Origin of the sequence: Bradyrhizobium sp. CCBAU 51765 (assembly GCF_015291725.1) — a bacterium.
GTDB classification, from domain to species: Bacteria; Pseudomonadota; Alphaproteobacteria; order Rhizobiales; family Xanthobacteraceae; genus Bradyrhizobium; species Bradyrhizobium liaoningense.
The window spans coordinates 506,654-564,324 of sequence record NZ_CP030038.1; the positions used below are offsets into that span (position 1 = coordinate 506,654).

The 57,671-nt window shown below is 64.8% G+C and carries 50 protein-coding genes and 1 tRNA gene (2 of these 51 running past the window's edge); 29 read left to right on the forward strand and 22 right to left on the reverse strand.

Going from position 1 to position 57,671, the window contains the following annotated elements:
* Positions 1-1,800 carry the 5' portion of an adenylate/guanylate cyclase domain-containing protein gene (locus tag XH96_RS02380; RefSeq protein WP_194390889.1) on the reverse strand. 648 nt of this gene lie to the left of the window's left edge, so the window shows 1,800 of its 2,448 coding nt (coding positions 1-1,800); the start codon lies at positions 1,798-1,800; the stop codon falls past the left edge of the window.
* Positions 1,801-2,030: 230 nt separating this feature from the next.
* Positions 2,031-4,097 (reverse strand): AsmA family protein, encoded by a 2,067-nt coding sequence (locus tag XH96_RS02385; RefSeq protein ID WP_194390890.1) that lies wholly within the window; start codon positions 4,095-4,097, stop codon positions 2,031-2,033.
* A gap of 236 nt (positions 4,098-4,333) precedes the next feature.
* On the opposite strand from XH96_RS02385, the gene XH96_RS02390 reads away from it, so the two are divergent.
* Positions 4,334-5,008, forward strand: a complete 675-nt coding sequence (locus XH96_RS02390) for a Crp/Fnr family transcriptional regulator (protein ID WP_061880322.1) — start codon at positions 4,334-4,336, stop codon at positions 5,006-5,008.
* 3 nt (positions 5,009-5,011) lie between these two features.
* On the opposite strand, the gene XH96_RS02395 is transcribed toward XH96_RS02390, so the two are convergent.
* The 6 genes from XH96_RS02395 to XH96_RS02420 all read right to left on the reverse strand — a co-directional run bounded on the left by XH96_RS02395 (position 5,012) and on the right by XH96_RS02420 (position 12,259).
* A complete protein-coding gene (locus XH96_RS02395; RefSeq protein ID WP_194390891.1) occupies positions 5,012-5,377 on the reverse strand; it encodes a DUF5615 family PIN-like protein in 366 nt (121 codons plus the stop codon).
* Entirely contained in the window at positions 5,374-5,613 is a 240-nt protein-coding gene (locus tag XH96_RS02400; RefSeq protein WP_194390892.1) for a DUF433 domain-containing protein, read from the reverse strand. The genes XH96_RS02395 and XH96_RS02400 overlap by 4 nt, the downstream gene beginning before the upstream one ends.
* 60 nt (positions 5,614-5,673) lie before the next feature.
* The gene (locus tag XH96_RS02405) at positions 5,674-8,823 is read right to left on the reverse strand and encodes an efflux RND transporter permease subunit (protein WP_194390893.1); all 3,150 of its coding nucleotides are present in this window, start codon (positions 8,821-8,823) and stop codon (positions 5,674-5,676) included.
* Positions 8,823-9,752: an efflux RND transporter periplasmic adaptor subunit gene (locus tag XH96_RS02410; protein ID WP_194390894.1), complete on the reverse strand. Its 930-nt coding sequence runs from the start codon at positions 9,750-9,752 to the stop codon at positions 8,823-8,825. Before XH96_RS02410 ends, XH96_RS02405 begins: the two co-directional genes overlap by 1 nt.
* A gap of 155 nt (positions 9,753-9,907) precedes the next feature.
* On the reverse strand, positions 9,908-10,573 hold the full coding sequence (locus tag XH96_RS02415) for an OmpA family protein (protein WP_194390895.1): 666 nt from the start codon (positions 10,571-10,573) through the stop codon (positions 9,908-9,910).
* Between the two features lie 144 nt (positions 10,574-10,717).
* Positions 10,718-12,259: a caspase family protein gene (locus XH96_RS02420; protein WP_194390896.1), complete on the reverse strand. Its 1,542-nt coding sequence runs from the start codon at positions 12,257-12,259 to the stop codon at positions 10,718-10,720.
* A gap of 366 nt (positions 12,260-12,625) precedes the next feature.
* Here XH96_RS02420 and XH96_RS02425 point away from each other — a divergent pair, with 366 nt between their 5' ends.
* Positions 12,626-13,432 (forward strand): N-acyl homoserine lactonase family protein, encoded by an 807-nt coding sequence (locus XH96_RS02425; RefSeq protein ID WP_194390897.1) that lies wholly within the window; start codon positions 12,626-12,628, stop codon positions 13,430-13,432.
* A gap of 120 nt (positions 13,433-13,552) precedes the next feature.
* Here XH96_RS02425 and XH96_RS02430 read toward each other — a convergent pair whose 3' ends face one another.
* Entirely contained in the window at positions 13,553-14,095 is a 543-nt protein-coding gene (locus XH96_RS02430) for a MarR family winged helix-turn-helix transcriptional regulator (RefSeq protein WP_194390898.1), read from the reverse strand.
* Positions 14,096-14,204: 109 nt separating this feature from the next.
* On the opposite strand from XH96_RS02430, the gene XH96_RS02435 reads away from it, so the two are divergent.
* The 5 genes from XH96_RS02435 (at position 14,205) to fahA (ending at position 19,852) form a co-directional block, all read left to right on the forward strand.
* Positions 14,205-15,818, forward strand: a complete 1,614-nt coding sequence (locus XH96_RS02435; protein WP_194390899.1) for an FAD-dependent oxidoreductase — start codon at positions 14,205-14,207, stop codon at positions 15,816-15,818.
* Between the two features lie 7 nt (positions 15,819-15,825).
* Positions 15,826-16,050, forward strand: a complete 225-nt coding sequence (locus XH96_RS02440) for a DUF2783 domain-containing protein (RefSeq protein ID WP_025032749.1) — start codon at positions 15,826-15,828, stop codon at positions 16,048-16,050.
* Positions 16,051-16,068: 18 nt separating this feature from the next.
* Entirely contained in the window at positions 16,069-17,025 is a 957-nt protein-coding gene (locus XH96_RS02445; RefSeq protein WP_194390900.1) for an MBL fold metallo-hydrolase, read from the forward strand.
* A 2-nt stretch (positions 17,026-17,027) separates the two neighbouring features.
* Entirely contained in the window at positions 17,028-18,374 is a 1,347-nt protein-coding gene (gene hmgA / locus XH96_RS02450) for a homogentisate 1,2-dioxygenase (RefSeq protein WP_194390901.1), read from the forward strand.
* A 209-nt stretch (positions 18,375-18,583) separates the two neighbouring features.
* Complete coding sequence (gene fahA / locus XH96_RS02455; RefSeq protein WP_194390902.1) at positions 18,584-19,852, forward strand: fumarylacetoacetase; 1,269 nt, start codon at positions 18,584-18,586, stop codon at positions 19,850-19,852.
* A gap of 130 nt (positions 19,853-19,982) precedes the next feature.
* Here the strand turns inward: fahA and XH96_RS02460 are convergent, their stop codons facing one another.
* On the reverse strand, positions 19,983-20,294 hold the full coding sequence (locus tag XH96_RS02460; RefSeq protein WP_194390903.1) for a DUF1272 domain-containing protein: 312 nt from the start codon (positions 20,292-20,294) through the stop codon (positions 19,983-19,985).
* Positions 20,295-20,367: 73 nt separating this feature from the next.
* Entirely contained in the window at positions 20,368-20,847 is a 480-nt protein-coding gene (locus XH96_RS02465) for an Lrp/AsnC family transcriptional regulator (RefSeq protein WP_028178776.1), read from the reverse strand.
* 120 nt (positions 20,848-20,967) lie between these two features.
* On the opposite strand from XH96_RS02465, the gene hppD reads away from it, so the two are divergent.
* Positions 20,968-22,086 (forward strand): 4-hydroxyphenylpyruvate dioxygenase, encoded by a 1,119-nt coding sequence (gene hppD / locus XH96_RS02470; RefSeq protein ID WP_194390904.1) that lies wholly within the window; start codon positions 20,968-20,970, stop codon positions 22,084-22,086.
* Between the two features lie 134 nt (positions 22,087-22,220).
* On the opposite strand, the gene XH96_RS02475 is transcribed toward hppD, so the two are convergent.
* From XH96_RS02475 to XH96_RS02490, 4 genes are all read right to left on the reverse strand, one after another.
* Positions 22,221-23,327, reverse strand: coding sequence for a CaiB/BaiF CoA-transferase family protein (locus XH96_RS02475; protein WP_194390905.1), 1,107 nt, complete (start codon positions 23,325-23,327; stop codon positions 22,221-22,223).
* Between the two features lie 196 nt (positions 23,328-23,523).
* On the reverse strand, positions 23,524-24,324 hold the full coding sequence (locus XH96_RS02480) for a xanthine dehydrogenase family protein subunit M (protein WP_194390906.1): 801 nt from the start codon (positions 24,322-24,324) through the stop codon (positions 23,524-23,526).
* A 15-nt stretch (positions 24,325-24,339) separates the two neighbouring features.
* The gene (locus XH96_RS02485; RefSeq protein WP_194390907.1) at positions 24,340-26,682 is read right to left on the reverse strand and encodes a xanthine dehydrogenase family protein molybdopterin-binding subunit; all 2,343 of its coding nucleotides are present in this window, start codon (positions 26,680-26,682) and stop codon (positions 24,340-24,342) included.
* An 86-nt stretch (positions 26,683-26,768) separates the two neighbouring features.
* Positions 26,769-27,254 (reverse strand): (2Fe-2S)-binding protein, encoded by a 486-nt coding sequence (locus tag XH96_RS02490; protein ID WP_131874463.1) that lies wholly within the window; start codon positions 27,252-27,254, stop codon positions 26,769-26,771.
* Between the two features lie 324 nt (positions 27,255-27,578).
* Here XH96_RS02490 and XH96_RS02495 point away from each other — a divergent pair, with 324 nt between their 5' ends.
* Together XH96_RS02495 and XH96_RS02500 are read left to right on the forward strand one after the other, a co-directional pair.
* The gene (locus tag XH96_RS02495) at positions 27,579-29,618 is read left to right on the forward strand and encodes a methyl-accepting chemotaxis protein (protein WP_194390908.1); all 2,040 of its coding nucleotides are present in this window, start codon (positions 27,579-27,581) and stop codon (positions 29,616-29,618) included.
* Positions 29,619-29,903: 285 nt separating this feature from the next.
* Positions 29,904-31,937, forward strand: a complete 2,034-nt coding sequence (locus tag XH96_RS02500; protein WP_194390909.1) for a methyl-accepting chemotaxis protein — start codon at positions 29,904-29,906, stop codon at positions 31,935-31,937.
* 242 nt (positions 31,938-32,179) lie between these two features.
* On the opposite strand, the gene XH96_RS02505 is transcribed toward XH96_RS02500, so the two are convergent.
* Positions 32,180-32,554, reverse strand: a complete 375-nt coding sequence (locus XH96_RS02505; RefSeq protein WP_194390910.1) for a DUF3175 domain-containing protein — start codon at positions 32,552-32,554, stop codon at positions 32,180-32,182.
* Positions 32,555-32,734: 180 nt separating this feature from the next.
* Here XH96_RS02505 and XH96_RS02510 point away from each other — a divergent pair, with 180 nt between their 5' ends.
* From XH96_RS02510 to XH96_RS02525, 4 genes are all read left to right on the forward strand, one after another.
* Positions 32,735-34,222, forward strand: coding sequence for an MFS transporter (locus XH96_RS02510; protein WP_194394003.1), 1,488 nt, complete (start codon positions 32,735-32,737; stop codon positions 34,220-34,222).
* 4 nt (positions 34,223-34,226) lie between these two features.
* Complete coding sequence (gene otsB, locus XH96_RS02515; protein ID WP_194390911.1) at positions 34,227-35,045, forward strand: trehalose-phosphatase; 819 nt, start codon at positions 34,227-34,229, stop codon at positions 35,043-35,045.
* Between the two features lie 65 nt (positions 35,046-35,110).
* Positions 35,111-35,269 (forward strand): hypothetical protein, encoded by a 159-nt coding sequence (locus XH96_RS02520; RefSeq protein ID WP_194390912.1) that lies wholly within the window; start codon positions 35,111-35,113, stop codon positions 35,267-35,269.
* A gap of 17 nt (positions 35,270-35,286) precedes the next feature.
* Positions 35,287-36,750: a trehalose-6-phosphate synthase gene (locus tag XH96_RS02525; protein ID WP_194390913.1), complete on the forward strand. Its 1,464-nt coding sequence runs from the start codon at positions 35,287-35,289 to the stop codon at positions 36,748-36,750.
* Between the two features lie 54 nt (positions 36,751-36,804).
* Here XH96_RS02525 and XH96_RS02530 read toward each other — a convergent pair whose 3' ends face one another.
* Positions 36,805-37,146, reverse strand: coding sequence for a hypothetical protein (locus tag XH96_RS02530; protein ID WP_124162135.1), 342 nt, complete (start codon positions 37,144-37,146; stop codon positions 36,805-36,807).
* Between the two features lie 194 nt (positions 37,147-37,340).
* Here XH96_RS02530 and XH96_RS02535 point away from each other — a divergent pair.
* A tRNA-Ser gene (locus XH96_RS02535) sits at positions 37,341-37,430 on the forward strand.
* 55 nt (positions 37,431-37,485) lie between these two features.
* Here XH96_RS02535 and XH96_RS02540 read toward each other — a convergent pair.
* Positions 37,486-38,430, reverse strand: a complete 945-nt coding sequence (locus XH96_RS02540) for a LysR family transcriptional regulator (RefSeq protein ID WP_194390914.1) — start codon at positions 38,428-38,430, stop codon at positions 37,486-37,488.
* 95 nt (positions 38,431-38,525) lie between these two features.
* Here XH96_RS02540 and XH96_RS02545 point away from each other — a divergent pair, with 95 nt between their 5' ends.
* Positions 38,526-40,100 (forward strand): bifunctional 3-(3-hydroxy-phenyl)propionate/3-hydroxycinnamic acid hydroxylase, encoded by a 1,575-nt coding sequence (locus XH96_RS02545; protein WP_194390915.1) that lies wholly within the window; start codon positions 38,526-38,528, stop codon positions 40,098-40,100.
* A gap of 2 nt (positions 40,101-40,102) precedes the next feature.
* The gene (locus XH96_RS02550) at positions 40,103-41,179 is read left to right on the forward strand and encodes a S9 family peptidase (RefSeq protein ID WP_194390916.1); all 1,077 of its coding nucleotides are present in this window, start codon (positions 40,103-40,105) and stop codon (positions 41,177-41,179) included.
* Positions 41,180-41,203: 24 nt separating this feature from the next.
* Here XH96_RS02550 and XH96_RS02555 read toward each other — a convergent pair whose 3' ends face one another.
* Complete coding sequence (locus tag XH96_RS02555) at positions 41,204-42,157, reverse strand: LysR family transcriptional regulator (protein WP_194390917.1); 954 nt, start codon at positions 42,155-42,157, stop codon at positions 41,204-41,206.
* A gap of 99 nt (positions 42,158-42,256) precedes the next feature.
* Between XH96_RS02555 and XH96_RS02560 the strand changes: the two genes are divergently transcribed.
* The 9 genes from XH96_RS02560 to recQ all read left to right on the forward strand — a co-directional run bounded on the left by XH96_RS02560 (position 42,257) and on the right by recQ (position 52,976).
* On the forward strand, positions 42,257-43,438 hold the full coding sequence (locus XH96_RS02560; RefSeq protein ID WP_194390918.1) for an MFS transporter: 1,182 nt from the start codon (positions 42,257-42,259) through the stop codon (positions 43,436-43,438).
* A 15-nt stretch (positions 43,439-43,453) separates the two neighbouring features.
* Complete coding sequence (locus XH96_RS02565) at positions 43,454-44,488, forward strand: aldo/keto reductase (protein ID WP_194390919.1); 1,035 nt, start codon at positions 43,454-43,456, stop codon at positions 44,486-44,488.
* Positions 44,489-44,609: 121 nt separating this feature from the next.
* Positions 44,610-46,211: an amidase family protein gene (locus XH96_RS02570; RefSeq protein WP_194390920.1), complete on the forward strand. Its 1,602-nt coding sequence runs from the start codon at positions 44,610-44,612 to the stop codon at positions 46,209-46,211.
* 334 nt (positions 46,212-46,545) lie between these two features.
* Complete coding sequence (locus XH96_RS02575) at positions 46,546-46,971, forward strand: hypothetical protein (RefSeq protein ID WP_194390921.1); 426 nt, start codon at positions 46,546-46,548, stop codon at positions 46,969-46,971.
* A 59-nt stretch (positions 46,972-47,030) separates the two neighbouring features.
* The gene (locus XH96_RS02580) at positions 47,031-47,489 is read left to right on the forward strand and encodes a hypothetical protein (protein ID WP_194390922.1); all 459 of its coding nucleotides are present in this window, start codon (positions 47,031-47,033) and stop codon (positions 47,487-47,489) included.
* 215 nt (positions 47,490-47,704) lie between these two features.
* On the forward strand, positions 47,705-49,006 hold the full coding sequence (locus XH96_RS02585) for an O-acetylhomoserine aminocarboxypropyltransferase/cysteine synthase family protein (RefSeq protein ID WP_194390923.1): 1,302 nt from the start codon (positions 47,705-47,707) through the stop codon (positions 49,004-49,006).
* Positions 49,007-49,018: 12 nt separating this feature from the next.
* Complete coding sequence (locus XH96_RS02590; RefSeq protein ID WP_194390924.1) at positions 49,019-50,020, forward strand: homoserine O-succinyltransferase; 1,002 nt, start codon at positions 49,019-49,021, stop codon at positions 50,018-50,020.
* 104 nt (positions 50,021-50,124) lie between these two features.
* On the forward strand, positions 50,125-50,868 hold the full coding sequence (locus tag XH96_RS02595; RefSeq protein ID WP_194390925.1) for a polysaccharide deacetylase family protein: 744 nt from the start codon (positions 50,125-50,127) through the stop codon (positions 50,866-50,868).
* 242 nt (positions 50,869-51,110) lie between these two features.
* Positions 51,111-52,976, forward strand: coding sequence for a DNA helicase RecQ (gene recQ / locus XH96_RS02600; protein ID WP_194390926.1), 1,866 nt, complete (start codon positions 51,111-51,113; stop codon positions 52,974-52,976).
* Between the two features lie 190 nt (positions 52,977-53,166).
* Here recQ and XH96_RS02605 read toward each other — a convergent pair whose 3' ends face one another.
* Positions 53,167-54,180: a 1-aminocyclopropane-1-carboxylate deaminase gene (locus tag XH96_RS02605; protein ID WP_194394004.1), complete on the reverse strand. Its 1,014-nt coding sequence runs from the start codon at positions 54,178-54,180 to the stop codon at positions 53,167-53,169.
* A 164-nt stretch (positions 54,181-54,344) separates the two neighbouring features.
* Here XH96_RS02605 and XH96_RS02610 point away from each other — a divergent pair, with 164 nt between their 5' ends.
* Together XH96_RS02610 and XH96_RS02615 are read left to right on the forward strand one after the other, a co-directional pair.
* Entirely contained in the window at positions 54,345-54,809 is a 465-nt protein-coding gene (locus tag XH96_RS02610; protein WP_194394005.1) for an Lrp/AsnC family transcriptional regulator, read from the forward strand.
* A gap of 388 nt (positions 54,810-55,197) precedes the next feature.
* Complete coding sequence (locus XH96_RS02615; RefSeq protein WP_194390927.1) at positions 55,198-55,758, forward strand: carboxymuconolactone decarboxylase family protein; 561 nt, start codon at positions 55,198-55,200, stop codon at positions 55,756-55,758.
* A gap of 46 nt (positions 55,759-55,804) precedes the next feature.
* On the opposite strand, the gene XH96_RS02620 is transcribed toward XH96_RS02615, so the two are convergent.
* Positions 55,805-56,677, reverse strand: coding sequence for a hypothetical protein (locus XH96_RS02620; protein WP_194394006.1), 873 nt, complete (start codon positions 56,675-56,677; stop codon positions 55,805-55,807).
* Between the two features lie 215 nt (positions 56,678-56,892).
* Between XH96_RS02620 and XH96_RS02625 the strand changes: the two genes are divergently transcribed.
* Entirely contained in the window at positions 56,893-57,138 is a 246-nt protein-coding gene (locus XH96_RS02625) for a hypothetical protein (RefSeq protein WP_194390928.1), read from the forward strand.
* 13 nt (positions 57,139-57,151) lie between these two features.
* On the opposite strand, the gene XH96_RS02630 is transcribed toward XH96_RS02625, so the two are convergent.
* A protein-coding gene (locus tag XH96_RS02630; protein WP_194390929.1) for an alpha/beta hydrolase crosses the window boundary here: on the reverse strand, positions 57,152-57,671 show its 3' portion. 416 nt of this gene lie beyond the right edge of the window; 520 of the gene's 936 nt are visible here — the last part of the coding sequence; its start codon lies beyond the right edge, outside the window; it ends in the stop codon at positions 57,152-57,154.

Consider the following 57,671-nt stretch of genomic DNA (forward strand, 5'->3'; position numbering starts at 1 on the left):
CTGCGCCACCTGCGGCGCCAGGAAACGCTCGAGCTTGCGGATGCGCTCGATCTCGCCGAGCTGGGTCCTGACGCGCGCCTCCAGCGACTTGTTCCAGTCCTTGAGCTGCTCGGTCTGCTGCTTGAGCTTGTCCGCCTGGGCGCGCACGGTCGTGTTCGCCGCCTCCAGCGCGTGGCTCTTGTGGTCGACCTCGCTGAACAGCCGCGCATTGCGCATCGCCAGCACGGCCTGGTTGGCAAAGGTGCGCATCAATCCGATGACGCTGCCGGCGAACTCGCCGCCGGCGCGGCGCAGCACCACCAGCGAGCCCAGCGTGCCCTGCTGGTCGATCAGCGGCACCACCAGCACCGAGTTGAAGCCGGCCGCGAGCGCGACCTCGCGCAGCGGCTGCTCGGCGGCCTCGCCGAGCTCGGCCAGCGCGATCGGCTCGCCGCTGGCGGCGGCATCGCTCAGGATGTTCTCGCCTTCCTCGATGGTGACATGCGCGCCGTCGGCGGATGTGTCGATGCCGTTGGCCTCGACCAGGTTGAAGCGGCCCGCCTCGGCGTCGAAGCCGTAGATCAGCACCGCGTCGGCATGGGTGATCTCGATCGCACGGGCGGCGATGGTCGCAAGCACGGCGTTGAGATCGAGCGAGGAGGCCACAGCGCGGCCGACCTCCTCCAGCACCTTGAGCTCGTGGATCGACTGCGCGAGATCGCGGGTGCGTTCCTCGACCTTGGTCTCCAGGTTCGAATAGGTCTCCTGGATCTGGTCGGCCATGCGGTTGAACTGGCCGGCGAGGTCTTCCAGCTCGTCGGAGGTGTGCACGTCGATGCGGTGGCTGAAATCGCCTTCGCCGAGCCTGTAGGCGCCGTCGCGCAGCGCCGTGATCGGGATGATCATGCGGCGCGCCAGCAGCGTACCGGCGAGGATCGCGACCATCAGGCCCATGCCGATCAGCAGCGCGATGCGCACCAGCTGGTCGCGGATCGGCATCAGGGCCTGCGTGGTCGGCTGCTCGAACAGCACGCTCCAGCCGAGCTTCGGCACGATGCTCGCGGCGCTCATCACCGCATGGCCGTTGAAGTCGGTGCCGGACGTGTCGGGCTCGTGTCCGGGCGCGATCGCGGCGGCGACCTGCGGCAGCCTGGAGAGGTCCTTGCCGATTTCGGGCCCTTTCGAGGACGTCGCCAGCACACGCCCGCGCGGATCGACGACATAGGCAAAGGCCGCCTTGCCGACCTGGGCGTCCGACAGGAAGTCGGAGAGGAAGCTGAGGTCGATCTCGGCCACGGTGACGCCGGCGTTGAAGCCGGAATGCGCCACCGAGATCGACATCATCGGGGTGCGGTCGGCGAACCAGGCCGATGCATAGCTGACGCCGCGGGCGACGGCGTCGGTGAAGCGCATGTCGCGAGAGAGGTCGGCATTGCCGCCGGTCGTGGTCGACTGCCTGGAGACGCGCAACACCTCGCGGCCGTCGCCATTGAGCTGGAACAGCTGGTTGACGTCGGAGACCTGGTGCAGCAGCGACGCATAGTCGGCGCGGCGCTTCTCCAGCGTGTCCTGGCTCGCCCGCGTCACCCAGCTGATCTGGCGGTCGAGCTCGGAGATCGACTGCTCGATCCGCCGGGCGGTTCCTTGCGCCTTCTCCTCCAGCCCGTCGGTCAGCGACGTCCTTGTGGCGCGGTAGGAGATCCAGGTCTCCATCGCCCCGTTGACGGCGAGGACGAACACGACGAGACCGACGAGGGAGACGACGTATTTGGCGAACAGGCCCCCGCGCAGAGATCGTGTCTTGTCGTTCGCTCCTGCCATCCCGATCCTCTCGCGCCGCCATCGACGCCGGCGCTGTGGGCCGTTCTACCACAATTTGGGCCATGGGGCCGTGGCGGGTCCGTCGGACCGGCCGGTGTGGTTACCCCCTTGCGGACTTCCGGGCCGATGGAAGGGGGAAATTGCCGCAGCCTCATCCGGCTCGGAGGAAGCCGCAGGGTCGAAGCCGATGCAGGGATCTGCCCGTGACGTCCAGCACGCCAGTCCTTCGGTCAGCGATTGAAGAGCTGCCGCAGCACGTCGTTCATTGGCTGACTGTCCTGCTGCGCCAGCGGCGGGTCCTCCAGAGCGGGGGCGGCAGGCGAGGCCTGCGGGGCCGGCGTGGAGGGCGTTGCCGGCACGCTGCGGCTGCGGCCGGAGCCGGTGCCGGTCGCTGCGCCGCTGGAAAGCCCCTGCTGGATCAGATTGCCGATCGCCTCCCCCAGCGGGCCGCCGAGCAGATTGTTCTGCCCCGGCTGCTGGGCTTGCGGACTGGCATTGCCGGGCGCATTGCCGCCGCCGGGCGCGGTGGTGCCACCCAGGCCAAGGTTGCTGCCGAGGCTGCCCAGGATGTTGCCGAGCCCGGCGCCGTCGGGGCCGAACAGGCCCTTGCCCATCTCGCGCAGCTTGGCATAGGCGGCGTCCGGATTGTCCAGCATGCCGGCCATATCAGGATAGATCCGCGGCTGCGACCAGCTGCCCTGGATCATCACGGGGATACCGAAGCCGACCGGCTCGGAGGTGCGGCCCTGGCCTTCAGTCGTCATCACGAGCTTCGGCTCGACGCGAAAGCCCATCATCTTGGTGTCGAGCGCGATGGTGCCGGCGCCGGTCACGCGCACCAGCGGCCCGATCAGATTGAGATCGGTCGTCACCGCCTGACCCTTGTCGATGCGGAAGGAGGCCGAGAGCTGCGACAGGTCCGTGCTCTGTTCCTGGCCGGGGTCCTGATTTGCCTGCCAGCCGGACAGCGTGCTTGTCGTCAGCGAGCGGATCATCTGCGCGACGTTGATGCCGCGAATGGCGCCGTCCTGGAAGTTGACGAACGCCGTGCCCTGCATGTTCGCCATCAACGCGCGCTGGCTGGTGCCGGCGCTGCGCAAAGCCAGCTTGGCCTGCAGCTTGCCGTCGATGCGGTCGAAATCGGCAAGACCCTGAAGCAGCGGCAGCGCGCGCACGCCGACGAGGTCGGAATGCATGGCAAAGCTCGGCGCACCCGTGGTCGCATCCAGGATCACCTCGCCCGAGACCTGGCCGCCATAGGCGCCGAGATTGGAGGTGCCGGCCTTCAGCACGCCGCCGGCGAGCTTGGCGTCGAGCGCCAGCGGCGCGATGCGCGCATCGCCGATCAAGGCTTCGTTCGCGGAGATCCGCAACTGCGCGTCGACATAGTTGAGCCCGGACACGTTGATCGGCGCATCGCTCCAGGGCTGCCCGGCCGTGCCCTGCGGCGATTTCGCCAGCGGCATCGCGAGCCGCTGGAAATCGAGGTCGACCTTGACCAGAGGCTTGCTCGCGATATCGACCGAAGCCCAGCCGTTGAATGCGCCGTCGCCGAGCCTGCCGTTCACGCCGTTGATCATCACCACATCGCGGCTGAGCCGCATCTCGGCGTGGCCGGTGAGCTGGGACTTCAGCACGTCGGGCATGTCGATGGCGAAATCCACGGGAACCGTCGGCCGTTCGGCCGGCGATGCCGGCGCGATTGCCTTGATGTCGAACTTGGTCGGATGATCGCCGACGCGCGCGGTGCCGGTAATATTGACCTTGCGGTCGCGGTCGACGGTCGCGTCGGCATTGATGGCGCTGATGCGGCCCTCGACACGATCGCGCAAGCGCGAGAATGCAACTTCGCCGTCGATCACCTTGATGCGGTCGATGGTGGCGCCATTGGTATCGAGCGCGAGCGGCTTCGACGGGGCGCCGGCACTCGGCAGGCGCTCACGCAGCAGCGGCTGGTAGAGCAGGGGATGGGTGACGACGAGCTCGCCGATCTCAGGGCGGCCGGACCATATGCTTGCGAGCGACATGTCGGCCTGCACGCTGTCGACCGTCAGGCGCGTGATGCCGCTGCGATCCCTGGGGTCGGCAAGCGTGAGGTCGTTCAGGGTGACGTTCAGCGTCGGCCACAGGCTGATCTTCGTGGTGCCGTCGATCGACAGGCGATAGCCGGTCGCGCTCTCGACGCGCGAGGCGATCATGGAGGTCAGGAAGCCCGAGGGGATTCCCACCATCAGCAGGAGCGCGATCACGATGATGACGGCGGCCAAAGCTCCGCCGGCGAATTTCAATGCTCTCATGTCGACTTTCCAACGACGGATGATCGGCGTCGAACCCGGCAGATGACCCGTCCTTTGCGCCTTTAGTTTATCCCCTGACGGGAAGCGGCTCCAAGCGCGTAAAAATAGTCAGGGGGTGCTGCAAAGTTATGTGACTTATGACACACTTCTCCGGCGCGGTTTTACGCGATCCTGAAGTTGATGGTTTCAAGCGATTTGACAGGAATAGTGACCAGGACGTTCACAAGGACATTGAAATGAGCAAGCAGGCCGAATTTGCGGTCATCCTGAAGATGAACCCGATGTTCGCCGATCTCGGCGCAGACGAGCTCCAGCGGCTGTCCAATCTCTGTCACACCCAGCATTTGGGGAATGGCGAGGTGCTGTTCCAGAAAGGCGATCCCGGGGACGCGCTGTTCGGCGTGCGCCGCGGCCAGGTCCGCATCGAGACCGGCGCCTCCGACGGCAGCCGGCTGACGCTGAATTTCATGGGGCCGGGCGACCTGTTCGGCGAGGTCGCGGTGCTGGACGGCCAAAGCCGCACGGCGGACGCCACTGCGGGCGAGACCAGTGAATTGTTCGTGCTGCGGCGCGAAGATTTCCTCGGCTTCCTCGAGCGCGAGCCAAAGGTCGCGATCAAGATCATCGCTCTGCTGTGCCAGCGCATCCGCTGGCAGAGCGAGCGCATGGAGGAATCCATGCTGCAGCCGCTGCCGGTTCGCCTGGCGCGGCGGCTCTGCGCGCTCGCCGCCGATTTCGGCTCCGAGGTCCACATCTCGCAGGAGCAGCTCGGCGTCTTCGTCGGCGCCGCCCGCGAGAGCGTCAATCGCCAGCTTCAGGCCTGGCGCAAGGACGCCATCCTCGATCTCCAGCGCGGCCGGATCCTGCTGCGGAACATGACCAAGCTGACCGCGATCGCGCGGAACGAGTAGGAATCAGCCGATCGGGAGCCTGCGCCGGCGAACGCGATCCCGGTCAATGGTAATGATGCTGCCCTGAACCTCGTCCTCGGTCAGCGCGGAAAGAACTTCCGCGAGCCGGGTTCGGACACCTGCCTCTGTCCAGTCGCCGCCTCGGAAGAGAACGAGGCTTGGGCTGTCGCTGCCCGCGGTTGCAATGAGGCGAGGATAGTCGAGGTCGGCCGTGACGACCGTGCGCGCCTCCCGCCTGGCAAGATCGATGATTTCAACATCGCTCGCAGCATGAAGTCCTATCGCCGAGGCGTGGACGGCGTCGTGCCCCATCTCTGTGAGCCAGCGCGCCAGCATCGGCGACAGAGGCATGTCGACGAGGAACTTCACTTAGCAGAGACTGTGGGGCGCAGCTCGACGGTCTCATCCTCAGCGAGGAAGGCCGCATAACGCAACGCTTCGTCAATGTCTTCACGTTCGAGATAGGGATAATCATTCAGAACGGATTCGCGGGTCTCGCCGGCGGCCAGCAGTCCGAGCAGCCGCGCCACCGGAAATCGCAGCCCGCGGATACAGGGCTTGCCGGTGCAGACCGCGGGATCGATCGTAATGCGCGTAAAGGTCATGGGCACAACATAGCGTTAGCGCTCGCCTTTCGCCAGTGCACGACCGCGGCCTTTGGAATCTTACTCCGCCGCGGGGTGCACGAGGCTCTTCGGCGCTGGCCCCGCTTGCGCCGGCGCCGCTTCGTGATGATCGTCCGTCTCGGCATCCTCGCTGTGCACGATCAGCCGCTTGGCGAAGCGCCAGATCAGGGCGCCGAAATCGTCCATCACCATGAACATCGCGGGCACGAACACCAGCGACAGGATGGTCGAGAAGATCAGGCCGCCGATCACCGCGAGCGCCATCGGCGAGCGGAATTCGCCGCCGGCGCCGACCGCGAGAGCGCTCGGTATCATGCCGGCGGCCATCGCGATCGTGGTCATCACGATCGGCCGTGCGCGCTTCATGCCGGCGTCGATCATGGCTTCCTCGCGCGGCTTCCCGGCGCGAATGGCTTCGATGGCGAATTCCACCAGCATGATCGCGTTCTTGGTGACGATGCCCATCAGCATGAGGATGCCGATCCACACCGGCGTGGTGAGCTGCTTGCCGGTGACGAGCAGGGCGGCGATGGCGCCGCCGATCGAGAGCGGCAGGGAGAACAGGATGGTGATCGGCTGCAGGAAGGTGCCGAACAGCAGCACCAGCACGGCGTAGACCATCATCAGTCCCGCCGTGATCGCGGTCGCGAAGCCGTCGGACAGTTCGTTCAGGCTTTCCGCGTCGCCGGAGGGCGAGACCTTCACGCCCTTCGGCAGGGTCTTCATGACCGGCAGGTCGTAGATCTTCTTGGTGGCATCGCCGAGCGCGGCAGAGCCGACGAGGTCGGCCGCGACGGTCGCCTGCCGTTCACGGTCGTAGCGGTTGATGCTGGTCGGACCCTGGTCGAGCTTGACATCGGCGATGACCGAGAGCGGCACGCCGCCCTTCTCGCCGCGCTCGCCGAGCGGCACGCGGAGCTGCTCGAGCGTCTTCAGATTGCCGCGGGCGGCATCCTCGAGCTGCACCCGGATCGGTACCAGGCGGTCGCCGACGTCGAATTTGGCGAGCGCAGGGCCGACGTCGCCGATGGTGGCGACACGGATGGTCTGCGACAGGCTTTCGGTGGACACCCCGAGCCGTGCGGCGAGATCTGCGCGCGGTTCGATGCGCAGCTCGGGACGCTCCAGCGAAGTCTCCGAGATCACGTTGGCGATGGTGGGAATGCGTTTCATTTGCGTCGCAAGCTCGCTCGCGACGTTGTTGACGATGTTGGGATCGACACCGGTCACCACCAGCGAGATCGCACGCAGGCCGTTCTCGTCCAGGAACCAGAAGCGGATATCGGGAACGTTCTCCAGCTCCTGGCTGATCGAGAATTCAAGCTCGCGCTGGGTGATGTCGCGGCTGTTCTTGGGCGTGTAATTGATGATCAGGGCGGCGCGCCGCACTTCCTGGGTCCCCGGCGGGACGCGCCCGCCGTCGACGAAGATGCTCTTGACCTCCGGCCGCTTGCGCAGGCGCGCGACGATGTCCTCGGTGACCTTTTCGGTGTAGGCGAGCTGGGTGCCCGGTGGCAGCTCGAGGGCAAGCAGCGAGCGGGCGCTGTCCTGCGCCGGCAGAAAGCCCTGCGGCAGCAGCGTGATGCTCCAGATCGAGGCGGCGAAGACGCCGAGGCCGATCAGCACCGTGATGAAATAGTGCTTCACCGACCAGGCCACGATCCGATGATAGGACCGCAAGATGCGGCCGGGCGGCGGTTCCACATGCGTATGGTGCTTGAGGAAGTAGGCTGCCAGAACCGGGGTGACGAAGCGGGCCGCGAGCAGCGAGAAGAACACCTGCACCGAGACGGTGATGCCGAACTGCTTGAAGAACTGTCCGGCAATGCCCGACATGAAGCTCGCCGGTGCGAAGATCGCGATGATGGTCAGCGAGATCGCGATGACCGCGAGGCCGATCTCGTCGGCGGCCTCCAGCGCGGCACGGTAGGGCGACTTGCCCATGTTCATGTGCCGGACGATGTTCTCGATCTCGACGATGGCATCGTCGACGAGAATGCCGGTCGACAGCGTGATGGCGAGAAAGCTGACGAGGTTCAGCGAAAAGCCGAGCAGGTCCATCGCCCAGAACGCCGGGAAGATCGACAGCGGCAGCGAGATCGCGGCGATGATGGTCGCGCGCAGGTCGCGCAGGAACAGCAGCACGATGACGACGGCGAGGATGGCGCCTTCGAACAGGGTCGAGATCGCCGCATGGTAATTGCCGTTGGTGTATTCGACCGAGGTGTCGATCACCTTCAGATCGACGTCGGGATAGGCCGCCTTGAGCGCGTCGATGCGCTTCTGCACGGCTTCGGCGACCTTCACGTCGCTGGCGCCCTTGGAACGCTTGATGCCGAGCGCGACCACCGGCTCGCCATTGAAGCGGGCGAAGGTGCGGCGGTCGGCGATGGTGTCGGTGACGGTGCCGAGATCGTCGAGCCGGACCTCGCCGCCGCCGAACAGCGGGATCATGGTGCCGGCGAGATCGCCCAGCGTCTTGGCGCCCGCGAGCGTGCGGATCGCCTGGTCGTTCTTGCCGATCTCGGCGCGGCCGCCGGCGACGTCGACATTGGTGCCGCGCAGGCTCTGGCTGACATTGACGGCAGTCAGGCCCATGGCCTGCAAGCGATCTGGATCGAGCGAGACCAGGATCTCGCGCTCGACACCGCCGATGCGCTCGACCTGCGCGACGCCGCGTACGCCCTGAAGCGCGCGCTTGACCACGTCGTCGACGAAATAGGAGAGCTGCTCCGGCGTCTTGCCGGGCGAAATCGCGGCATAGGTGACGATCGGCAGGCCGATGACGTCGACGCGTTGGATCAGCGGCTCGGTGACGTTCTGCGGCAGGTTGGAGCGCACGCGCGTCACCGCGTCCTTGACGTCGTTGAGCGCGCGGTCGGTGTTGGTCTCGAGCGCGAACTGGATCGTGGTGACCGACAGGCCGTCGGTGATCGAGGAGGTGATGTGCCTGACGCCCTCGACGCCGGAGACCGCGTCTTCAACCGTCTTGGTGACCTGGGATTCGAGCTCGGCTGGCGCTGCGCCAAACTGCGAGACCGCAACCGAGATCACGGGGATGTCGGCCGAGGGCAGCCGCGTCACCGCAAGCTTGGTGAAGGAGGTCCAGCCGAGAACCAGGAGGATGATTGAAAAGACGACAGACGGCAGCGGATGACGAATCGACCATGCCGAGATATTGAGAGCCATCAGCGTACCCGCGTGCGATCGAGTTCATCGGCGAACATGGTCTTGATCTGGTCGCCATCATGGAGCGAGGAGCCGGCGTCGGCCACGACGATTTCGCCGACCTCGAGGCCTTCCAGGATTTCCGTCGATGTGTCGGACGACAGTCCGACCCGCACCTTGCGCGTCTCGACGACATTGCCTTTGACGACCTGCACCATCAGATGGTCGATCGCGGTCTTGGGGATCGAGACGCCGCAGCTGCGCTTGGCGTCGATCGAGGCGCGGGCGAACACGCCGACCTTGAGCGACGGATTGTTGGTGACGCTGATGCGGACGCGCCCGAGCTGGGTCGTGCGGTCGATTTCGGGCGCGACCAGCCGGACGCGTCCGATCAGATCGGGCGCGTCGTCGCGGCTGATGCGCACGGTCGCGCCGGAACTGAGCTTGGACATGTGCACCGCTGGCACCTGGGCGTCGAGCTCGATCTCGTTGTTGACGGCGATGCGGAACATCGGGCCGGCCTGCGGCGAGGCCGGCGCGCCGACGATGGTGCGGACCTCGGTGATGAGCCCCGGCGCAGGTGCTCTCAACGAGATCGGGCCTTGTGGGCCGGGTCGCTGCGGCTGCCCCGGAATCTGCGGCGGCGCAGTCAGGCGCGCCAGCTCCTGGTTGTCGGTGACAATGGCGCCTTCGGTGACCAGGAGGTCGGTGACTCTTGAGCCTTCCTGGTCGGCAACGACCACCGCCTCGCGGCGCGGCACGAAGAAGCCGGTCACTCGGACCAGGTCGGAGAAGCAGCCGTTGGTCGACTTCGTCACGATGACGAGCGCCTCGCCCGGCGTCTCCTTCGCTTCAGGGCGATGCCGATGCTCGAACAGATAATAGCCGACGCCGAGCACGGCGACGAACAGCACAGTTCCGGCCGGCTTGAGATATTGAGTCAGATTCATCGCCGGATCATCCTGGCCTGGCTCACGGCCGTCCGTGCGAGGCCCAGACAGAGCGTTTCCCTGAAACAAAGCGTCCCGCAAGGTTGCGGGACGCGCTTTGGAAGCGAGACCTTACACCACATCACGACTGTTCACTGTAAAGAATTACGTCGAGCTCACTTCGACGCGGTAGTCTTGTTTTCCATGTTGACGACCTGCACGCGTCGGTTGACCTCTGCCAGCGGCTGGCTCGGATTCTTGAGCTTGCTCTTGCCATAGCCGACGGTGACGAGATCGGTCGCGGAGATGCTGTATTTCTCGACGAGGTAGCGCTTGATCGAATCGGCGCGACGCTCCGACAGGTCCTGGTTGTAGGCTTCGCCGCCGGCGGCATCGGTGTGGCCGGCGACCACGAAGGTCGAGCCCTTCAGGTCGGGACTGGTCAGCGCCCGGCCGAGCGCCTGCACCGACGGCATCGACTTGGCGCTGATATTGGCGGAGTTGTAGTCGAACGTGATTTCGAGATCGATGTTCGGCTTGTCCTTGACGACTGAAGCGATTTCCTCGCGCTCGGTCGACGACAGCGAGCGCGTCGAGCGGCCGCGCACGGACTGAATCAGCTTGGTCTCCGCCGCGTTCGGCGCGGATTCGGTCTGCGGGCCGATCGAGAGGCCGCGGGTCAGGGGCTTCTTGGCTGGCGGCGCGAGTGCGCGAACGATCTCGTCCTCGGTGACATTCTTGCTGTTGCCGTCATCGCCTGCGTATGCGCGCGGCAATGACAGAGCGGCGCCGACGATGATGATGGACAGGATCGCGGTAAGTCCTTTTGCAGCCAATCTCATAGCCAGTCCCTCCTGCTCAGCCAGCTTGCGTGCTTCCAAATTCCAGCAATAAGCCTCGGAAAAGGCCTCTTGCGGCATCCGCCCATTAGTCTTTCTTGGCCCGTTCAAGGTTCGAGGCTTCGACTGCCTCAACTCGAAAAAATATCAACGCACTCCGTAGCTTGCGAATTCCTGAACGATGTTCGGATCCATCGCCTTGGCATTGGCGATGTCCAGCGCTCCTTCCTGGGCGGAGCCGTTGCGCTGCTTGGCAAGGCCCCGTCCGTAGAGCGAAGAGGTCAGGCGCGGGTTAATCTTCAGGGCCGCATCAAAATCGGCGATGGCGTTCTTCACAGCGCCCGACTTGAGGTTGACGAGTCCCCGGCTGTCCAGTGCATCGACGAAGTTCGGCCGAAGCCGCAGTGCCTCGTTGCAATCCTTCAGCGCGCCCTGGAGGTCACCGACCACGGTACGAGTCCAGCAGCGGTTGTTCAGCGCCTCGACGTCCTTCGAATTGATCCGGAGCGTGTCGTCGAAATCCTTGATCGCGAGGTTGTAGGCGCCCTTGCTGGCATAGACCTGGCCGCGCCGGTACAGCGCGTTCACGTCGTCCGGATTGGCGGCGATCTTGGCGGTCAGGCCCTTGATCGTGGGATCGTCAGCCAGCGCGGCGGCGCTGGGTCCGCTGTCGGTGCTCGGCGCGAGGCCGGGATCGATCGGTTTTACCGGCGGTGGCGGCGGAGGCAGGGCAGCCTCGATCTGTGGCTTCGGCGCGGGGGGCGGCGCGGGTGCCGGGGCGGGGGCAGCTGGAGCGGGTGCCGCAGCAGTGTCGGCCGGCTTCGGCGGCGGAGGCGGTGCCGGCGGGGCGGGTGGTGCCGGCGGCGGGTTGTTGGCGACGACGGCCGGCGCAGCGGGAGGCGCAGGCGGCGGCATCGTTGCGGGACGTGATCCGCCGGCGCCCGGAATGAACGAGAAATCTTCGGCCAATGACGAGGAAATCCACGGCACCTGCTCGCCGCGAGAGGCACGGGTGACGCCCATCTTGGTACGGTTCAGCGTCTCTTCGGCCATCAGGTCGGGAACGCGGATCTCCTTCAACAACTCCTGGACGAACAGGCTGTGGTCACCACCGGCGTCCGAGACCACCGAGGCCAGCGCCGCCGAATACATCACCAGCGTGCCGTTGGGCGCGATGACCGGGGTCAGGCCGGCCGAGAAGCTGCGGAACCGGCGCTCGAACGGATTGCGCCTGGACGCATCGATCAGCGCGATCTTGACGCCGGCGCCGCGGCTGTTGAGCTCGCCGAGCACGGTCTCGAGGCTGAAACCATCGCGGCGTACGTCGGACTCCGTCCAGATCTGCGCATCGACCGGCAGCAAGTAGCTCTGGCGCGCCGACTGGATGCCGAAACCGCTGAAGAACACCAGCGCCACCGATCCCGGCTTGATCTTGCCGTAGAGCTTGTCGAAGGCGCGGCGCATCGCGTCGCCGGTCAGGTTCTCGCCGATCTCGACCGAGAAGCCGTCCCGCTTGAGCTCATCGGCGACGTCGCGCGCATCGTTGATCGGTTCCTTCAGCGGAGCATCCGCGTCCGGATATTTGGCGTTGCCGATGACCAGCGCAAAACGGTCGCCGGCCGCAAGCGATGGGGCAGTCGGGACAAGCAAGACGAGCAAGGGCAGAAGAAAAAAGAAGCGAATTTTCATATTCAGCGCGGTCCAGCCAAAAAGGCGCCGTTCCAGCTTGCGCCGCGGCGACCTTAACTTACGCTTCCTGCATTATCAAACCGGGGACGGGGGGCGTCAACCGCTTGGAGATTCGGCATTATCGTAGCGATTGACCGCAATGTATGGGCATGCCGCGAGGGGGATAGACGGGCTGTCATGATGGTACTCGGCGCGGCCTGGTTCGATCCTATCGGCAGCATGTTAGGGCAACCGTTGCGAAGAAAAATGTGATTGGTCTCACATTGCGGGCCGGCTCTCGGCGCAATGCCCCGTTTGACCTTTCCTGCCGACGATGGCTTGGTGTGCTCGATCGTCCCAGAAGATCCAACGCAGAAAAGAAAGACCATGGGAAACGTCTACGAAATCTACGCTCTTCGCTACGCGACGATGTCGCCGCGCACCCCCAGCATGAACTTCCTGGCGCCCGATCCACATGACAGTGCGGCGCAGGACCTCGACTATTTCGTCTGGCTGATCCGTGGCGGTGACCGCGACATTCTGGTCGACACCGGCTTCAATGCCGAGGAGGCGAGCGCGCGGGCGCGCAAGCTGACGCTCAACCCGGTCGATGCGCTGGAGCGCTTCGGGGTCGCCGCATCTGCGATTCGCGACGTCATCGTGACGCATCTGCATTACGACCATGCCGGCAATCTCGACCGCTTCCCGAATGCGCGCTTCCATCTCCAGGAGCGCGAGATGGCTTACGCGACCGGCCGCTGCATGTGCAACGGACTGTTGCGACATCCGTTCTCGGTCGAGCACGTCACGCAGATGGTGCGAAACGTCTATCGCGAGCGCGTCAGCTTCTATTCGGGTGAAGGCGAGGTTGCTCCAGGCGTCACCGTGCATCGCGTCGGCGGACATTCCGACGGCTTGCAGGTGGTCAGGGTCGAGACCGCGCGCGGCCTGGTGGTACTGGCATCCGATGCCGCGCATTACTACGCCAATCTGCAGCGCAGGAGCCCGTTCCCGATCGTCTACAATGTCGGCGACATGGCGCAGGGGTGGGAGACGATCGAGCGTCTTGCCGGCCATCCGGATCGCTTCATTCCCGGACATGATCCGATCGTCACGGAGATCTATCCGCGCGCCAGCGAGAAGGTCGATGCCTGGGCGCTGCATATGCCGCCGACGCGGTCGTTTGCCAAATGACGGCGTAGCGTCATTCCGGGGCGCCGCATCGCGGCGAACCCGGAATCCATCGCGCCACCGGTTACGTAGATCAATGGATTCCGGGTTCGCGCTACGCGCGCCCCGGAATGACAGCATCGGCTAATACGCCTGTTTTGCGTCGGCCTCTTCGCTGGTCTGGATCAGGTCGAGGCTCTGCTCGATCTTGCCGAGCAGGGCCGAGAGTTGCCTGCGCTCCTGCGCGGAAAGGCAGGCGAGGATCTCGTCTTCCCGCCGCAGCAATTGCGGGAACAGCTCTTCGTAGAGCGCACGGCCCTTCTTCGTCAGTTGCAGCCGGAATTCGCGGCGGTCGGCCTCGTTCTCGACTCGTTCAATCAGATTGCCGTTGAGCAGCGCGGTCACCGCGCGGCTGATGGTGGATTTGTGCGTTCGGGTGCATTGCGCGATGAACTGTGCGCTGCAGGCATCGTTGCGGAAGCCGAGGGTGGCGATCACGCGCCACGCCGGAATGTCGAGGCCATGCCGTTCCTGATATTCGACCGAAAGCGCGGAACTGACCTCCGCTGCGAGCCGGTTGAGGCGGAACGGCACGAACTTGAAGAGGTCGAGCCGTGGCTTTGGCCGCGCTGAAGCCTCGCCGGCCTCGCGCGCTTTCAGCGCGATGTCGCTGGATGTCCTCGCCAAGGAAGCGCTCCGAATTCCAGTTGACGGCCGGCCGGCTCCGGTCCAAAATAGTTGCACGTGAGACTATCTAGCAGATCAGTCCTCTCCTGACCAGAGCCGAGGTTAGTGTATGGCGCAGGCCAAGTCCCAGTTCGGCTATCGACGCCACCCCGATCAGGATCGTTCCGGCCAGAGCCCGGCCGAGCACGTGGTCGTGGTCGTCGGTGCGGGCCCGGTCGGGCTGTCGCTGGCGATTGATCTTGCTCAGCGCGGTCAGCGCGTCGTCCTTCTGGATGATGCCGATCGTATCGGCGAGGGCTCCCGCGCGATCTGCTTCTCGAAGCGCTCGCTGGAATATTGGGACCGGCTCGGCGTCGGCGACCGCATGGTCGACAAGGGGGTGGTGTGGAGCGTCGGCCGCATCTTCCACGGCGAATCCCAACTCTACCAGTTCAATCTCCTGCCGGAGAACGGCCACAAGCGGCCGGCCTTCATCAATCTCCAGCAATATTACGCCGAGGCCTATCTGGTCGATCGCATCGACGATCTGCCCGAGATCGACCTGCGCTGGCGCAACAAGGTGACGGCGCTCGAGCAACGCAACGGTTCCGTCGCGTTGACGATCGAGACGCCCGAGGGCGCGTACCGCGTGCTCGCCCAATACGTCATCGCCTGCGACGGCGCGCGATCCTCGCTGCGGCAGATGGTCGGCGCCGAATTCGCAGGCCAGGTGTTCGAGGACCAGTTCCTCATTGCCGACGTCAAGATGACTGCGGAATTCCCGACCGAGCGCTGGTTCTGGTTCGATCCGCCGTTCCATGCCGGGCGTTCGGCGCTGCTGCACCGGCAGCCCGATGATGTCTGGCGCATCGACCTCCAGCTCAACCGCTACGCTGATCCCGTCGTCGAGAAGAAGCCCGAGAACGTGCGGCCGCGGATCGCGCGCATGCTCGGCCACGACAAGTTCGCGTTCGAGTGGATCTCGCTCTACAAATTCCAGTGCCGCCGGATGGACCGCTTCATCCATGGCCGTGTGGTCTTTGCCGGCGATTCCGCGCATCAGGTCTCGCCCTTCGGCGCGCGCGGCGCCAATTCCGGGCTCGAAGACGCGGAGAATCTGTCCTGGAAGCTCGACCGCGTGCTGCGCGGCAGATCGCCCGTGAGCCTGCTGGAGAGCTATCATCTCGAGCGCAGCATGGCGGCCGACGAAAACATTCGCGAATCCACCCGCTCGACCGACTTCATGGCGCCGAACTCGCACCAGGAGGCGCGGCTGCGCAAGGCGGTGCTGTCGCTGGCGAAGGAGACCGAGTTCGGCAAGCGCATGGTCAATGGCGGACGGCTTTCGGTGCCATGCAGCTATGATTCCCCCTTGTCCTCGCTCGACGCGGATACGTGGCACGGCGGACCGTCGCCCGGCTGTTCCATGCTCGACGCTCCCGTCACGACGCCGACCGGCGAGCAGATCTATCTGACGGATGCCTTCCGCAAGGGTGGAACGGACTTCACCCTGCTGTCGTTCAGCAATGGTGCGGCCATCGATGCGCCCGATGGCGTCAAGGGCATCCGCATCGGCGGTGAGGGCGGGTTTGCCGATCCCTCGGGCTTGGTCGCGAGCCGCTACGGCGCTGAACCGGGCGCCGCCTATCTGCTGAGGCCGGATGGTTATGTCGCGGCGCGTTTCCGCCATCCGACGCGTGCGACGATCGCGGCAGCGCTGGCGCGTGCCGAAGGCTTGTATTGAGGTTCGCATGCCGCTTTCCACCAGCTCCAACTTCGCACGTCCCGACGACGCCTTCCGCGCCATCGTCGAGGCGCATCGCGGTCTCACCGAGGAGCAGAGCGCCGATTTCGACGCGGCGCTGGTGCTGATCCTCGCCAACCATATCGGCGATATCGACGTGCTGCGCGAGGCGATCGGGCTGGCGAAGCGCCGCATGATCGACGGTCAGCAGCAACAACAGCAACAGCAATAAACCTGTAAGGACGAATTGATGGCGAAGAACTTCGCATCCACTGGCGATCTCTCTGAGAAGAAGATCACCTTCTCCGAGATTGGTACGGACCTCTATGCCTTCACCGCCGAGGGCGATCCCAACACCGCCGTCATCGTTGGCGACGACGGCTGCCTCGTATTCGACGCGCAGGCGACGCCCGCGATGGCGAACAAGGTGATCGAGCGCGTGCGTGCTGTCACCGACAAGCCGATCAAATATGTCGTGCTGTCGCACTATCACGCCGTGCGCGTGCTTGGCGCCTCCGCCTACAAGGCGCAGGGCATCGTCGCCTCGCAGGAGACCTATCGGCTGATCGCGGAGCGTGGCAGGCAGGATTGGGATTCCGAATACGGCCGCTTCCCGCGGCTGTTCCAGGATGCGCAGAGCATTCCCGGCCTGACCTGGCCGACGCTGACCTTCGAAGGCGAGATGACGATCTACCTCGGCAAGCGCGAGGTTCGCCTGATGCAGCTGGGCGCCGGCCACACCTCCGGCGACATCGTCGCCTGGGTGCCGGACGCGGAGGTGATGTTCTCCGGCGACCTGATCGAATATCACTCGGCCTGCTATTGCGGCGATGCGCATTTGCGCGAATGGCCGATGACGTTGAACGAGATCCGCAACTTCAATCCCAAGGCGATCGCGCCGGGCCGCGGCGATGCGCTGAAGGGCACAGCCACGGTGCGCGAGGCCATCGCGATGACGCGCGACTTCGTCACCTCGCTCTATGGCGCGGCCGAAATCTCCGTTGCTCGTGGCCGCACGCTGAAGGAATCGATGGCGGCGACCCGCGAGGTGATGGATCCGAAATTCCACAGCTTCGCCATCTACGAGCACTGCCTGCCGTTCAACGTCTCGCGCGCCTACGACGAGGCGTCGGGGATCGACGACCCCGTGATCTGGACCGACAAGCGCGACCAGGAAATGTGGGCTGCCTTGCAAGGAGGAGGATAGTCATGAACATCAACACCTCGCCTGACCAGATCATCCGCAGCTCGGCCCAGGTGACGCCGGGCTACATGTCCGGCTTCGGCAACAGCTTCGAGACCGAGGCACTGCCGGGCGCGCTTCCGATCGGCCGCAACTCGCCACAGCGCTGCGCCTACGGGCTCTATGCCGAGCAGCTCTCCGGCTCGCCTTTCACCGCGCCGCGCGGCGCCAATGAACGCTCCTGGCTCTATCGCATCCGCCCGTCGGTGAAGCATTCCGGCCGGTTCGAGAAGGTCGACGCCGGCCTGTGGCGCTCGGCGCCGTGCCATGAATACGATCTGCCGATCGCGCAGCTGCGCTGGGACCCGACGCCGCTTCCGAAGGACGAGGTCACCTTCGTTCAGGGTGTGCAGACCATGACGACGGCCGGTGACGTGAACACCCAGGCCGGCATGGCCGCGCATGTCTACCTCATCACCAAATCGATGGTCGACCAGCATTTCTACAATGCCGACGGCGAGCTGATGTTCGTGCTTCAGCAGGGTAATCTTCGCCTCGTCACCGAGTTCGGCCGCATCGATGCCGAGCCCGGCGAGATCGTGGTGATCCCGCGCGGCGTCAAGTTCCGCGTCGAGATTCCGAATGGCCCGGCGCGCGGCTATCTCTGCGAGAATTACGGCGGTGCCTTCACCCTGCCGGAGCGCGGCCCGATCGGTGCCAACTGTCTCGCCAACGCCCGCGACTTCCTGACGCCGGTCGCAAGCTACGAGGACAAGGACACGCCGACCGAGCTCTACGTGAAATGGGGCGGCTCGCTGTTCAAGACGACCTTGCCGCATTCGCCGATCGATGTCGTCGCCTGGCACGGCAATTACGCGCCCTACAAGTATGATCTGCGCACCTTCTCGCCTGTCGGCGCGATCGGCTTCGATCATCCCGATCCATCGATCTTCACGGTGCTGACCTCTCCGTCTGAGACTGCGGGCACCGCGAATATCGACTTCGTGATCTTCCCCGAGCGCTGGATGGTCGCGGACAACACCTTCCGTCCGCCCTGGTACCACATGAACATCATGAGCGAGTTCATGGGCCTGATCTACGGCGTCTATGATGCCAAGCCGCAGGGCTTCGTCCCCGGCGGCATGAGCCTGCACAATTGCATGCTGCCGCACGGCCCCGACCGCGACGCCTTCGAGCACGCCAGCAACGGCGAGCTGAAGCCGGTGAAGCTGACCGGCACCATGGCCTTCATGTTCGAGACCCGCTACCCGCAGCGCGTCACCGCACATGCGGCGAAGGCTTCGACGCTGCAGGACGATTACGCCGATTGCTGGAAAGGCCTGGAGAAGAAGTTCGATCCGAGCAGGCCGTGATGTCTCTTACCCTCCCCTGGAGGGGGAGGGTCGCTACGCATGCAGCGAAGCGGAACGCGTAGCGGGGTGGGGTGACGGTCTCTCCGCAAGGAGCGCTGCCTGTGTTGAGAGATCACCCCACCCCGTCTCATATTTCGCTGCGCTCAATATGAGCCGACCCTCCCCCTCCAGGGGAGGGTGACACCACCACCGCTGCGCACGGGAAACCAATGCCCCACCCCAACGATCCCAGCCTCCGCTCCTTCATCGACGTCGATCCTTCTTCCGACTTCCCGATTCAGAACCTGCCCTATGGCGTGTTCTCGACAAACGACGAGCGCGCACCGCGTCTCGGAGTGGCGATTGGCGACTACGTGCTCGATCTCTGGGAGCTTGAGCAAGATGGCCTGATCAGTGCGGGCGATCCCGGCACATTTGCTGCAGGACTAAACGCCCTGATGCATCTGGGTCCAAAGGTTTGGTCTAAAACCCGCGCGCGCATCAGCGAGCTCTTGCGGCACGACAATCCGGAGCTTCGCGATAACGAGCAGTTGCGCTCGCGCGCTTTCGTTTCCATGCGCGATGCCAAACTGCACATGCCCTTCGCGGTCTCCGGCTACACCGACTTCTATTCCTCGAAAGAGCACGCCACCAATGTCGGCGTGATGTTCCGCGGCAAGGACAATGCCCTGCAGCCGAACTGGCTGCATATGCCCATCGCCTATAACGGCCGCGCATCGACCGTCGTGGTCTCCGGCACGAAGGTGAAGCGGCCTCGCGGGCAGCTGAAGCCACCGAATGTGGATGTGCCGAGCTTCGGGCCGTGCAAGCGACTCGATTTCGAGCTGGAGATGGGCGTCGTCATCGGCCAGCCCTCTCCGATGGGCGGCATGCTCACGGAGCAACAGGCCGAGGAGATGATCTTCGGCTTCGTGCTGCTCAACGACTGGAGCGCGCGCGACATCCAGCAATGGGAATATGTGCCGCTCGGGCCGTTTCTCGCCAAGGCGTTTGCGACCTCGATCAGCCCCTGGGTGGTGACGCGCGAGGCGCTGGAGCCGTTCCGGCTGAAGGGGCCGGAGCAGGAGCCGGTGCCGCTCGACTATCTCAAGCAGACGAAGCCGCAGAACTACGACATCGCGCTCGACGTGTCCCTGCGCGCCGCCGGCGCCAATGCACCCGCCGGCATCAGCCGCACCAATTTCAAGTACATGTACTGGTCCTCGGTGCAGCAGCTCATGCACCACGCTTCCAGCGGCTGCGCCATGAATGTCGGCGATCTCTTAGGGTCCGGCACCATCTCCGGCCCGGAGAAGAACCAGCGCGGCAGCCTACTCGAGATTTCGTGGAATGGTACTGAGCCCGTGGAATTGCCCGGCGGCGCCAGACGCTCATTCCTGGAAGACGGCGACAGCCTCGTGATGCGCGGCTGGTGCCAGGGCAATGGTTATCGTGTCGGCTTCGGCGAGGTCGAGGGGACGATTCTGCCGGCGGAGTAGGAGCGTCGCATCCTCGATCTATGTTGGGTGGGCAAAGGCGCAAAGCGCCGTGCCCACCACTCTTTCCGGCGGCTCGAAAGTTGGTGGGCACGCTTCGCTTTGCCCACCCCGCAGCTTCAGTGGAGAGCGCCTACCGCATCTCCGGCGGCACATCCTTGATCCGGGCGCAATGCGCCGCGACATCCTCCGCGCTGTACTTCAGATGCACCCGCTTGTCGGACGGCGCCTGCTTGCTCGTGCACACGCCGGGGCGCCATTCCTGCGCCGGCCTGATCGGGCGCGGGGCAAAGCCGCCGCCGCAATTCGGGCAGACGTTGAACAGCTTGGTCTCGACGCAATCCGCGCAGAACGTGCATTCATAGGAGCAGATCCGCGCGTCCGTTGCGCTCGGCGGCAGGTCGCGGTCGCAAAATTCGCAGTTCGGCCGAAGCTGGAGGGCCATGTCGAATCTCCGCACGTGGAGCCGAATCATCGCAGATCGCGCGCGCCGCGCGAATGCCGTAGTTCCCTCGATTTCAGCCGGCCCTGATCTCCTTGAGCGGCAGCCGTGAGCTTTCCTTGAGCCTGTCGAGCACGATCGAGGAGCGCACATGCGCCACGCTCTGGTGCGGCATCAAGACGTCGTTGACGAGGTTGGAGAGGCCCTTGAGGTCGCGCAGCACGGCTTTCAGCACATAGTCGGCATCGCCCGTGAGCGAATACGCCTCCTGGATCTCGTCGATCCGGTTCACCAGCGCGCGAAAACGCTTGGAATTGTCCGGGGAGTGGGTCGCGAGCCCCACCTGGATGAAGGCGATCACGCCGAAGCCGAGCGCCTCGCTGGAGAGGTCGGCATGATAGCCCGCGATCACCTTCTCCTCCTCCAGCCGCATCCGCCGGCGTGAGCATTGCGAGGCGGAGAGGCCAGCGAGATCGGCGAGCTCCTGGTTGGTGAGGCGGCCGTCGTCCTGGAGTGCGCCCAGGATCTTGAGGTCAAAGGCGTCCACAGGAATCATGCGTCAATCGTCCGTTTCTTGCACAAAGCGTGCATAGAGTAGCGAAATTGCGTCCCGTTTGCACGCCTCTTGCGCGCCCTATGAAGGATAGTTCCTCCCGGCAGCAAATTGGAGAACAGCATGGGTCCGTTTCCGCACGATGCACCGCCGGCCACGATCAGCGCCGACAATCCGATGGGCACCGACGGGTTCGAGTTCGTCGAATATGCGCATCCCAATCCGGAACAGTTGCACGCGCTGTTCAAGCTGATGGGCTATGCGCCCGTCGCGCGCCACAAGACCAAGAAGATCACGGTCTACCGCCAGGGCGACATCAACTATCTCGTCAACGAGCAGCCCGGCACCCACGGCTACGAGTTCGTCGCCGCGCACGGTCCCTGCGCGCCGTCGATGGCCTTTCGTGTCGTCGACGCGAAGGCGGCCTATGACCGCGCGATTTCGCTCGGCGCCGAACCTGCAGATGTGTCATCCGCGCAGAAGACTCTCGACGTTCCCGCGATCAAGGGAATCGGCGGCAGCCTGCTTTATCTCGTCGACCGCTACGGTGCCAACGGCTCGGCCTATGATGCCGAGTTCGAATGGCTTGGCGCACGCGATTCCAAGCCGGTTGGCGCCGGCCTGTTCTATCTCGACCATCTCACCCACAACGTCCATCGCGGCCGCATGAATGTCTGGGCCGGCTTCTACGAGAAGCTGTTCAACTTCCGCCAGATCCGCTTCTTCGACATCGAGGGCCGCGCCTCCGGCCTGTTCTCGCGCGCGCTGACCAGCCCCGACGGCAAGATCCGCATTCCGATCAACGAGGACGCCGGCGAGTCCGGCCAGATCGAGGAATATCTCAAGACCTATCGTGGCGAAGGCATCCAGCACATCGCCTGCGGTTGCCGCGACATCTACCGCACCATCGAAGGCCTGCGCGAGGCCGGCCTGCCCTTCATGCCGTCGCCGCCCGACACCTATTTCGAGAAGATCGATGCGCGCCTGCCCAAGCATGGCGAGGATCTGGCGCGACTGAAGAAGAACGGCATCCTGATCGACGGCGAGGGCGTGGTCGAGGGCGGCCAGACCAAGGTGCTGCTGCAGATCTTCTCGGCCAATGCGATCGGCCCGATCTTCTTCGAGTTCATCCAGCGCAAGGGCGACGACGGCTTCGGCGAGGGCAATTTCAAGGCCCTGTTCGAATCGATCGAGGAGGATCAGATCCGGCGCGGGGTGCTGAAGGTGGGGAACGCGGCGTAGGCTGCCGCCGTCACGCATCCTGCTGTAGGGTGGGCAAAGCGAAGCGTGCCCACGCGCTGCCTAATTGATGCGAAGACGTGGGCACGGCGCTTCGCGCCTTTGCCCACCCTACGCGACCTTTGCCGACGCCAGATCTATCGCTGCCACGCCTGCATCACCGCCCCAATCTCCGCCGGCTCCGGCTCGCGCACCGTCGAGGGCGTGCGCGAGAAGCGAGGTGCCGGCCCCGGCTGCTTGATGCCGTGACGCTCCACGAAGACCTTTCGCGCGACCATGTGCGGGTGCTGCGTGGCCTCCGACATGGTCAGCACCGGCGCAAAGCAGATGTCGGTGCCTTCCATGATCTTGCACCAGTCGTCACGCGTCCTGCTCTTGAATACCGTCTTGAGCTTTTCCTTCAGCGCGGGCCAGGCCTTGGGATCCATCTGCGCGTCGAAATCGGCGTCGGTGAGGCCGGCGTGCTCGCGCAGCAGCGCGTAGAATTGCGGCTCGATCGAGCCGATCGAGACGAAATGGCCACAGGCGCATTCATAGACGCCGTAGAAATGCGCGCCGCCATCGAGGAAGTTCTGGTTGCGCCCCTCGGTCCAACGTCCCATCGCGGTCATGTCGAAGAAGAACGACATCAGCGATGCCGCGCCGTCACACATGGCGGCATCGACGACCTGACCCTTGCCGGACTTCTGCGCCTCCAGGAGCGCTGCGAGCACGCCGACGACGAGATAAAGTGCGCCGCCGCCGAAATCGCCGACCAGATTGAGCGGCGGCACCGGTGCTTCCTTCGGTCCGATCGCGGCGAGCGCGCCGGTGATGGAGATGTAGTTGATGTCGTGGCCGGCAGCATTGGCGAGCGGGCCTTCCTGGCCCCAGCCGGTCATGCGGCCATAGACCAGCTTTGGATTGCGCGCGAGCACCACGTCGGGCCCGAGCCCGAGCCGCTCCATCACGCCGGGACGGAAGCCCTCGACCAGGGCATCGGCGCTGGCAAGCAGGTCGAGCACCTGTGCAATCGCGGCCTTGTCCTTGAGGTCGAGCTCGATCACCTTGCGGCCGCGGCCCGCCACCGACTTCGTGCTCTTCTTTGCGCCGACGCGATCGAGCGTGACGACGTCGGCGCCCATGTCGGCCAGCATCATGCAGGCGAACGGACCAGGTCCGATGCCGGCGAATTCGACGATGCGAAAGCCCGAGAGCGGGCCGGAGGTGCGGACGGATGAGGTGGGGGCTGATTTGTCGAGCACGTTGTTGTTTCCTCGGGTCGCGGGCAGGTGCCGGTGATCCGGCAAACGCCTCACGTTGCTCTTGGGGGCGAGTTAATCGGCTGATTAACTTTTCTCGCCTTCCCGCCAGCGAGGCAAGCGGTTTTCATGCCGCATGGTCAAAATAAAACGGCGCGCACCGAAGTGCGCGCCGCGGAAAATTTGCGTGGAGGCGCTATCAGCGCGCAGCGGCGACCGCGCGCTGGGCCATCACCTTGACGAGATTGGCGCGGTACTCCGCCGTGCCGTGAATATCGGCCAGCAATCCGCTCGCCGAAATCGTCACGTTGTCGATCGCCGATGGTGACCAGTTCGCCTTCAGCGCGGCCTCGATCGCAGGCACCCGCATCACGCCGCTCTGTGAGGCGCCGGTCGCGGCAACCCGAACCTCACCCGACTTGGTCTGCGCCACGAACACGCCGGTCAGCGCAAAGCGCGAGGCCGGGTGCCGCATCTTTTCGTAGCCTGCCTTCGCCGGCACCGGGAATGACACGGCGGTGATGATCTCGCCGTCCTCGAGCGCCGTGGTGAACAGGCCCTTGAAGAAGTCATCCGCCGAGATCGACCGCTTGTTGGTCTTCACGGTGGCGCCGAGCGCGAGCAGCGCGGCCGGGAAATCCGCGGCAGGATCGTTGTTCGCGATCGAGCCGCCGATCGTGCCGCGGTAGCGCACGGCGGGGTCGCCCAGCACCGAGGTGAGATAGGCGATCGCGGGAATCGCCTTCTTCACGTCGGCATTCGTCATGATGTCGTAATAGGTCGTGGCGGCCTTGATGGTCAGCACGTCGCCCGACAGTTCGACGCCCTGCAATTCCTTGATCTTGCCGAGGTCGATGACGTCCGACGGTGCGGCGAGCCGCTGCTTCATGACCGGCAGCAACGTCTGGCCGCCGGCAAGGAACTTCGCCTCGCTGCTCTTGCCGAACAGGCTGACGGCTTCGTCGACCGAGGAGGCGCGATGATAGGTGGTCTGGTACATCTTCGTTCCTCCCTCTTAAGCCGCGTGGATCGTGCGCCACACCCGGTCCGGGGTTGCGGGCATTTCCAGAGTGTTCTTGCCGATCGCATCCGTGATCGCGTTGATCACGGCCGCTGACGCACCGATCGCGCCGGCCTCACCGCAACCCTTGATGCCGAGCGGATTGCCGGGACACAGCGTCGTGGTGTGGGACAGGTTGAACGACGGCACGTCGTCGGCGCGCGGCATGGCGTAGTCCATGAACGAGGCCGTGACCGGCTGGCCGTTGGCATCGTAGATCGCATGCTCGAGCAACGCCTGCCCGATGCCCTGCACGAGGCCGCCATGGACCTGGCCCTCGACGATCATCGGGTTGATCAGCCGGCCGAAATCGTCGGCCGCGACGAAGTTGACGAAGGAGGTCTTGCCGGTGCCGGGATCGACCTCGAGCTCGCAGATATAGGTGCCGGCCGGGAAGGTGAAGTTGGTCGGGTCGTAGAAGGCGCTTTCCTTCAGCCCCGGCTCCATCCCGTCAGGCAGATTGTGTGCGGTGTAGGCCGCGAGCGCGACCATCGGCAGAGCGATCGCCTTGTCGGTGCCTGTTACCTTGAACTCGCCGTTCTCGATGACGATGTCGGCTTCCGACGCTTCCAGCGCATGCGCCGCGATCTTCTTGGCCTTGGACTCCATCTTCTCCATGGCCTTCAGGATGGCGGTGAGGCCGACGGCCGCCGAGCGCGAGCCGTAGGTGCCCATGCCGAACTGCACCTTGTCGGTGTCGCCATGGACGATCGAGACTTGGCTGATCGGTATCCCCAGCCGTTCCGCGACGAGCTGGCAGAAGGTGGTCTCGTGACCCTGGCCGTGGCTGTGCGATCCCGTGAGGATCTCGATGGTGCCGACCGGGTTGACGCGCACCTCGGCCGATTCCCACAGGCCGACGCCGGCGCCCAGGCTGCCGACCGCCTTCGACGGCGCGATGCCGCAGGCCTCGATGTAGCAGGACACGCCGATGCCGCGCAGCTTGCCGTCGGCTTTCGCCTTGGCCTTGCGGGCGGGGAAGCCGGCATAGTCGATCGCCTTCATCGCGGCATCGAGCGAGGCGTTGAAGTCGCCGGTGTCGTAAGCCATGATCACCGGCGTCTGGTGAGGGAACTGGGTGATGAAGTTGCTCCGGCGCAGCTCCGCCGGGTCCACCTTCAACTGCCGCGCCGCCGTTTCCATCAGCCGCTCGATCAGATAGCTCGCCTCAGGGCGGCCCGCGCCGCGATAGGCGTCGACCGGCGTGGTGTTGGTGTAGACGCCGACCACCTCGGCATGGATCGCCGGGATGTTGTACTGGCCCGACAGCAGGGTCGCGTAGAGGTAGGTCGGCACCGAGGACGAGAACAGCGACATGTAGGCGCCGAAATTGGCGTAGGTCTTCACCTTCAAGCCGATGATCTTGTTGTTGGCATCGAAGGCCATCTCGGCATGGGTGATGTGGTCGCGGCCATGCGCGTCGGTAAGGAAAGCCTCGGTGCGGTCGCCGGTCCATTTCACGGGCCGGCCGACCTTCTTCGAGGCCCACAGCGCCACCATCTCCTCGGGATAGATGAAGATCTTGGAGCCGAAGCCGCCGCCGACATCGGGGGCGATCACGCGCAGCTTGTGCTCGGGCGCGATGTTGTAGAACGCCGACAGCACGAGGCGGGCGACGTGCGGGTTCTGCGAGGTCGTATATAGAGTGAAGTGCTCCTCCGCCGCGTCGTAGTCGGCGATCGCCGCGCGCGGCTCCATCGCGTTCGGGGCGAGACGGTTGTTGGTGACGTCGAGCTTCACCACATTGGCAGCCTTGGCAAAGGCAGCATCGGTGGCCCCCTCGTCGCCGATGACCCAGTCATAGACCTGGTTGCCGGGCGCTTCGGGATGAAGCTGGGGCGCGCCGGCCTTGATGGCGGCTTGCATGTCGGCGACCGCGGGAAGCTCCTCGTAATCGACGACGACGGCTTCGGCCGCGTCGCGTGCGAGGTTCTTGCTCTCGGCGATCACGACGGCAACGGCCTGGCCGACGAAGCGCACCGTCTCGGGCGCCATTGCCGGCCACGCACCCATCTTCATCGGGCTGCCGTCCTTGGAGGTGATGGCCCAGCCGCAGATGAGGTTGCCGACCTTGTCGTCGACGAGCTGCTTGCCGGTGAGCACCGCGACCACGCCCGGCATCTTCAGCGCGGCGGAGGAGTCGATCCCCTTCACCTTGGCGTGCGCGTGCGGGCTGCGGATGAAATGCGCATGGGTCATGCCCGTCAGCTTGATGTCGTCGACGTAGCGGCCCTTGCCGGTAATGAAGCGCTTGTCTTCCTTGCGCACGACGCGTGCGCCGATGCCTTCAACACCCATGTCTGGTCCTCCCGACCGGAATTTTTGTTGACCCGCGCTTTCCCTCGAAAGCGGGAGTGGTGATGTCCTGCTTCGCGACGGTCGCTCTACTCGGCCGCCTGCGCGACCTTCATGCGTCCGGCCGCATCCAGCACGGCTTTCACGATGTTGTGGTAGCCGGTGCAGCGGCAGATATTGCCCTCGAGCTCGTGGCGGACGGTCGCCTCGTCGAGCTGGCCACCATGGCGTTGCACGATGTCGATCGCGGACATGATCATGCCCGGCGTGCAGTAGCCGCATTGGAGGCCGTGATTGTCGCGGAAGGCGGCCTGCATCGGGTGCAGCTCGTCGCCCTTGGCGATGCCCTCGATCGTGGTGATGCTGGCGCCATCGGCCTGCCCTGCCAGCATGGTGCAGGATTTCACGGCACGGCCATCCATGTGCACGACGCAGGCGCCGCACTGGCTGGTGTCGCAGCCGACATGGGTTCCGGTGAGGTTGAGGTGATCGCGCAGGAGCTGGACCAGCAGCGTGCGGTCCTCGACGTCGACAGCAACGGCCTTGCCGTTCACTGTCAGGTTGACTTTAGACACGGTGTAGTCCTCCCGGGATTGATTTTGATTGCTTCTAATTAGAGACAGCGGCCCGGAACTTTGCAACTAGGATTTTGGTCGCCGGCGTCATTGAAAAGTCATTGATCCGGTTCGACGCGCGAGGATTTGGGCGGCGGAGCAGCCGGGCTGGGGCGTGGGATGCCAGCAATCATCTCGATCCAGATCGGCCTTTGGCCGATGCGGCGATTATCGTGCGGGCCTGCCAAATTTACCGCCCCTTATCGATTCTGCCTTAGTTTTGCGCATCCAGGTCGGGGGGCGGGGCGCCTCCGGATCGCGGCTGAATTACAAATGGGGGTGGGAATGTCCGGGCGTATCGCGTCGCCGTCTAAGCGTGCACTGTTTCCGGCCCTCAGGTTCCGCGCAAAGATCATTCTCGGCTTTGCCGCCGTGCTGGTCATTTCCGCCGGCAGCATGGCTTTCTCCTATTTCGGCTTCGAGCGGGTCGCCTCCGGGGTCGGGTCGTACCGCAGCAGCGTTTCCGAGGCCGATCTCGCCCGCAACATCGATCGCGAACTGCTCGCCTATCGTTCGGCCGCTCGTTATTTCGTGGTGACCGGCAAGGAAGACGACGCCAAGGCGGCGCTGGATGCTGAAGGCAGTCTGAAGAACGCCATCGACCAGGCCGTGAAGGGCGCCAAGACGCCGGCGCGGCAGGAGAGCCTCGACAAGCTCGCCAAGGAGTTCTCCAACTTCTCCGCGACCTTCGCAAAGGTGCTCAAGGCCAAGCGCGACAGTGCGCTGCTGGTGCAGAACCAGCTCAGCCGCAACGCCAATCTCTTGAAATACAAGCTGGACGATATCGGCAACAACGCCTCCGATTCTGAAGCGCAGGCGATCGAGTTCGGCACGAAGCAGGTCAACGCCCAGTTCCAGACGGCGAGTGCGGCGGCGACCAATTTCGTTCTGACCTCCGACCAGTCGATCGCCACTAGCGCGCTGGCGCGGCTGAAATTCGTCGAGAATTCGCTCGGTGCGATCTATTCCATGGACGACAAGGTCGTCGCCGGCCTGAAGGATGCCAAGGCTCTGCTCGGCGCCTATCGCGAAGCGCTGGAGAAGCTGATCGCCAATGCCAAGCTGGTCGATGATCTCGTCACCGAGATGAACGGCTCCGCCGGTGCGATCCTGCAAGGAGCGACCACCATGAAGGCCGACCTCCTCGCCGAGCAGCAGCGCCTGGATTCGGAGTCGGAGGCGACCATCGGGCGGACCGAGCAGCTGGTGCTGATGTTGGCCGTTGGCGGCACGCTGCTCGGCGCGGTCCTTGCTTTTCTGCTTGGCACCGGCATCTCGCGGCCGATGATCGCGATGTGCAAGGCGATGCGCGAGCTTGCCTCGGGCAATTTCGACGTGGTGCTGCCGGGTCTCGGCCGCAAGGACGAGATCGGCGAGATGGCCGGCGCGGTCGAGGAGTTCAAGGTTCAGGCGGTCGCCAAGGCCGAGCGCGACGCCGCCGCCAGCGAGGTCCAGAACCGGGAGCAGGCCGCAAGCCGCCGCGCCGAGCTGATCCGCTTTGCCGACGATTTCGAGAGCGCGGTCGGCGCCATCGTCTCCAACGTCTCGGCCTCGGCCGTGCAGCTGGAATCGGCGGCCTCGACGCTGACCCGCACCGCCGAGACCACGCAGAGCCTGTCGAGCCAGGTCGCCGGCGTCTCCGAGCAGGCCTCCTCCAACATGCAGTCGGTCGCGACCGCGACGGAAGAGCTCTCGGCCTCGGTCGAGGAGATCGGCCGCCAGGTCCGCGATTCCAGCCGCATCGCGGAGGCTGCCGTGGTGCAGGCCAAGGAGACCGACGGCCGCATCGGCAAGCTGTCGCATGCTGCCCAGCAGATCGGCGAGGTGGTCAAGCTGATCACGGCGATCGCCGAGCAGACCAACCTTCTCGCGCTCAACGCCACCATCGAGGCCGCGCGTGCCGGCGAGGCCGGCCGCGGCTTCGCGGTGGTTGCGAGCGAAGTGAAATCACTGGCGAGCCAGACCGCGAAGGCGACGGACGAGATCTCCTCGCACATCGCCGGCATGCAGGGGGCCACCGCCGAATCGGTTGCCGCGATCAAGGAGATCGGCGCGACCATCGGCCAGATCTCGTCGATCTCGACGTCGATCGCGAGCGCGGTCGAGCAGCAGGGCGCCGCCACCCAGGAGATCGCCCGCAGCGTCCAGACGGTCGCGCAGGGCACGCAGACGGCCGCCACCGACATCGGCGAGGTCAACCGCGGCGCCGCCGAGACCGGCTCGGCCTCGGAAGAGGTGCTGAATTCGGCCAAAACGCTGTCGAGCGAGAGCACCCGCCTCCGCGCCGAGCTCGACCGCTTCATGGCGAACATCCGGGCGGCGTAGGTTCACGGCGCGTGAACCCGACCCTATTGCCTCACACTCGCTGTCGTCCCGGACAAGCGCGCTTTGGGCGCGCTTGTCCGGGATGACGGCGGAGATTGGCGCGGCAATCGATTTGTAACGGCGCCAGAAAGCGCGCCTTAACAATTCCTTGGGTCACCTAACCGCCAGTTGCGGCGCCACAAATTTACCACAGCTTATCCTTTGCCCCGTAACGTGCAGAAGAGCCGGGAAGCGGGCTGCTTCCGGGACGCGCCTGGTTTTCCGCGAATGGAATGGGGTGGGGGAATGTCGGTCAAGTCGAAGTCGAGCAAATCGAAGCTGCCAACGCTGCGCTTTCGCGCAAAAATCATCCTCGGCTTTGTGGCGGTGCTAGCCATCCTCGCCGCCAGCATGGCGTTCGCCTATTTCGGCTTCGAGCGAATCGCAGGCGCCGTGGCGTCCTACCGCACCAGCGTATCGGAAGCCGACCTGGCGCGGACGGTCGATCGCGAGCTGGTCGCCTATCAGGGGCTGGCGCGGGCCTATACCCTGACCGGCGCGGCCGATGATGAAACCGCAGCCAAGGCCGCTGAAGGCAACCTGAAGAGCGCGATTGCCAAGTCGATGGCGGCGACGACCGGCGCCGCCCGCCGTGAGCAGGTCGGCAAGCTCGAGGCCGAGTTCCAGAACTTTACGAAAGTCTTCGGCGAGATCATCACGCTGACGCGCGAGAACAACAAGATCGTTGCCGACGAGCTCAACAGCGTCGGCAACAAGATCCGCTTCAAATTCGACGATCTCGCCGACACCGCAGCTCTGGCGGGCCTGAACTCGGTCCAGACCACGGCCAAGGACGTCACCTCGCAATATCTGGCGGTCTCCACCTCGGTCGGCGCCTTCGTGGCCAAGCCGGAGCCGAAGACCGCCGACGGCGTGATCGCCCGCATCAAGTTCCTCGAGACGCTGCTGGTCTCCATCTACGCGAATGACCAGAAGATCACGGACCGCGTCAAGGAGATCGGCGATCTCCTGAAGCAGTACCGCACCTCGTTCGCAAAGCTGAATGACAACGTGAAGGTCATCGTCAAGCTGAACGGCGAGATGACCAAGACGGCCGCGACCATCCTCAAGCTCTCGGCCGAGCTGCGTTCGGATCTGACCGCCGACCAGCAACGCATCGAGGCGAGCGCCAATTCCACCATCGTGGAAACCGAGCAGCTGATGCTGATGCTGGCGCTGGGCGGGCTGGCCGTCGGCACCGTGCTGGCCTTGTGGCTCGGCAACGGCATCTCGCGTCCGATGATCGCGATGTGCAAGGCGATGCGCGAGCTTGCCTCGGGCAATTTCGACGTCGTGCTGCCGGGTCTCGGCCGCAAGGACGAGATCGGCGAGATGGCCGGCGCGGTCGAGGAGTTCAAGGTTCAGGCGGTGGCCAAGGCCGAGCGCGACGCCGCCGCCAGCGAAATCCAGAACCGGGAGCAGGCCGCAAGCCGCCGCGCCGAGCTGATCCGCTTCGCCGACGATTTCGAGAGCGCGGTCGGCGCCATCGTCTCCAACGTGTCGGCCTCGGCCGTGCAGCTGGAATCGGCGGCCTCGACGCTGACCCGCACCGCCGAGACCACGCAGAGCCTGTCGAGCCAGGTCGCCGGCGTCTCCGAGCAGGCCTCCTCCAACATGCAGTCGGTCGCGACCGCGACGGAAGAGCTCTCGGCCTCGGTCGAGGAGATCGGCCGCCAGGTCCGCGATTCCAGCCGCATTGCGGAGGCTGCCGTGGTGCAGGCCAAGGAGACCGACGGCCGCATCGGCAAGCTGTCGCATGCCGCCCAGCAGATCGGCGAGGTGGTCAAGCTGATCACGGCGATCGCCGAGCAGACCAACCTTCTCGCGCTCAACGCCACCATCGAGGCCGCGCGTGCCGGCGAGGCCGGCCGCGGCTTCGCGGTGGTTGCGAGCGAAGTGAAATCGCTGGCGAGCCAGACCGCGAAGGCGACGGACGAGATCTCCTCGCACATCGCCGGCATGCAGGGGGCCACCGCCGAATCGGTTGCCGCGATCAAGGAGATCGGTGCGACCATCGGCCAGATCTCGTCGATCTCGACCTCGATCGCGAGCGCGGTCGAGCAGCAGGGCGCTGCCACCCAGGAGATCGCCCGCAGCGTCCAGACGGTCGCGCAGGGCACCCAGACGGCCGCCACCGATATCGGCGAGGTCAACCGCGGCGCCGCCGAGACCGGCTCGGCCTCGGAAGAGGTGCTGAATTCGGCCAAGACGCTGTCGAGCGAGAGCACCCGCCTTCGCGCCGAGCTCGACCGCTTCATGGCGAATATAAGGGCGGCGTAGGTTCGCGGCGCGTGAACCCGACCCTATCGCCTCACACTCGCTGTCGTCCCGGACAAGCGCGCCTCAAGCGCGCGTAGATCCGGACCCATACTCCCCGGGCGTCGTTGGGACGGACGGTGGCAACCCCGAGTCTTCGCCAAACCACTCCCTGTGGCTATGGATCTCGGATCGGCGCGCGCTTTGGGCGCGCTTGTCCGGGATGACGGCGGAGTAAAGAGCGAGAATCTTATTCTCTCCTTCTCTCATTCTCTCCCGAACGCCCGCTTCAGCTCCACCTTCGCGCGCTCCAGCCGCGTGCGCTGTGTCTTCGGTAGCGTCTTGCCGGCGCGGTTGATGTAGAAGGTCAGCATCGACAGCGCCGAGCGATAGGCGCCGGTCTTGCGACGCGAGCTCTGCTCCGCCGAGCGCTTCAGGGAGGCTGCGATCTTCCTGGGGTCCGTGAGCTTGAACACTCCGCGCTTGAGATCGAGCGCGTCGCTCTCCCGCGTCACCCGTTGCGACCAGCGCTTCGGTGTCGCACGGCGATTTGACCTCTTGTGCGTCGTGCTCGCCTTGCGACGCGCGGTGCTGCGCGCGCCTGTCTTCCTTGAATGTGTCGTCTTTCTGACGTGAGCCATGCGTCAACTCCTTGCGGCTCCATCGGAAACGAGCGGCGCCAACGGGCGTTCCCATGGGAACCGGGCCCCGCCGCAGGCGTTGTCGCAGGTGGCAGGCGAATTGCCGCACCCCGATGATCGGATCGACCCGTCCACATCACGTGAGAGGGGTCCTTTCCATTGATCAGACGCAACAACCCGATGGAATTGCAGCAAAGCCCAGCGCTGAACTATGCACCCGTAGTCCCGGCGGCGACCGCGACCGACCGTATCGTCGAGACCAGCATTCCCTCGCGGCTGGACGCGCTGCCGTGGAGCGGCTTCCACACCCGTGTCGTGCTCGCGCTGGGCATCACCTGGATTCTCGACGGGCTCGAGGTGACTCTGGCCGGTGCGCTCTCGGGGGCGCTGAAGCAGAGTCCCTCGCTGCAGTTCTCCAATCTCGATCTCGGCATCGCCAACTCCGCCTATCTGACGGGCGCCGTGCTCGGCGCGCTCGGCTTCGGTTGGCTCACCGACCGCATCGGCCGCAAGAAGCTGTTCTTCATCACGCTTGCGCTCTATCTCTCGGCAACGGCGGCGACCGCGCTGTCATGGGATGTCGCGAGCTACGCATTGTTTCGTTTCCTCACCGGCGCCGGGATCGGTGGCGAGTACACCGCGATCAATTCGACCATCCAGGAACTGGTGCCGGCGCGCTATCGTGGCTGGACCGATCTCGTCATCAACGGCAGTTTCTGGATCGGCGCCGCGATGGGCGCGGTGGCGGCCATCGTGCTGCTTGATCCGGCGGTGATCGATCCCGATCTCGGCTGGCGCCTGGCTTTTCTCATCGGCGCGACCCTCGGCCTCGTCGTGCTGTTGATGCGAATGTGGATCCCGGAAAGTCCGCGCTGGCTGATGATCCATGGCCGTCCCGACGAGGCCCATGCCATCGTCGACGCGATCGAGCGCTCGGTGATCGGGCATGATCAGGACCTGACGGACGGGCGCTTCACGAAGATACGCCTGAGGATGCGCGATCACACGCCGATCAGCGAGGTCGTGCATACGTTGTTCTCGGCCTATCGCCAGCGCGCGGTGGTCGGCCTCGTGTTGATGAGCGCGCAGGCGTTCTTCTACAACGCCATCTTCTTCACCTTCGCGCTGGTGCTGACCGATTTCTACGGCATCAGTGCCGATCACGTCGGCTGGTACCTGCTGCCCTTCGCTGCCGGCAATTTCCTCGGCCCCCTGCTGCTCGGCCGTCTGTTCGATACGCTCGGCCGCCGCGCCATGATCATGTTCACCTACGGCGCATCGGGCGTGCTGCTGGCGCTATCGGGCTATCTGTTCTCGATCGGCGTGCTGAGCGCGCAAGGGCAGACCGTGGCCTGGATGGTGATCTTCTTCTTTGCCTCGCCCGCTGCGAGCGCGGCCTATCTTACCGTCAGCGAGACGTTCCCCCTGGAGGTTCGCGCGCTGGCGATCGCGGTGTTCTATGCGATCGGCACCGGCATCGGCGGCGTGATCGGGCCGGCGCTGTTCGGCGCGCTGATCGACACGGGATCGCGCAACAGCGTGTTCGCCGGCTATTTGCTGGGGGCAGCCCTGATGATCGCGGCTGCGATCGTAGCGTGGCGCTACGCCGTCTCCGCGGAGCGCAAATCGCTCGAACAAATCGCGCGGCCGCTCGCCTTTATGGAGTAGACTGATGAAATCGGAACTTGCGGAGATGGCTTTGGACCAGAAGCGCACCATGCTGGATGACGATGCGCCCGACGCGGTGCCGGTGCCGCATGCGCTGGTGCCGCATCTCGACGAGATCGCGATCCTGCTAGACATCGACGGGACGCTGCTCGACCTGATGCCGACACCGCGCGAGGTGTGGGTGCCGCCGGGCCTTTCGGAAACGCTGGGCCGGCTGACCGAGCGCACGTCCGGAGCGCTGGCGCTCGTCAGCGGCCGCTCGCTCAACGACATCGACCTGATCTTCGCGCCGGACGTGTTCCGCGCCGTTGCCGGCCACGGTGCGGAGATGCGGCTGTCGGTGGACAATGAAGCGGATGATGTGCACGCGCCGCCGCTCGACAAGGAGCTGAAGCGCCGCCTGGCCGCCATCGCCAAGCTCAGCCCGGGCATTCTGCTCGAGGACAAGGGCTACTCGCTCGCGCTGCACTACCGTCTGGCGCCGCATGCGGAAAAGGCGATCTACGAATCGGTCTCGTTGATCCGCGCCGACCTGCCCAATGCGCCGATCGAGGTGCTGCCCGGCAAGTTCGTCTGCGAGATCAAGCATTCCGGCTTCACCAAGGCGAGCGGCGTGCGCGAATTGATGAAGCACGAGCCGTTCAGGGGGCGGCGCCCGATGTTCATCGGCGATGACGTCACCGACGAGACGGTATTCGCGATCATGCCCGACATGGACGGGCTTGCCTTCTCCGTCGGCCGCCGCGCCATGGGCGTGAATGGCCATTTCGATGCGCCGGCGGATGTGCGCGCGTTCCTTGCGCGCCTGCTCGATCCGAGGTGAAACGAAGGCAGCGCCACCTCGCAGACACAAAGCGCTGAGTGCAGCGCCGCTGCGCGCCGCGAGACATGCTGCGCAACACGACCGGAAAAGCCGTCTTTGCAGCGAAATTCCAGGGTTCCGCAAGCGAAACCAGTTCCAACGCGCGCGCCCGATTTTGGTTTCAATTGGTTGAAACGATGATCAGGAACCATATTGATGAACGGCAGTTAAACGGGGTGGAATGAACAGGAGGGGACGACCTGTGAACTTAGTCGTCGTTTCAAATCGCGTCGCCCGCGGCAAACCCAACGAGCCCATGACGGGCGGCCTTGCGGCGGCACTGCTTCCCGTGGTGGAACACTCGGGTGCGATCTGGGTCGGTTCCTCCGGCCGGGTGCGCGATGGCCATCAGAAGGAGCCTTTTGCCGAGATCGAGGCGCTCGGGACCGGCGCGATTGCGACGCTGGACCTCCCGGCGGCGCATTATGGTGGTTATTACGAAGGCTTTGCCAATTCGGCGCTGTGGCCGGCGTTGCATTCGCGCAGCGATCTGATCCGCGTCTCGCGGGAGGACTATGTCAGCTATCGCGAGGTCAACGCCTTCATGGCGCGCGCCCTGCTGCGCTTCCGAAAAGCCAAGACGGCGTTCTGGGTGCAGGACTATCATTTCCTCGCGCTCGGTGCCGAGCTGCGCGACCTCGGCGTCGATGATCCCATCGGCTTCTTCCTGCATACGCCGTGGCCCGTCACTGCTGTGATGCAGGGCGTGCCCAACCATCGCGAGCTGATCACGGCGATGCTGGCCTACGATCTGCTCGGCTTCCAGACCGAGGAGGATCGCCAGAACTTTCTCGGTTATGTCGGCGGTGAGCTTGGCCTCGCCATCGAGGACGGCGTTGCGATCTCGCAGCATGGGCGCACGCGCTGTGAAGTGTTTCCGATCGGCATCGATGCGGAGAAGTTCGCGCAATATGCTGCGAAGTCTGCCTCGCACCCCGATGTGTCGCGGCTGCGGCGCAGCCTCAACGGCGAGCGGCTCGCGATCGGCGTCGACCGGCTCGACTATTCGAAGGGTCTCGTCAACCGCATCAGCGCGTTCGACCGGCTCTGGACCGAGCAGCCGCAATTGGCGCGCAGCATCTCGCTGCTCCAGATCGCCAACCCGTCGCGCGGCGGCATCGAGGCCTATGGCAGTCTCCAGAGCGAGGTCGCGCGCCTCGTCTCCGACGTCAACGGCCGCCACGGCGAGGTCGACTGGACGCCGATCCGCTATCTGAACAAGGGCTTCAGCCAGGCCGTGCTCGCCGGTCTCTACCGCACGGCGCAGATCGGCGTGGTGACGCCGCTGCACGACGGCATGAACCTCGTCGCCAAGGAATATGTCGCCGCGCAAAACCCGGCCGATCCCGGCGTGCTGGTGCTGTCGAAATTCGCGGGCGCTGCCAACGAGCTGGACGCCGCACTGCTGGTCAATCCGCACGACGTCGACGGTATGGCGCGTGCGATCGCGGTCGCGGCCTCCATGCCGCTTACCGAGCGCAAGATGCGCTGGGACGCGATGATGAAGAAGCTGCGCGGCCACACCATCCAGCAATGGTCCGCCGACTTCGTCGCCGAACTCGAGAAGTGCCGGACGGAGAAGGCGGCGGTCGAGCCGCTCGCAGCCCAGCCGCCGCAGGCGCTGCGCTGGCTGAAGTCGGCGATATCAGGCGTGCGCTTGATCTGATCTCAGCTTGGCTCGATCTCACCTTCTCCCACAAGGGAGAAGGAAGGGCGCCCCTCAATAGCAATACGACACGCCATCCAGAATCGCGCATTGCCGCTTGTTCGGCGCGTTGGGATCGTCCAGTGGCACCACGCCCTTGCCCTGGCCGACGAACACGCCCGGCCCGACATGGACCGAGCTCTTGTTGCCGACGATCACGCTCTGATGCGGCGTCGAGCTCGAGCGCGTGCCATCCGGCCAGAGGATGGCATCGCCCGAAAGCACCCCGCGCCGGCCATCGTCACAGCTGACGTCGACGCCTTGCCGGGTGCAGACCTGCGCCGCGGCGGGCACGGCGAGGGCGGAGCCGATGGCCGAAATCAGGCCAAGGGCGGCGATGGTCCTGCAGATGGTCATGGCGTCCCCGGTCGTGTTGGGCGGCTTCCCGTGAATCGTCGCGCCAAACCCGCCTGCGGTTCAGCCGGCAGGCGGGTCAAGGCACGTCTGCCGTCAGATATTGTCCTGTAAATACAATAAGTTGCGGAAAAATCGCCGGATATTTCCGCGATCCCTTGCAAAATCATCGGCGCCCCTTCAAGAGAGGGCGCTCCGGAGAGATGGCCGAGTGGCTTAAGGCGCACGCTTGGAAAGCGTGTGTGCGGGAAACCGTACCGTGGGTTCGAATCCCACTCTCTCCGCCATTTCTACGCCACGGACACGCTGTTCGTCTGACCGCGCGTTCGAGCGCGGCGGCATTCATGCCGGCTGCCGGGCCTGCTTCTTTCCCCTCCGAGTCGTCATGGCCGAGGCCTCCTGCAAGATGATTTCTCGCATCCAGATGCTCGCCTGATCATTGTTGTGAAGAGCCGGCCACTGCACTGCCTCGGTAAAGGCCGGCAGCGGCAGCGGAAGATCGACGATGCGGAGCGGCATTGTCGCTGCGAAGTGCCGTGCAAGGCGCGAATGCATTGTTGCGATCCGCTCGGTGCCCAGCAGCAGCGGAGGGATCATGCCGAAGCCCGGCACGGCAACCTCGATGCGCCTCTTGTGCCCATGCTGAAGCAGGAGCCATTCCTCAATCGAAGGCTTGCGCGTCCGACCGAACTGGGCGGCCACATGCCCCATCGCCATGTATCGTTCGAAGGTAAGTTTCCTCGACAGTTGCCGGTTTTCGCCGCAGCCGACGCACACGAGCGTCTCGTCGAACAGCTTCGCCTTGGGGTGGGCGCTGCCCATGTATATTTCAGGAAAGATTAGAAAATCCACCTCACCGCGCCGGAGCGGCTCGTCCGGCTGGTCGTCGAACTGTATCAGCTCGAATGTGATGCCAGGCGCCTCGCGCGCGACACGCGCGATCACCGCCCTGAAAAACACGATCGCCATGAAATCGGACAGGACAATTTTGAAGCGGCGGTCCGATTTCGCGGGGTCGAACGTGTCGCGCGAGGCAATAGAGAGCTGGATGTGCAGCAGCGCCTCGCGCGTCGGAGCAGCCAGCGCTTCGGCCAATGGCGTCGGTACCAGCTCGCGGCCACGCATCGTAAAGAGATCGTCGCGGAAATAGGCTCGGAGTCTCGCGACCGCCGCACTCATGGCCGGTTGGCTCAAATTGATGCTGCGGGCTGCGGCCGTCAGGTTCCGCTCAGTCATCAGCGCATCCAACGCGACGAGGAGGTTGAGGTCGAGGCCCCTGAAGCGCATCTCACATCCATATTCTGGATACAAATCATAAAGACAATCAATTTTACCAATGCATCCGAATGGCGCAATCTGCAAAAAAAAATCGGAGGACGTTCATGGCGCAGATTGATTTTGATGTGGCGGTTGTCGGCTATGGTCCGACCGGACTTACGGCGGCTTCGCTGCTCGGGCAGCTCGGGCACCGTGTCCTCGTCGTCGAGCGGTGGCCTTCGCTCTATGGCCTTCCGCGGCTGACCCATATAGATGGAGAGACCGCGCGGCTCCTCAATTTCGCATGCGACATTGACGAGGCGCTTCGGGATTCATCGCCGATCGAGTCCTACATCTTCTACAATGGGAAAGGAAAGCGCCTTATCGATGTTGCCGACATCCCGACTGTGCCGATGGGCTTTCCCGCTCACATCTCGATCCATCAACCGGACATCGAGGCCGCGATCGACCGCAAGGTTCGCAGCTTGCCGAACGTCACTGTCCAGCAGGGGACCGAGCTGGTTGGTTTGCGAAGCTCGGCCGGAAGCGTTGAGCTCTCGCTAAAGCTTGGCGCCGACGTCAAGACAGTCCGTTCGCGCTACGTATTCGGATCCGATGGCGCCAGAAGTTTCGTCAGATCGGCGCTTGGCATCGAGCGCGACGACTCTAAGTTCACGGAGCGATGGCTCAACATCGACGGCGAGCGAAAGCGTCCGCTTCCCGCGAGTTTCGAGGAGGCGAAGCAGTATTGCGACCCGGCGCGAGGACACATGTTCCTGCCGATCGGGAGCAACCGTCAGCGTTTCGAATTCGCATTGCTGCCGCACGAGGATACGGCCAAGATGGAGCGGCCGGAGAGCGCTTGGAGAATTTTGAAGCAATATCACGGCATTGGTCCGGAGGACATCCGCATCATTCGTCAGACCGTCTACACCTTCGAATGCCGGATGGCTCAGAGCTGGCGCAGTGGCTCCGTGTTCCTGGGCGGTGATGCCGCTCATACCATGCCGCCCTATCTTGGGCAGGGAGCGTGCTCGGGCATTCGGGACGCTGCAAATTTCGCTTGGAAGCTTGATCTCGTCCTACGCGGCACCGCTGCTCCGGACATTCTTGCGAGTTACGAGACCGAGCGTCGCCCGCATGTCGCCAACATCATGCGGACAGCGGTGATGTTGGGGAAGGTCGCCAATACGCACAGCCGTGCTGTCGCCCTCTTTCGCGATCTTGCTTTCCGGTTCAACTTGGTCCCGCCGCCACCGCCGTTTCCCTCCTTTTCCGATGGCGTCATCCAGGATGACCGCTGCGGCGAGCGAGGCAAGGTCGTAGGCTCGGTACCACCCCAAGGGCGCGTCGAGATCGGCGGGCGGATTGCACGGTTCGACGACCACATCGGTTATGGGTTCTCTATTCTGGCGCAGCGCAACCCGGTAGCCGTTCTTGGCCCATCGAGGATGGCTTTCTTGCGGAGCCTCGGCTGTCGCGTCCTCACGTTGACTAGTGATGCGGGCAGCGGCGTCGAACAGATGGTCGACGCGGACGGGATCTATTCTTCGTATCTAGCCGAGAAGAGGGCGGCGGCGATGCTGATCCGCCCAGATACCAACCTCTTTGGATTTGCTGGGGAGCTGAAAGATGTTCCGGAGCTCGTGGATGAGTTTCGGCGGAAACTATCCTGGCAGGCCGCGGCCATGGCAGCGTGAACATGCCGCTATCCGAACACGTGACCAAGGAGATCGAGGCATTGTGCCGTGCGATGCCGATCACGCGCATGGTTGACTACGGCATGACGCGCGAGAAGGCGCTTCGCGCACATCGAGAGGTAAGGGCGGGCAAGCGCTGGGACCTCGCACTGGTGGAGATCGCACAAGAAGAGCAGACGCACGCCGAAGCCGCCGCCGACGCAGCGCTCGCTCGCGAACACTGGCACGCTGCTGCCGCGAGCCTGATCTTTGCTCAGATGGCCTTCAATGCGGACAGCGATCGAAAACGGGATCTTTATCGCCGGATGACCCAGTGCTTCGCGAGCTTTGCAGCGCTGTCAAAGTATCCGGCAAAGAAGATCGAGGTCTCGTACCGGAATGCGACACTGCTCGGGTGGCAGTTCCAGCCGCCCGACGGGCCGAGCGGTGCGACCGTGATAGCGTTCGGAGGCATGAGCGGGTGGTCGACAGCCTACCGCTCCATGGCGGAAGCGCTTTGCGTGCGGGGGATCGGCTGTCTTTTGGTGGATGGTCCCGGGCAAGGTGAGAGCAGGCTCGAGGGGGGCGTTTACGCCGACGCCGACGTTGCGACGGGCTTCTCCCGCTTCATCGATCTTGCCGTGACGGCCTCGGCTGATCAGAGGATCGGATTGTGGGGCAATAGTTATGGCGGCTTGCTTGCAGCGCTTACGGCCGGGCGGGATGACCGGGTTCTTGCCTGCTGCATCAACGGAGCCCCATCGCGGACGGACGTGCCACCGTTCCGCACCGCGCAAGAGCAACTCGCTGCCATGTTCGGCTGCGAGGATCCGGTCTCGCTTGGCCGCGCTGTCGCGCCGCTGGCTTTCGATCCTCGCCGCACCCCGCTCAGTTGCGCCACGCTCGTGCTCGAGGGCGGCGCCGACGTTCTGGTTGCGCCAGGCTCTCAGAGAACCTTTCTCGAGGGCAACCCCAATCCAAAGTCGCGCCTGCAGGCGTGGCCCGACGGGGAGCACACGATCTACAACCATCCCCTCGAGCGAAACACAGTGGTTGCCGACTGGTTCAAGTCGGTGCTCGCACCGGAGAACTCAGCGTAACGTTGCAGCAGAATACGGACCATATCACCCCACCAATCTCCACTTCCCATCCCCGGCCCGCTTCAGCGCCGGATCGCTCACCCGCACGTGCTCGGCCAGGAAATCGATGAACGCGCGCACACGCGCGGGCAGTGGCGCGGTGTGGCCGACATAGACGGCGTGGATGTCTTCGCGGTCGCCGGGATTGTAGCCTTGCAGCACCGGGACGAGGCGGCCGGATTCGATGTCGGGGCCGATGTGGAAGAGGGCGAGCCGGGCAAGCCCGACGCCGCCCAGCGCAAGGCGGCGGGCCGCTTCACCGTCGCTGGCGCGCGCAACCGGCGTGGGCACGGCCTCCTCGGTGTGATCACCGCGCCTGAACGGCCAGCCGCGGATGCTGCGTGGAAAAGTCCAGCCGATGCCACGGTGATCGGCGAGATCCGCCGGCGTTTTCGGCGTGCCGCAACGGGCGAGGTAGTCCGGCGCGCCGACCACGACCATGCGGCTGCTGCCGAGCTTTCGCGCGACGAGACGCGAGGCCCGCAGCGGGCCGACGCGGATGGCGACGTCGGCGCGCTCCTGCATCAGGTCAATCAGCGTGTCGGTCAGCACGAGATCGAGCGTGACGTCGGGATGCCGTTCCAGGAAGCGCGGGACCAACGGCACCACATGCAGCATGCCGAAGGGAATGTTGCAATTGACCGTGAGGCGGCCGCGCGGCGCCGCGCCTGAGGCGGCCTCGCGCTCGGCCTCCTCCATTTCGGCGAGAATGCGCAACGAGCGCTCGTAGAAAGCCCGGCCCTCCTCGGTCAGCGTCAGCTTGCGCGTGGTGCGGTTGACGAGCCGCGCGCCGAGCCGCGCCTCCAGCCGCGACATCAGCTTGCTGACGCCCGACGGCGTCAGGCGCAGCTTTCGCGCGGCCTGGGTGAAGCCGCCGAGATCGACCACGCGGACGAAAACCTCCATCTCGGCGGAGCGGTTGGTGTCGAAACGGGCCATGTTGAATTCATGTCACAAATGATTGGATTGCTGACATTCTAATGGTTTTGCGGCCATGCCGCTATCTGCGGGACTTCGTCTCATCCATCGGAGCCATGCATGCCTCCCGCCGTCCTCGCGCTCACCGCCGGTGCCTTCGGCATCGGCACCACCGAATTCATCATCATGGGCCTCTTGCTCCAGGTCGCCGCCGACATGCATGTTTCCGTGCCGGTCGCCGGCCTGCTGATATCGGGCTATGCGCTCGGTGTGTTCGTCGGCGCGCCGGTGCTGACGCTGGCGACGCGGCGGATGCCACGGAAAACAGTGCTGCTCGCGCTGATGGCGATCTTCACGCTCGGCAATGCGGCTTGCGCGCTGGCCCCGAATTACGAACTGCTGATGGCTGCGCGCGTGCTGACCTCGCTCGCCCACGGCACGTTCTTCGGTGTCGGCTCGGTCGTGGCCACCAGCCTCGTCGCCGAGGACAAGCGTGCTTCCGCGATCGCCACCATGTTCATCGGCCTGACGGTCGCCACGCTCCTGGGCGTGCCCTTCGGCGCGTGGTTCGGCCTGATGCTCGGCTGGCGCGCCGCGTTCTGGGCCGTGACGGTCATCGGCGTGATCGCGTTCGCGGTGGTCGCCGCGCTCGTGCCTAGCCATGTCGGCAATGGCGACAAGCCGATCTCGCTCGCCGAAGAGGTCGCCGTGCTCGGTCGCCCGCAGGTGCTGCTCGGCCTCGCCATGACCGTGTTCGGCTTCGCCGGCCTGTTCGTCGTCTTCACCTATATCCAGCCGATCCTGACGCGTTTCACCGGTTTCTCGGAGGCTGCCGTCTCGCCGATCCTGCTGGTGTTCGGCGTCGGGCTCGCGATCGGCAACGTGGCCGGCGGCAAGCTTGCGGACCGCGGCCTGGCACGGGCCTTGACCGGCACGCTTGCCGCGCTTGCGATCGTGCTGCTTGGGCTGGCAGCCGTGCTATCGATCAAGATCCTTTCCATCGCGCTGATCCTGCTGCTCGGCATCGCCGCCTTCGCAACCGTCGCCCCGCTCCAGCTTCGCGTATTGGAGGCAGCCGGCCCCAGCGGCCGCACGCTCGCCTCCAGCCTCAACATCGCCGCGTTCAATCTCGGCAACGCGCTCGGCGCCTGGGCCGGCGGCGTCACTATCGATCGCGGATTCGGGCTTCCCGCGCTGCCGCTGGTCGCGGCCGGCATCACAGCGATCGGCCTCGCGCTGGCGCTGTGGAGCCTTCGGCTCGATCGCGCGTCGGTCGCCGCCGCGGCGTGTCCAGCGGAATAGCGGAGGAAACCCGTCATGGAATACCGCAATCTCGGTGCCTCCGGACTCAGGGTCCCCGTCCTCAGCTTCGGGACCGGCACGTTCGGCGGGCAGGGCCCCCTGTTCTCGGCCTGGGGCCGCAGCGATGCGGACGAGGCGCGCAGGCTGATCGACATCTGCCTCGATGCCGGCGTCAATCTGTTCGACAGCGCCGACGTCTATTCGAACGGCGCGTCCGAAGAGATTCTCGGCGCTGCGATCAGGGGCCGGCGTGACAAGGTGCTGATCTCCACCAAGATGAGCCTGCCGACGGGCGAGGGGCCGCACGATGCAGGCTCGTCGCGGCAGCGGCTCCTGACCTCGGTCGACGCGGCGCTGCGCCGGCTTGGCACGGACTACATCGACCTGCTCCAGCTCCACGCTTTCGACGCCTTCACCCCGATCGAGGAGGTGCTGTCGACGCTCGACATGCTCGTGCGCGCGGGCAAGCTGCGCTATGTCGGCGTCTCCAATTTCGCCGGCTGGCAGTTGATGAAGTCGCTCGCCATTGCGGACCGGCATGGCTGGCCGCGCTATGTCGCGCATCAGGTCTACTACTCGCTGCTCGGCCGCGACTACGAGTGGGAGCTGATGCCGCTCGCGCGCGACCAGGGGGTGGGTGCGCTGGTATGGAGTCCGCTCGGCTGGGGCCGCCTTACCGGAAAGATCCGGCGCGGCCAGCCGCTGCCGCCGAACAGCCGCCTGCACGCGACCGCACAGTTTGGTCCGCCGGTGCGCGAGGAGATGCTCTACGCCGTCGTCGACGTGCTGGACGCGATCGCGATGGAGACCGGCCGCACCGTGCCCCAGGTCGCGATCGCCTGGCTGCTGAGCCGCCCCACGATCGCCTCCGTCATCATCGGCGCTCGCGACGAAGCGCAGCTGCGCGACAATCTCGGCGCAGTAGGCTGGGCGCTGAGCGCGGATCAGATCAAGCGTCTCGACGAGGCCAGCGCGGTGATGCCGCCCTATCCCTACTATCCCTATCGCATCCAGCAGGGCTTTGCCCGGCTGAATCCGCCGGCTGTTTAGGCCGGGGGACGCAGGCAATTCGTCGCATCGGTGTGCCGTCGCAAAGCGCCATGCAGAAACGCAGCTGTACACGCCTCATCCTCGTCCGTAACCTTCGCCGCACAGTTTCAGGAGATGCGACGTGGCGAAGAAAACGGCAACCAAGAAGAAAAGTGCTTCCAGGAAAGCGGCAATGAAGACGAGCAAGAAGGCATCGAGCAAGAAGGCATCGAGCAAAAAGACCTCAGCCCGAAAGGGCGTCGCTGCGAAAACAATCAAGCCCGCCAAGAAGGTCGCCGCACGCAAATCAGCCACCGCGCGCCGGCCCAGGGGACCGGCCTGGCAATGGTCCGCGGTCGATACCGCGGCCGCGATCCGCTCCGGCGCAATCTCCGCGGTCGAAGTCGTGGAAACGCATCTCGAGCGGATGCGCACCGTCAATCCGGGGCTCAATGCCGTTGTCGTGGATCTCTCGGAAGAAGCCCTCGCGGCCGCGCACGCCGCCGACAAGCAGCGCGCCAAGGGCGGTGAGCTCGGCCTCCTGCACGGTGTGCCCATCACCATCAAGGAGAATGTCGACTACGAAGGCCGGCCCAACTTCAACGGCGTTCCCGCCAACAAGGATCTCATCGCGCCATCGGATGCGCCTGTCGTCCGCAACCTCAAGAAGGCCGGCGCCATCGTTCTTGGTCTCACCAACACTCCGGAATTCTCCTTCCGCGGCTTCACCGACAATCCCCTGCACGGGCTGACGCTGAACCCCTGGGATCCCGATATCACCTGTGGCGGCTCCTCGGGCGGTGCGGGTTCGGCGGTCGCGGCAGGCATCGGCACCATCGCTCATGGCAACGATATCGGCGGTTCGCTGCGCTGGCCGGCGCATTGCAACGGCGTCGCCACCATCAAGCCGACGCAGGGCCGCATCCCCGCCTTCAACGGAAGCGCAACGGCGGAGCGGCCGATGCTGGCGCATCTGATGTCGGCGCAGGGGCCGCTCGCCCGCCACGTCGCCGACGTCCGCCTCGCGCTGGAGGCGATGAGCCAGCGCGATCCGCGCGACCCCTGGTGGGTGCCGGCACCCCTGATCGGACCCAAGCCGAAGGGGCCGATCAAGGTCGCGCTGGCGAAGATCCCCGAGGACATGGACGTCGATCCCTCTGTCTCCGCGGCGCTGCGCCAGGCCGCCGACCATCTCGAGCGTTCCGGCTATCGCGTCAGCGAGGTCGAGGTGCCCGACATCAACGGCGTCTGGCAGACCTGGTGCGACATCATCACCAACGAGACCGTGGTGATGCAGGAGGCCGGCATGCTGAAAGTCACGTCCGAGGATTTCCACAAGGCCTGGGGCGGCATGAAGGCCAAGGCCAACGTGCTCGATCTCAAAGCCTGGATGCAGGCGACTGCAGCACGCAGCGGCCACATCCGCGCCTGGCAATTGTTCTTCGAGGAGTATCCGGTCGTGCTGGCGCCGACCACGGTGAAGCCGACGCCGGGCCCGCGTGACGACACCGTCAGTCCCGAGCGCGTGCGCGAGATATTCTGGGGCGAGATCCGCTTCATCTCCGCCATCAACGTGCTGGGCCTGCCCGGCGCGGTGGTGCCGGTGGCGCTGCATAACGGCAAGCCGATCGGCGTGCAGCTCATCGCCGGGCGTTATCGCGAGGATCTCGCACTCGATGCCGCCGCCGCGATCGAGAAGCGTGCCGGCGTGCTCGCTCATCAGCTCTGGCAGAAATTGGCTTGAGCCCGCATGGGCATGGGCTGTCAGTGCTCAGATGCATGGCCGCAATCGCCTGCCGGAGCGGCGCGTTCAGCGCTTCGGGTGATGGCTCGAGACCTCGTGATGGTAGCGTGTGACGACTGCTGTCCTTGTCAGCCTCTCGATCCCATGAGGGCAGGGAAGTTCCACAATCGGAGTATCGGCTCGCATTCCCGTCACGAGAAGTCCTTCGATTCTGGCCTCCTTGATCTAGGTCAAATCCGCTCTTGAGCAGGGGCAGAGATTTCTGCCGGGTGCCGCGATCCGTGAACGGCATGTCCTTCCACGTGCACGGCGCCCCAAGTAATGGAGGAAAGCCATGCTTCGATGTCTTCTCGCTGCTTTGGCGGCGATGGTTCTGATCACTGTCGCTCTCATTCCTGATGATGCATATGCCCGCCGTGGTGGTGGCGGCTTCCATGGCGGCGGTGTGCGCGCCGGAGGTTTCCACGGCGGGGGTGCCCGCGTTGCCCATGTGCGCGGCGGCGGACACCGGGTTGCGGGAGGCCGCTACGGCGTCGCCGGCCGCGGCTATGGCTATCGCCCGATACCGGGGCGCCCTGTGGCGCGTGCAGCGGTGGCCCGCGGCGCTTACAGGGGCGCGGCCTATGGCCTGGGTGCGGCAGCAGTGGGAGCCGCCGCAGCCGGAGCCTATGGCTACTACGGCGGCTATAACAGCTGCACCTACGACGCTTACGGCAATTACGTCTGCCCCGGACGATATCCGTACGGATATCGATATTGAAGTTGGCTGGGACGGTGGCGGCGAACTCCGCTGCCGTCCGTCAACATCGGGCGAGCAACATGAGATTTCCGGCAGCCGTCGTCGCGGGAATGCTCTTACTCACGGGCACGGGAACGAGCCATGCCGTGGTTCGCATTGCCAATGATCGAGGCGGATCGATTGGCCGCTACATCGAGAGATACGAGAAGCTGCGCGCCGCCCGCCAATCGGTCATCATCGATGGCCTTTGCGCCTCCGCCTGCACGATCGTCCTTGCGGCAATGGCATCGGACGACATCTGCGTCACCCCGAGGGCAAGACTTGGCTTCCATGCCGCGTGGGACTTCGGCAGGAACGGGCGCGTATTCACCGACCGCGAGGCGACCAGGATGCTGTATTCGATGTATCCGGCGCCAGTTCAGCAGTGGCTCGATCGTCGAGGAGGTCTGACTCCCCGCACGGTCTTCCTTCAAGGTAGACAACTGCATGGGATGTATCGGGGGTGCGATCTCGAGCGACGCCCACCTGCTACGCGATGAGCGAGGCGACCCGCAAGCTGCGCCAAGCAGCATCTTCATTAATGCAGTTTAACTCGAATTTCAGCCAATTCGCCAGCAAGCGTTAGGGTTACTTCCTCGATCTCTAGGCGAATTATTGTCCGCTTTACCACCCACCTCTAACAGAGGACGGCGGACAACGCACATGCCTCATTCTAGGCCAATAAGTGCGGCCCGCTCCACGCGGAGGTGGCACGATGCGCAACGAGACGATCGCTATTCACGCCGGCTACGAGCCCGAAGCCACCACGCATGCGGTGGCCGTGCCGATCTACCAGACCGCGGCCTATGCCTTCGACAGCGCCGATCATGGTGCCGCCCTGTTCAATCTCGAGACCGAAGGCTTTCGCTACAGCCGTATCGCCAATCCGACCAGTGCGGTGCTGGAGAAGCGTATCGCCCAACTTGAAGGCGGCGTCGGCGCGCTCGCGGTCGCGACCGGGCAGGCGGCGCTGCATTTCGCCTTCGTCAACGTCGCCGATCACGGCGGCAACATCGTTTCCGTGCCGCAGCTTTACGGCACCACGCACACGCTGCTCTCCCACATCCTGCCGCGGCAGGGTATTACCGGCCGCTTCGCCGAGAGCGACCATCCCGAGGCGATCGCAAGGCTGATCGACGAGAACACCCGCGCCGTGTTCGCCGAGACCATCGGCAATCCCGCCGGCAATGTCTGCGACATCGAGGCGCTGGCGAAGGTCGCGCACGCGCATGGCGTGCCGCTGATCGTCGACAACACCGTGGCCACCCCGATCCTGCTGAGGCCGTTCGACTACGGTGCCGACATCGCCGTGCATTCGCTGACCAAGTTCCTGGGCGGTCACGGCACCACGCTCGGCGGCGCCATTGTCGATTCCGGAAATTTCCCCTGGGCCAAACATGCCGAGCGCTTCCCGGCCTATAACAAGCCGGATGCCTCCTATCACGGCCTCGTCTATGCCGAGCGGTTCGGCCGCACCGCGTTTATCGAGCGCGCGCGCAGCGTCTATCAGCGCACCATGGGCTCGGTGCTGTCGCCGTTCAACGCCTTCCTGCTGCTCCAGGGCATCGAGACCGTGGCGCTGCGCATGGAGCGCCATGTCGAGAACGCCCGCAAGGTCGCCGAATTCCTCCGCGGCGATCCGCGCGTCGCCTGGGTCAATTACACCGGCTTCCCGGACAGCCCCTATTATCCGCTGGTGCAGAAGTACCTGAACGGCAACGCCTCCTCGCTGTTCACCTTCGGCATCAAGGGCGGCATGGAGGCCGGCAAGACCTTCTATGATGCGCTGAAGCTGATCACGCGCCTGGTCAATATCGGCGATGCCAAGTCGCTGGCCTGCCATCCAGCCTCGACGACCCATCGGCAGATGTCGGCGGAGCAGCAGCGCGCTGCCGGCGTGCTGCCGGAGACCATCCGTCTGTCGATCGGCATCGAGCATGTGTCTGATATCATCGAGGATATCGACCAGGCGCTCGAAAAAGCCTGCCCGTCGGCGCGGCTCGAGGCCGCGGAGTAGCCGGCGTCGACCATGACGATCCTGATCGACAGGGATCAAGTCGTATCGAGCCCGGCCCTGGTGCCGGGCGAGGGCGATCTCGTTCGCGACCATGCCGGCGCCGACCTCACGATCGGGCTGATCAACAACATGCCGGATCCGGCGCTGAAGGCGACCGAGCGGCAATTCATGAAGCTGCTGCAGGCCGCCGCGGGCCCGCACCGCATCCGCTTCCACTGCTTCTCGCTTCCCAGCGTGAAACGGTCGCCCGAAGCGAAGTGGCATGTCGACAGCGAGTATTCCGACCTTTCCGATCTCGAGCGCGGCAAGTTCGATGGACTGATCGTGACCGGCGCAGAGCCGATCGCGCCCGAGCTCGACCAGGAGCCATACTGGCAGGATCTCACGAACCTCATCGACTGGGCCAAGACCAACACGCGCTCGACGATCTGGTCGTGCCTCGCCGCGCATGCCGCGGTGCTGCACCTCGATGGCATCGAACGGCGGCGGCTGCCGGCCAAATGTCACGGCATTTTCGATTGCGACGTCGTGACGCGCGATGGGTTGACCCGTGCTGCGTCTGCGCCGCTCAAGGTCTCGCATTCACGCCTGAACGAGATCGCCGAGAGCGACCTCGTGCAGGCCGGTTACCAGGTGCTGACACGCTCGGCCCAAGCCGGCGTCGACGTCTTCGTCCGCCAATATGCCAGCCGCTTCGTGTTCTTTCAGGGTCATCCGGAATATGACGCGCTGTCGCTCCAGCGGGAATATCTGCGCGACATCGGCCGCTATCTCGCGCGGGAGCGCGAGACCTACCCGCGCCTGCCGGTGAGCTATTTTGACGCAGCGACGGAAGAGAAGCTGGCTCGCTTCGAGAAGAAGGCGGCGCATCAGCGCCATCCGGCACTCGCCAACGAGCTGCCTGGGCTGAACTTGCGCGCCGATATCGGCGCTGGCAACGCGGCCGCAATGCTATTCCGCAACTGGTTGCGCTATCTCGGCGCGGACGCCGACGCGTCGGTAGCAGCGCGCTAGCCGAAGCGGTCTTGGTCTCACGTTAGGATTACCCAGGCGTTAGGCTTGCCTCAACCTGCGCACGAATGTTTCACTAGAGGAATAGGAATCACGGGAAGCGCAGCGTGTGGTCGGCACTCCAGGGACGCGTGAACAATCGGCTGGCCCGGCATTTCCACGCCGCGCCGCACCGATTGCCCGCGCATGCGCCGATGGTGAGCTTCACCTTCGACGATGCCCCCGATAGCGCCGCACGCGAGGGTGCCGAGCTTCTGGAGCAGCATGGCGGCCGGGGGACATTCTATCTCGCCGGCAGCTTGATCGATCAGCCGTCGGACCATTGGCACGGTCTGTCAAACGATGCGATCGTGCGGCTTCACAGGACCGGTCACGAGATTGCATGCCACACCTTCTCGCACCGGAGTTCGGCCACTCTCGATGAGGCCGCGATGGCTCGCGAGATCGAGCGGAACCGCAGTCATTTCCGCGGCATCGATTCCTCGATCACGCTGGAGAATTTCGCCTACCCCTATGGGCTCGCCTCGGTCTGGCGCAAGCCGCAACTCGCGAAAGCCTTCCGATCCGCGCGCGGCATTCTTCCCGGCGTCAACACCGACGTCATCGATCTCCAGTTCCTGCGCGCCTCGCCGCTTGTGGGTTGCGAGATCGATCCGGCAGGCGTCGATCGCTATTTCGACGAGGCGTTCGCGAGCGGCGGCTGGCTGATCTTCTACGGCCACGACGTCGCCGACACGCCAAGCCCCTATGGCTGCACGCCGCACCTGATGCGTCATGCGCTGGAAGCGGCCGGCAGGCGCAACATGCCGATCGTGACGGTCGCAGAGGCACTGCGGCGAATCGGGGCGTAGCTTCTTTTCCCTTCTCCCCTTGTGGGCGAAGGTGGCGCGAAGCGCCGGATGAGGGGTATGTCTCCGCAAAATCGAATTCGTGGATAGAACCCCTCGCCCGTCTCGCCGCTCACGCTGCGAACCACCCTCTCGCACAAGGGGAGAGGGGAACAGCCGTGCCTCGCCTCCAAACAGTCTTGCCACGCCCACGCCGGCATGCGACTGGCCTTGTGACGAATCTCACGGCCTGATCTGTTCCTCCCATGTCCGTTCCCTCCACCGCTCCGCTCTCTGCGCCGGCCAACGGCCGCGACGCGCTGTCGGTGCTGCATTCGGTGTTCGGCCTGCCGGGTTTTCGCGGAGCGCAGGGCGAGATCATCCGGCATGTCACCGAGGGCGGCAATTGCCTCGTGCTGATGCCGACCGGCGGCGGCAAGTCGCTGTGCTATCAGCTTCCGTCCCTGCTACGGGAGGGCTGCGGCATCGTGGTCTCGCCGTTGATCGCACTGATGCGCGACCAGGTCGCCGGGCTGATCGAGGCCGGCGTCAATGCCGCCGCGCTCAACTCGTCGCTGACGCCGCAGGAGGCGTCCGACATCGAGCGACGCCTTCTCGCGGGCGATCTCGACCTGCTCTATGTCGCGCCGGAACGCCTGGTCACGCCGCGCTGCCTGTCGCTGCTGGCGCAGGCGAAGGTGGCGCTGTTTGCGATCGACGAGGCGCATTGCGTCTCGCAATGGGGGCATGACTTCCGACCCGAATATGTCGGCCTCTCCATCATCGCCGAGCGTTTTCCCGACGTGCCGCGCATCGCGCTGACCGCGACGGCCGACGAGCTGACGCGCAAGGAGATCATCGATCGGCTTCAGCTCACGGGTGCGCCGCAATTCGTCTCGAGCTTCGACCGGCCCAACATCCGCTACGAGATCGTCGACAAGCTCAACGCGGTGTCGCAACTGAAGGAATTGATCCGCGAGCGCCACGTGGGCGATGCCGGCGTGGTCTATTGCCTGTCGCGCAACCGGGTCGAGGAGGTCGCTGCCGCGCTTCAAGACGCCGGCATTGCGGCGCTGCCCTATCACGCCGGGCTCGACGGTGCGTTGCGCTCGCGCAACCAGGATCGCTTTCTCAACGAGGACGGCATCGTCATCGTCGCGACCGTGGCGTTCGGCATGGGCATCGACAAGCCCGACGTGCGCTTCGTTGCCCATCTCGATCTGCCCAAGAGCATCGAGGCCTATTATCAGGAGACGGGGCGCGCGGGCCGTGACGGCAAGCCGTCCACGGCCTGGATGACCTATGGCCTCTCCGACATCGTGCAGCAGCGCCGCATGATCGACGAGTCCAGCGCCTCCGACGAATTCAAGCGGGTCTCGATCGGCAAGCTCGATACGTTGGTCGGCCTCGCCGAGACGCCGCATTGCCGGCGCCGGCGGTTGCTCGCCTATTTCGGCGAGATCGCGATGGGCGAGAGCTGCGGCAATTGCGACAATTGCCTGACGCCGCCCAAGATGCGCGACGGCAAAGTGCTGGCGCAGAAGCTGCTGTCCTGCGTCTACCGCACCGGCCAGCGCTTTGGGGCGATGCATCTGATCGACGTGCTGGTGGGGCGCCTGACCGAGAAGGTAACGCAGTTCGGCCACGACAAGCTGTCGGTGTTCGGCATCGGCCGCGAGCTCAACGAAAAGCAGTGGCGCACGGTGCTGCGCCAATTGGTGGCGATGGGCCATTTGCGAAGCGACAGCGAAGCGTTCGGGGCGCTCAAGCTGACCGAGACCGCGCGCGGGGTGCTGCGCGGCGAGACCGAGGTGTGGCTGCGCGAGGAGGCGCCCGGCACGCGCATTCGCGCGAGCCGCGGCAAATCCCGCCGCGGCGACCTTGCGCCCGCCGCCAACGCCGCGCAAGGCGACGTCGATCCCGAACTGCGCGCGCGCCTGCGCGCCTGGCGTTCAGACGTCGCGCGCGAACGTGGCGTGCCGGCCTACGTGGTGCTGCACGACGCAACGATCGACGGCATCGTCCGGGCATGGCCAACGACGCTGGACGAACTCCGCAATGTGCCGGGGATCGGCGACAAGAAGCTCGAGCATTACGGCGACGAGCTGTTGCAGATCGTCAGGACGCGGTAGGGGACGAGCCAAAAACTCCGCCGTCATCCCGGACAAGCGAAGCGATCCATAACCACAGGCCGATGTGGTGACGGCAGGCGGCAACTACGGGTCCCGGATCAGCACTTCGCTCTGGACAACGCTACGCGTTGTCGAGAGCTGCGCTTGTCCGGGATGACAGCTATGTACAAGACGAGGGCTACGCCCTCACTCACCCATTCCTGAACGCGTACGCATATCCGTTCAGCGCGGGGGCGCCGCCGAGATGGGCGTAGAGGATCTTCGCACCCTTCTCGAAATGGCCCTTCTTCGCGAGGTCGATCAGGCCCTGCATCGACTTGCCCTCGTAGACGGGGTCGGTGATCATGCCTTCGAGCCGCGCGGTGAGGCGGATCGCTTCCTTGGTCTCTTCCGAGGGCACGCCATAGGCGGGATAAGCGTAGTCTTCGATCAGCACGACGTCCTCGGCGACGAGGTCCTTGCCGAGCTCGACGAGCTTTGCGGTGTTCTGCGCGATCTCGAGCACCTGCGTCTTGGTCTGCGTAGGCGTAAAGGACGCGTCGATACCGATCACCTTGCGGGCGCGGCCATCGGCGGCGAAGCCGACGAGCATGCCGGCATGGGTGGAGCCGGTGACGGTGCAGACCACGATATAGTCGAACTTGAAGCCGAGCTCGGCTTCCTGCTTGCGCACCTCCTCCGCGAAGCCGACATAGCCGAGGCCGCCAAACTTGTGCACGGAGGCGCCGGCGGGAATCGCGTAGGGCTTGCCGCCCGCCGCCTTCACCTCCTCGATCGCCTGTTCCCAGCTCTTGCGGATGCCGATGTCGAAGCCTTCGTCGACCAGGCGGACATCGGCGCCCATGATGCGCGACAGCATGATGTTGCCGACGCGGTCATAGACCGCATCCTCGTGCGGCACCCAGGCTTCCTGCACGAGGCGGCACTTCATGCCGATCTTGGCCGCGACCGCGGCGATCATGCGGGTGTGGTTGGACTGCACGCCGCCGATCGAGACCAGCGTGTCGGCGTTGGAGGCGATCGCATCGGGGATGATGTATTCGAGCTTGCGCAGCTTGTTGCCGCCATAGGCGAGGCCGGAATTGCAGTCCTCGCGCTTGGCATAGATCTCGACATTGCCGCCGAGGTGTTTTGACAGTCGCTCCAGCTTCTCGATCGGCGTCGGGCCGAAGGTCAGCGGGTAGCGCGCGAATTTTTCCAGCATCATTGGTCATCCAGATTTGGCGGTGGCGTCTGAGGAACGGAGCTAGCATCGCCTCGGAAAAATGTGCTCTCGAATATTGGGTTAATCCTGAATATATCTTGCATGCTTCGGTTCAATGAGCCAGATTCCTTCCAAATTAGAGCTTACAAGTGAAAGCTTCTTCCGTGGTCGCTCGACTTGATCGCATCGACCTTAAGATACTGAGATTGCTTCAAAATAACGGCCGGCTCAGCAATGCCGAGCTGGCCGAGACGGTCGCGATCAGCCCCGCCACCTGCCATCGCCGCACTCAGCGGCTGTTCGAGGACGGCTTCATCGCCACCGTGCGCGCCATGGTCGCGCCGAAGAAGCTGGCAAGGGGCACGCTGGTGATGGTCGGCGTCGTGCTCGACCGCTCGACGCCCGAGAGTTTTGCCACCTTCGAAAAGGCCATCGCGAAGTTGAAATTCGTGCTCGACTGCCATCTGGTCGCCGGCGACTTCGACTACTTCCTCAAGATCCGCGTCGGCGACATGGAGGATTTCAACCGCATCCATGGCGAGCAGCTCATCGCGCTGCCCGGCGTGCGCCAGACCCGAACCTTCTTCGTGATGAAGGAAGTCGTCGACAACGCGCCGCTGGAGTTTTGAGCGACCAGACGCAATCCGTCGATCAAGGACGACGCCTGCAACAATTTCGTAAGAGCTCTCGAACAGATGCGTGATCGATGGCGCTTTGTGGTCAGGTCGACCGTACTTCGGCAACGGGACCACGGGGCCAATTCAAGCGCGAAAGAGCGAGTGGTGGCTTGAGCGAAATCACCGCGATCGCCGTCCTCGATAATCCAGCTGTCGAGTCCTGCGATCAGCTCGGCCATCCTATCCATGTTCCGCCGGCGACCAGCGCAGCGAGGGCATATCACGGTTGCACGCGTATTTCCGCACCACTTGCAAAATTGCACGACCGTCACGGCAACTTCACTTGCCACGCGCGGGCATGCGGGCGACCGTCACTTCTTCTCAACGAGGAGATCCTGCCGTGCGCCTTCCCATTCTCGATCCCAAGGATCTGACTGACGAACAGAAGCCGCTCTATGACGACATGCGAGCCGGCATCACGGACCATTTCAAGGGCTTTGTGAACATGCGCGACGACGGCGCGCTGCTCGGGCCCTGGAACCCCTGGATCCGCGAGCCGCGCTTCGGCAAGCCGGTGTGGGAGCTGGTCAAGGCGGTCGCGTCGAACCCGCTGCTGCCGGCGCCGGTGCGCGAGGTCGCGATCCTCGTCACCGGCTCGCATTTCCGGTCCGGTTACGAACTCTATGCCCACGTTCTGGTCGCCGAGCAGCGCGGTCTGTCCGACGAGAAGCTGGCGACCATCGTCGCCGGACAGCGGCCTGTCGATCTGACCAGGCAGGAGGGGGTCGCCTATGACATGGCTTCGGCCCTGGTCAGCGGTGGCGTGCTGCCGGAGCTGACCTATCGTGCGGCGGTGAAGGAGTTCGGCGAACACGGCGCGGCCGAGCTGTCCTATCTGGTCGGCGTCTACTGCATGGTCTCGGTCACGCTCAACACGTTCGACGTGCCGGTGCCGGATTAGCAGCGGCTTCGTTTCGTTTGAACATGGTCCTTTTCCGGGATCACGCTCAATTGCGCACGGCGTAGAGCGGCGTGCGCAACGTCAGCTGATAGGCGGGCTTCGGCGTCCACGCGATCTGTGCGGTGATGCCGAACAGGCGGTTGTCGTTGTCATCCATGCGATCGAGGTCGAGCCGCAGGACCGGCTGGGTGAAGGACTCCGCGAGCGTCCGTCCGGCGAGCTGCGCGCCGCCGAACGACTGCACGCCGAGGCGCCCGGTGAACTTCCAGTTGCTCGGCCATTGATAATAGCCGCCGGCATAGAGGATCGTGTTGGGCCGGATGCTGGCGAACGGGGTAGCGATGGTGGTGTATGTGTATTGCATGCCGGCCAGCCAGCCCCGCGTCTCGTCCTCGTCGAGCGCGTAGTCGAATTCCAGGATGTTGTTGAAGGAGTTCGTCATGCCCTGCTCGTTCGGGACGGACTGCGTCAGGGTCGATTGCAGGGTGATGGTCGGGATCCTGCCGCCGTTCTGCTGATACAGGTCGGCCTGCACGCCGATGTTCCAGCTGGTGATGTCGAACGTCGACCAGCCGCCACCGATATCCGCGGTCGAGCCCGACACGCCGCCATAGAGCGAGACGCGGTCGCTGACGTCGACGGTCAGCGGCAGGTCGATCGCGATGGCCTTTGCCGCCGGCAAGCCGTTCGGCAGCACCGTGCCACTACGCAACGCCAAGGTTTGGAGCGCGGCCGACAGCGAGGTGGTGCCGAAGCCGAGCCCGAGCGTGCCTGCGGGAATCATCGCGTAGCTGGTGCGGAGGTCGAGGTAGATGTTCGGAACAGCCGGCTTTGCCGGTGCGTCCTCGTCCGCCTCGGCGGCGAAGGCAGCGCTCGCTGAAACCGTCAGGCAGGCCAGCCCCAGCGCCATCGCGCGCAAAGCCGGACGATGCGGTGGGTTGCGAGTTGACACGTGACAATCCGACGCGTGAGGCTCAGGTGGCGGAAACGCACGCTAGATGGAACGTGATTGTTCCCGCGGTCAAGCGCTATCCGCAAACGATGGACTGTATCGACGCACGCGGCTACCCTGTCGTGACTGCACCGACACTCTCGCCGGCCAGAGTGCAGGCCAGACAACGGAGGACGACAGCCATGAACACGTCACGCCGCATCCTGCTCGCCGGAATGGCGGGGCTCGCCCTCGCTCCGACCGCTGCGGCGGCCGCACCGGCGCCAGTGGTCGACGATGTGACGGTTGCCGAAGAACGCTTTGCGCGCATGATCGCCGCCGCGCATGCTCCGGATGTCACTTGCGCACGGCATGCGGAGCGCTATGCGGATGCGCATTGGCCCGAATATCTTGCGGCCGCCAGAGCCGTTCTCGACGCGCGCGTGTGATTCTCACACTCACTCACTGCTTCACCGCCCTCCGCACCTGTTCGCCGATCTGCGACAGCACGAGCTGGGCCTGCGGCAGGATCGCGCCCATGGCGTGGAAATTGTGGACCATGCCGTCGTGGCAGACATGCTCGACGGCGACGCCCGCGGCGAGCAGCTTGCGGGCATAGGCATTGCCTTCGTCGCGCATCGGGTCGTACTCGGCGGTATGGATGATCGCGGTCGGCAGTCCCGTCAGCCGTCCCGCGCGCAACGGAGAGACGCGGGGGTCGGCGGCGTCGATGCCCTCGGGCAGATAATCGGAAAGATCGGCTTCGATCGTGACGCGGTCGATCAGGTGGCCCTCGGCAAAGGCCTCGCGCGAGGGCGAGGTTTCCTCGAAGTCCAGCACCGGGCAGATCAGGCATTGCGCGGCGATGGAGAGACCGGCGGTCTGCGCCGCCTCCTGGCACACGACCGCAGCGAGCGTTGCGCCGGCGGAATCGCCGCCGATCACCAGGCGGTCCGCGTCGATGCCGAGCGATTCCGCCTCG

Bases quoted from the DNA above. Each gene is read 5' to 3' on its own strand.
- XH96_RS02385 (WP_194390890.1), bottom strand. From the start codon at position 4,097: ATGAGAGCATTGAAATTCGCCGGCGGAGCTTTGGCCGCCGTCATCATC.
- XH96_RS02390 (WP_061880322.1), top strand. From the start codon at position 4,334: ATGAGCAAGCAGGCCGAATTTGCGGTCATCCTGAAGATGAACCCGATG.
- XH96_RS02400 (WP_194390892.1), bottom strand. From the start codon at position 5,613: ATGACCTTTACGCGCATTACGATCGATCCCGCGGTCTGCACCGGCAAG.
- XH96_RS02405 (WP_194390893.1), bottom strand. From the start codon at position 8,823: ATGGCTCTCAATATCTCGGCATGGTCGATTCGTCATCCGCTGCCGTCT.
- XH96_RS02410 (WP_194390894.1), bottom strand. From the start codon at position 9,752: ATGAATCTGACTCAATATCTCAAGCCGGCCGGAACTGTGCTGTTCGTC.
- XH96_RS02415 (WP_194390895.1), bottom strand. From the start codon at position 10,573: ATGAGATTGGCTGCAAAAGGACTTACCGCGATCCTGTCCATCATCATC.
- XH96_RS02420 (WP_194390896.1), bottom strand. From the start codon at position 12,259: ATGAAAATTCGCTTCTTTTTTCTTCTGCCCTTGCTCGTCTTGCTTGTC.
- XH96_RS02425 (WP_194390897.1), top strand. From the start codon at position 12,626: ATGGGAAACGTCTACGAAATCTACGCTCTTCGCTACGCGACGATGTCG.
- XH96_RS02435 (WP_194390899.1), top strand. From the start codon at position 14,205: ATGGCGCAGGCCAAGTCCCAGTTCGGCTATCGACGCCACCCCGATCAG.
- XH96_RS02440 (WP_025032749.1), top strand. From the start codon at position 15,826: ATGCCGCTTTCCACCAGCTCCAACTTCGCACGTCCCGACGACGCCTTC.
- XH96_RS02445 (WP_194390900.1), top strand. From the start codon at position 16,069: ATGGCGAAGAACTTCGCATCCACTGGCGATCTCTCTGAGAAGAAGATC.
- hmgA (WP_194390901.1), top strand. From the start codon at position 17,028: ATGAACATCAACACCTCGCCTGACCAGATCATCCGCAGCTCGGCCCAG.
- fahA (WP_194390902.1), top strand. From the start codon at position 18,584: ATGCCCCACCCCAACGATCCCAGCCTCCGCTCCTTCATCGACGTCGAT.
- XH96_RS02460 (WP_194390903.1), bottom strand. From the start codon at position 20,294: ATGGCCCTCCAGCTTCGGCCGAACTGCGAATTTTGCGACCGCGACCTG.
- XH96_RS02465 (WP_028178776.1), bottom strand. From the start codon at position 20,847: ATGATTCCTGTGGACGCCTTTGACCTCAAGATCCTGGGCGCACTCCAG.
- hppD (WP_194390904.1), top strand. From the start codon at position 20,968: ATGGGTCCGTTTCCGCACGATGCACCGCCGGCCACGATCAGCGCCGAC.
- XH96_RS02480 (WP_194390906.1), bottom strand. From the start codon at position 24,324: ATGTACCAGACCACCTATCATCGCGCCTCCTCGGTCGACGAAGCCGTC.
- XH96_RS02485 (WP_194390907.1), bottom strand. From the start codon at position 26,682: ATGGGTGTTGAAGGCATCGGCGCACGCGTCGTGCGCAAGGAAGACAAG.
- XH96_RS02495 (WP_194390908.1), top strand. From the start codon at position 27,579: ATGTCCGGGCGTATCGCGTCGCCGTCTAAGCGTGCACTGTTTCCGGCC.
- XH96_RS02500 (WP_194390909.1), top strand. From the start codon at position 29,904: ATGTCGGTCAAGTCGAAGTCGAGCAAATCGAAGCTGCCAACGCTGCGC.
- XH96_RS02505 (WP_194390910.1), bottom strand. From the start codon at position 32,554: ATGGCTCACGTCAGAAAGACGACACATTCAAGGAAGACAGGCGCGCGC.
- XH96_RS02510 (WP_194394003.1), top strand. From the start codon at position 32,735: ATGGAATTGCAGCAAAGCCCAGCGCTGAACTATGCACCCGTAGTCCCG.
- otsB (WP_194390911.1), top strand. From the start codon at position 34,227: ATGAAATCGGAACTTGCGGAGATGGCTTTGGACCAGAAGCGCACCATG.
- XH96_RS02520 (WP_194390912.1), top strand. From the start codon at position 35,111: ATGCTGCGCAACACGACCGGAAAAGCCGTCTTTGCAGCGAAATTCCAG.
- XH96_RS02530 (WP_124162135.1), bottom strand. From the start codon at position 37,146: ATGACCATCTGCAGGACCATCGCCGCCCTTGGCCTGATTTCGGCCATC.
- XH96_RS02540 (WP_194390914.1), bottom strand. From the start codon at position 38,430: ATGCGCTTCAGGGGCCTCGACCTCAACCTCCTCGTCGCGTTGGATGCG.
- XH96_RS02545 (WP_194390915.1), top strand. From the start codon at position 38,526: ATGGCGCAGATTGATTTTGATGTGGCGGTTGTCGGCTATGGTCCGACC.
- XH96_RS02550 (WP_194390916.1), top strand. From the start codon at position 40,103: ATGCCGCTATCCGAACACGTGACCAAGGAGATCGAGGCATTGTGCCGT.
- XH96_RS02555 (WP_194390917.1), bottom strand. From the start codon at position 42,157: ATGGCCCGTTTCGACACCAACCGCTCCGCCGAGATGGAGGTTTTCGTC.
- XH96_RS02560 (WP_194390918.1), top strand. From the start codon at position 42,257: ATGCCTCCCGCCGTCCTCGCGCTCACCGCCGGTGCCTTCGGCATCGGC.
- XH96_RS02565 (WP_194390919.1), top strand. From the start codon at position 43,454: ATGGAATACCGCAATCTCGGTGCCTCCGGACTCAGGGTCCCCGTCCTC.
- XH96_RS02575 (WP_194390921.1), top strand. From the start codon at position 46,546: ATGCTTCGATGTCTTCTCGCTGCTTTGGCGGCGATGGTTCTGATCACT.
- XH96_RS02580 (WP_194390922.1), top strand. From the start codon at position 47,031: ATGAGATTTCCGGCAGCCGTCGTCGCGGGAATGCTCTTACTCACGGGC.
- XH96_RS02585 (WP_194390923.1), top strand. From the start codon at position 47,705: ATGCGCAACGAGACGATCGCTATTCACGCCGGCTACGAGCCCGAAGCC.
- XH96_RS02590 (WP_194390924.1), top strand. From the start codon at position 49,019: ATGACGATCCTGATCGACAGGGATCAAGTCGTATCGAGCCCGGCCCTG.
- recQ (WP_194390926.1), top strand. From the start codon at position 51,111: ATGTCCGTTCCCTCCACCGCTCCGCTCTCTGCGCCGGCCAACGGCCGC.
- XH96_RS02605 (WP_194394004.1), bottom strand. From the start codon at position 54,180: ATGCTGGAAAAATTCGCGCGCTACCCGCTGACCTTCGGCCCGACGCCG.
- XH96_RS02625 (WP_194390928.1), top strand. From the start codon at position 56,893: ATGAACACGTCACGCCGCATCCTGCTCGCCGGAATGGCGGGGCTCGCC.